This is a genomic window from Sinorhizobium garamanticum, from assembly GCF_029892065.1.
Taxonomy (GTDB): domain Bacteria; phylum Pseudomonadota; class Alphaproteobacteria; order Rhizobiales; family Rhizobiaceae; genus Sinorhizobium; species Sinorhizobium garamanticum.
The window spans coordinates 1,184,552-1,232,500 of sequence record NZ_CP120373.1 but is presented as its reverse complement, the minus strand read 5'-3'; the positions used below and the strand labels follow the sequence as shown (position 1 = coordinate 1,232,500).

Sequence of the window (47,949 nt, the reverse complement as noted above, 5' to 3'; positions counted from 1 at the left end):
GTCTGAACATGGGGAGACCACTCTCCAAGCCTAAGTACTCGTGCATGACCGATAGCGAACAAGTACCGTGAGGGAAAGGTGAAAAGCACCCCGACAAGGGGAGTGAAATAGAACCTGAAACCGGATGCCTACAAACAGTCGGAGCCCGCAAGGGTGACGGCGTACCTTTTGTATAATGGGTCAACGACTTAGTGTGACATGCAAGCTTAAGCCGATAGGTGAAGGCGCAGCGAAAGCGAGTCTGAATAGGGCGTTTAGTATGTCGCATTAGACCCGAAACCGAGTGATCTAGCCATGAGCAGGTTGAAGGTTGGGTAACACCAACTGGAGGACCGAACCCGCATCTGTTGCAATAGATTGGGATGACTTGTGGCTAGGGGTGAAAGGCCAATCAAACTCGGAAATAGCTGGTTCTCCGCGAAATCTATTTAGGTAGAGCGTCGACCGAATACCCCCGGGGGTAGAGCACTGGATGGGCTATGGGGACTCACCGTCTTACTGATCCTAACCAAACTCCGAATACCGGGGAGTACTAGTCGGCAGACACACGGCGGGTGCTAACGTCCGTCGTGAAAAGGGCAACAACCCTGACCTCCAGCTAAGGTCCCCAAGTCATGGCTAAGTGGGAAAGGATGTGAGGATCCCAAAACAACCAGGATGTTGGCTTAGAAGCAGCCATCATTTAAAGAAAGCGTAACAGCTCACTGGTCTAATTAAGGGTCTTTGCGCCGAAAATGTAACGGGGCTAAAGCCATGCACCGAAGCTGAGGATTTGATCGCAAGATCAAGTGGTAGCGGAGCGTTCCGTAAGCCTGTGAAGGGATACCCGTGAGGGGTCCTGGAGGTATCGGAAGTGCGAATGTTGACATGAGTAACGATAAAGAGGGTGAGAGACCCTCTCGCCGAAAGACCAAGGGTTCCTGCTTAAAGTTAATCTGAGCAGGGTTAGCCGGCCCCTAAGACGAGGCGGACACGCGTAGTCGATGGGAACCACGTTAATATTCGTGGGCCTGGTGGTAGTGACGGATCGCTTAACTTGTCTGGACTTATTGGATTGTCCAGGCTTGGACGCGGTCCCGGGAAATAGCTCCACCGTATAGACCGTACCCGAAACCGACACAGGTGGTCAGGTAGAGTATACCAAGGCGCTTGAGAGAACTATGTTGAAGGAACTCGGCAAATTGCACGCGTAACTTCGGAAGAAGCGTGACCCTTTTGTACGCAAGTATGATGGGGTGGCACAGACCAGGGGGTAGCGACTGTTTATCAAAAACACAGGGCTCTGCGAAGTCGCAAGACGACGTATAGGGTCTGACGCCTGCCCGGTGCTGGAAGGTTAAGAGGAGGGGTGCAAGCTCTGAATCGAAGCCCCAGTAAACGGCGGCCGTAACTATAACGGTCCTAAGGTAGCGAAATTCCTTGTCGGGTAAGTTCCGACCTGCACGAATGGCGTAACGACTTCCCCGCTGTCTCCAACATAGACTCAGTGAAATTGAATTCCCCGTGAAGATGCGGGGTTCCTGCGGTCAGACGGAAAGACCCCGTGCACCTTTACTATAGCTTTACACTGGCATTCGTGTCGGCATGTGTAGGATAGGTGGTAGGCTTTGAAGCGGGGACGCCAGTTCTCGTGGAGCCATCCTTGAAATACCACCCTTATCGTCATGGATGTCTAACCGCGGTCCGTCATCCGGATCCGGGACAGTGTATGGTGGGTAGTTTGACTGGGGCGGTCGCCTCCGAAAGAGTAACGGAGGCGCGCGATGGTGGGCTCAGAGCGGTCGGAAATCGCTCGTCGAGTGCAATGGCATAAGCCCGCCTGACTGCGAGACTGACAAGTCGAGCAGAGACGAAAGTCGGTCATAGTGATCCGGTGGTCCCGCGTGGAAGGGCCATCGCTCAACGGATAAAAGGTACGCCGGGGATAACAGGCTGATGACCCCCAAGAGTCCATATCGACGGGGTTGTTTGGCACCTCGATGTCGGCTCATCGCATCCTGGGGCTGGAGCAGGTCCCAAGGGTTTGGCTGTTCGCCAATTAAAGCGGTACGTGAGCTGGGTTCAGAACGTCGTGAGACAGTTCGGTCCCTATCTGCCGTGGGTGTAGGAATATTGACAGGATCTGTCCCTAGTACGAGAGGACCGGGATGGACATATCTCTGGTGGACCTGTTGTCCTGCCAAGGGCATAGCAGGGTAGCTATATATGGAAGGGATAACCGCTGAAGGCATCTAAGCGGGAAACCCACCTGAAAACGAGTATTCCCTTGAGAACCGTGGAAGACGACCACGTTGATAGGCCGGGTGTGGAAGTGCGGCAACGCATGAAGCTTACCGGTACTAATCGTTCGATCGGCTTGATCGTTCCCATTGCTCATGCTCATCATAGATGAGCATCGCAATTCTTTGTCCTCACGCGCGTAGCGCTGCGGACGGCGCGCCGGACGTCCGGCGGCTCGGCTCTGCCGGCTGCTGGAAATATCCGGATAAGACGCAAGACGTGTTCAAAGAAAAAGAGGCGAAAGCCTCACCAGCTTCTCGATTAAAGTTTGCCATGCCATGCATGTGAAACTTGCTCCAGGCCAACGGAGCCTCCTTGAGGAGGGTGCCGTATGGCCCGCGCGGCTGCCCTTCGAGCGACAAGCAAGAAGGATAAGCTTAGCCGCGCCAGCAAAGAGCAAGATTGAGCCTGCATCGCAAGGCTCAAGCTTGCGCTTTGCCGACCTGGTGGTTCTGGCGGGGTGGCTGCACCCGTTCCCATTCCGAACACGGCCGTGAAACGCCCCAGCGCCGATGGTACTTCGTCTTAAGACGCGGGAGAGTAGGTCGCTGCCAGGTCTGCAAATCGCAAGCAAAACATCTTCTCTCACAAAACGCGGCCCAAGCCGACACCAAAAGGGCCGCAACCAAGCGGCCCTTGTGCTTTGAACGGAAAAACCATAACGCGGGGTGGAGCAGCCCCCGCCGGACCGCAGGCGCAGCCGAGGACCGGCACAACAACAATCAACCGGGCCGCCACGCCCGGAAACAGGTAACGCGGGGTGGAGCAGCCCGGTAGCTCGTCAGGCTCATAACCTGAAGGCCGCAGGTTCAAATCCTGCCCCCGCAACCAAATCAAACCCCCGCTTCGCGCCCGCGACCGGGGGTTTTTGCCGTCCGGCACAAAACCCCGCGGATGGCGCCTCCCCAAGCGCTCCTCCGCACAGGCGTCGAGGCGCCCTTTCTGTGTCTGGTTGGTGTCCGGTTCGCCAGCCGCCAGCTTCTCCCCGACATCGTTCGCAGCCGCCACATGGAGCCACGGCTCCAGCACTCCAGCCGTGCGTTCCAGGCGGAGATTGGCGGTCGCTGCTTCGGTGATTCTCCGCTCATGGGTCGACTCCTCTCGCAACTTGCGGAAAAGCCCCGGACATAACAGGTGGCATCGTCCCCGCGACTTTTGCCGCGGACGGCATTGCGTCGGCTATTGACCGGCCCCGAAGCCGCTATCACTCATCGAACTGATTTCGACCGTCGCGGGACAGTTGGTTTTCAGAATTGCCGCTGAGGACTCTCCAAAATGGACGTTTTGTTTCGACCAGTGGCCGACCGGGGTCGCCGGCCTTGAGACGGTCCCTGAGTAAGGCAGCTAGATCTCTTTGCACCGCCGGGTCGGACAAGAAATAGCTATGCCCTGCGAAGCCTGCACTTCCTCTATATTCGATAAAGTCGGCGACACCCGATAACTGCGAATTCTTCCAAAGCGCGTTCGAACCCGCTTCCTTGGCGCTGATGCTGGCGCTGGTTAAACTCCCGAGGCGCACAACGCTTCCGAACAGCCCGCCTGAAAGGGCGAGCGCCTTGTCATTGGGTGATGAATAGACGGTCAAATGCAGCGGGCCTATGGGCGGTAAAGGGCCATAAGGGGCTGCTGTCGTTCCGTGTGGCGCATCGGGATCAGACACGAAGCCGAACAATTTTGCTGTGGCAACATCGAGATCGATGTCCGGAGCGAACAGCACCACATTATTGATTTTATACCGCTCGGTAGGGGACGACCGGGTGACGTATGCTTCCATTCCCAACTGCTGAAGGGCGGATAGCAGGACGTCTGCGCCGCGGCTGTGCGCGACGAGGTGGAGACGTTTGACGGCTACGGTCGCGGAAATGATACGAATCGCCTTCTTCACATCCGCTACTGCGAACTCACCAGACTCACGGTCGATATTGTACCCGTAGAAAGCGCCGCCCGATCCGCCCGCTGGCCAGGAAAGCGACACGCAAACAAACTCCTGAGTAAGGGTATCGCATATCTTGCCGGTGGCTTTGGCGGCGTCGTCGAAGCTATTGTTATAGCCATGAACAAAAATGACCAATTCCTTGCGTTTCGCCATCGCAAGCCGCCGGGCCACCTCCCCCTGCAACCCGGCGGCCGCCCGCATATGGGCATCGACTGTTGTCGGTACCCGACGGGGACCGTGAGGTGTGAGTTCGATTGGATATGGCGACTGCGGAAATTCTCCGAGTTTGGTCGTGTGTGAAACCTGTAGCGATGCGTCACGCTGTCCACCGGACCCACGGTGAAAGCGCGACCGCTCGCGCGCAAGCGTTACCGAACCGAAGCTCATTGAATGCCCCCTAAACGAGCTGTAGGAGAGCTCGCCACTCGTTGAGGCGGCAGGTGCCCGGTCGGTGACGTACAGTAGATCGAGAAGGTTTTTCTGTTTAACGTGAGTGGCAGAAGCCTCTTCACCAACCCGTAAATTTCTTACGGGGTATCCTATGGTTGAGCAGGCCGTAGCGGCGAGAATACACGGCAGCAAGAACAATAACGTCTTGAGGTCTCGTAATCTCAGATACGATAAATTATTTCTTGTCTGCATTGCATTGAGCTTATTACGCATTTAAGCGGGCAATTTCGCCGCAGTACGGTGTAAAACGTAATAGTAGTAAGGCTATAAAGAACCTATACGTTGGTTTAGCTTCGCAAACGACCTGGGTCGGGTCGCTCATGAGGCTCGTGAAGGCATGGGTGTTGAGACCTGCTGGTCGAAGGCCACACCGGCATGGCGCGAGGCGCCCCTCAGCGACCGGCTGAGCCAATGCGCCTTTTGGAGGCGGTTCTTCGGCGGGATCGGACGGCCTAAGCGGATGGGCCTTGTCTGTCGCGGTGCAGCCGAGCGAAAACCAACCATAGCGATCACCCCCTGTTGGCGCTGCGCTCAAGATCGAAGAACGTCGGCTCGAGCTGCAGTTTTGGACGTCGCGCCGCAACCCCTAACCGCTTGGGGCCGGCCAAAGCTCATTTGCCGCGCCCTCATCAACCGCGGGATCGGGGAATCGGGGCGCGCTCGAGAGGACGTGCCGCCCTTTCAGCAAGTCTTGCCAATGACTTGAGACGCGAAACCCAACCCGCGCCCTGGACAACCTATACTCGCGAATAGATCGGCTAATCCCGCAAGGTGATCGAAATTCGCGACGCCTCCAAATACTCTACTGCAGGTTCCACAAATCGTCGCCGATTTGAGGACAAAACACGCAGCAATTCAAAGTGCTACCGCGTCCTTGCGCGTCTCATAGGACGCGCGGCGCTGTAGGGAGAGGACTCGTGAGCGCGAATGGCCGTTGAACTTTGCGCATTCGAGAATGATCGTCTTTTGAAGCCTTCTCACGCAGGCTCGCTAAGGGGTGGCAATCAGGGTACCGTGATTTTGAGGATCGACGCTTTTCCGGACTCTGCGCGAGCTGAAGCGCGGTTTGACGCGCATGCGGCACGCCTGTGCGTGCGTGGCGAGATGGTGAGCTCGATCGCACCCGAGGTTCGCCAGCTGCTGTCCGCTGTTGTGATGGATACGGACACGAACTGCCCCCCGCGTGCGAGCGAGTTCGTTCATCCAACCAAGCCTGTCGCTCAATTGTTCGAATCACGGAGGCAGCTATCAACTATCCCGGATGATGGTCGAGGCGTAAATTTCAAGTTGCGCTGCATGCTGCCGGCAAACGAGGGCAGCGTATGACGATCATTCGCGTCGGTTGGAGTTCTAGATCGTGACAGAGCTGCCGACATATGTCGTTGAGACGCTTTGGGAAGATGAAGAATTTGTCCTGTCCCGGCGTGTATCGGACGACGAACACTTTTCGCTTTTGATGTGCACGCCCGTGTCGACGCAGCCGACGGTGGAGACCGTGGCGCGGCTCGATCACGCCTATGCGCTTCGGGACGATTTGGACTCCGCGTGGGCGGCGCGGCCCGTGGCGCTGGAACGCCGGCCTGGAAAGTCTGCACTCCTGATGGAGGACCCGGGTGGCGACGTCCTTGCGCGAATGGTCGGAAAGCCTTGGGATCTGACGCCGTTCCTGCACGTCGCGGCCGGACTGGCTGCCGCGCTCGGTCGTCTGCATAGCCGCGGGTTAATTCACAAGGACGTCAAGCCTTCAAACATCCTGGTCAATGTCGACAGCCGTGATGTGTGGCTGTCAGGCTTCGGCATTGCTTCTCGCGTGCCGCGTGAACGGCGGGCGCCCGAACCGCCAGAGATCATCGCGGGAACGCTCGCCTACATGGCGCCCGAGCAGACTGGTCGCATGAATCGATCCGTTGATGCACGCAGCGATCTCTACTCGCTCGGCGTCACGCTGTACGAGATGCTTACCGGGACGCTTCCATTCACGGCTTCGGATCCTATGGAATGGATCCATTGCCACATCGCTCGCCAGGCGATGCCACCCGACGAGCGAACGGATGGCATTCCGGCTCCGGTTGCTGCGATCGTGATGAAGCTCCTCGCCAAGACCGCCGAGGACCGTTACCAGACAGCCGCGGGCGTTGCCTACGATCTTGAACATTGCCTGAAGACATGGGAGGTGCACCAACGCATCGACCCGTTTGCGCTGGGTGCGCACGACATATCGGACCAGCTGCTGATCTCGGACAAGCTGTATGGACGAGAGGCCGAGATCGACGCTCTCGTCGCTGCATTCGATCGCGTCGTCAGCCAGGGCAGAACCGAACTCGTGCTGGTCTACGGCTATTCCGGTATCGGCAAGTCCTCGGTTGTCAATGAACTCCACAAAGTGCTGGTTCCACCACGCGGTCTCTTCGCGTCCGGCAAGTTCGATCAGTACAAGCGCGACATCCCATACGCGACCTTAGCGCAGGCGCTGCAAAGTCTCGTGCGTCAGTTGCTGAGCAAGAACGATGCGGAGCTTGCTCGCTGGCGCGCCGACTTACGCGAGGCGCTGGGGACGAACGGCTCGCTGATGGTCGACCTCATTCCGGAACTTTCTCTCATCGTCGGTGAACAGCCACCGGTTGCCGACCTGCCGCCGCCGGAAGCGCAAACACGATTCCTGCAAGTCTTCCGTCGATTTCTCGGCGTGTTTGCTCGGGCGGAGCATCCGCTCGCCTTGTTCATCGACGATCTGCAATGGCTGGATAGGGCGACGCTCGACTTGATCGAACATCTCAGCACCCATCCAGAGGTGCGCCACCTTCTGGTGGTCGGCGCATATAGGGATAACGAGATAGGTCCGACGCATGCGTTGTTACGGACACTTGGCGCGATCCGCAATGCCGACGGAAGGGTGCAGGAGATCGTGCTCGAGCCTCTCAAGCCCCGCGATGTGGGTCATCTCGTCGTCGACGCGCTCCACTGCGACCCGGTGATAGCGCAGCCGCTCGTGCATCTGGTGCACGAAAAGACCGGGGGGAACCCATTCTTCACGATCCAGTTCCTGATGGTTCTTGCCGAGGAGGCGCTGCTCGCATTCGACCATGGCGCAGGGGCTTGGACCTGGGACATGGCACGCATTCGGGCCAAGGGGTTCACCGAGAACGTGGTCGATTTCATGGCCACGAAGCTGAGCCGTCTGCCGGGCAAAACGCGGGACTTCTTGGGAAAACTCGCCTGCCTGGGAAATAGCGGACAGGCCACCGCATTGAGCATGGTTTTCGGGGTGTCTGAAGACGAGATACACGTGGCTCTCTGGGAGGTTGTGCGCGCGGGGCTCATCGCCCGTCAGGAGGGCGCCTATATTTTCCTTCATGACCGTGTTCACGAAGCGGCCTATGCCCTCATCTCTGAGGATGAACGGGCGGCAGTGCACCTGCAGATTGGCAGGACACTGGCCGCACGGACGACACCCGCCGAGATCGACACGAAGATCTTCGAGATCGTCAATCAACTCGATCGCGGCGCGGCCCTGATTCAATCGCATGAAGAGCGGGAGCGGGTTGCAGCTCTCAATCTGCGCGCCGGCAAGCGCGCGAGGACTTCAACGGCTTATGCATCGGCATTGACCTATTTCGCTGCTGGTCGTGCTTTGTTGGAAGACGACTGCTGGCAGAGGCAGTATCGCCTGGTGTTCGATCTGGAGCTTCACGTGGCCGAATGTGAATTCCTGACCGGCGAGCTCGCCTCCGCAGAGAAACGCCTCTCGGCCCTGGTGGGACGTGCGGCAACGGTGGTCGACAGAGCCGCTGTCACGCATTTGCGCCAGGCGCTTTACCTGACCCTTGACCGGCCTGATCGCGCCATCGACGTCGGCTTGGAATACCTCCGCAGTGTCGGTATCGACTGGTCGCAGCAACCGTCGGAAGACATCGTCCGTCAGGAACTCGAGCGCATGTGGCAGTTGCTCGACGGCCGCTCGATTGAACAGCTCATCGAGCTTCCGTTGATGAGCGATCCCGGTTGGCGCGCAACGATGGACGTTCTCTCGGGTTTGTTCGCGCCAACGCTGCTCACCAACAGCAACCTGTACGACCTCGTCGTCCTTCGTATGACGACGCTCAGCCTGGAGCATGGCAACTGTGATGCCTCGTGTTACGCCTACTCCCACATCAACCGGGTCTTGGGCTTTCGTTTCGGCGATTACCAGACGGCGTTTCGCTTCGGCCAGCTTGCCTGCGATCTCGTGCAGAGCCGCGGCTTGGATCTTTTCGAGGCGCGGGTCTATGCATCCTTTGGGGCCTTCGCTGTTCCCTGGATGAGAGACCTTTTCGCCAGTCGCACGCTGATAAAGCGCGGCTTCGACATGGCGAACGCCAGCGGCGATCTGACCTATGCGGTTTTTGGCTTCAAGAACCTGATCACGAATCTTGTGGTCTCGGGCGAACCTCTCGGCGACGTGGAACGCGAGGCCGAGGAGGGTCTCGCCTATGCTCAGAAGGCGCGCTTCGGTTTCGCTGTCGATTGGTTCACCTGCCAGCTCATGCTGGTCCGAGCTCTTCGCGGGCTCTCGCTGGACTTCAATTCTCCCGACAATGCGGGGTACGGTGACAACTCCTACGAGCGGCACATCAAAGAAGACCCGCCTCTGGCACTCTGCACCTGCACCTATTGGATTCACAAGTTGCAAGCGTGTGTGCTGGCGCAGGATTATTCAAGGGCCATCGAGGCCATAGAGAACGCCGCCCCCTTGCTTTGGGCGACGCGGTCATTCCTGGAAGCCGCGGATTATCATTTCTACGGCGCGCTGACACGGGCGGCTGCCTGCGACTCTGCGGGAAGTGGCGAACGGGCACAGCATTTTGACTTGCTCCTTAACCACCATACGCAACTCATGGTGTGGGCGGAGAATTGCCCAGTCAATTTTGCAAATCGCGCAGCGTTGGTCGGCGCCGAAATTGCACGGCTGGAAGGGCGCGATCTGGACGCGATGCGCCTGTACGAAGATGCTATTCGATCGGCGCGCGAACACAAGTTTCTACAGAACGAGGGCATAGCCCACGAACTCGCCGCGCGGTTTTACGCGGCACGCGACTTCGAGACGATCGCCAATACCTACCTGCGCAACGCGCGCTATTGCTACCTCCGTTGGGGTGCCGACGCCAAGGTACGCCAGCTCGATCAGCTCCATCCGCGTCTGCGCGGGGAGCCGGTGCGCCCGAGTGCCACATCGACGATCAACACGTCGGTAGAGCAGCTGGATCTCGCCACCGTTATCAAGGTCTCGCAAGCCGTGTGGGGCGAGACCGTCCTGGAGAAGTTGATCGACAAGCTTATGCGCACTTCGATTGAGCACGCGGGTGCCGAACGCGGTCTGTTGATTCTCCCACGCGGTGACGGGCTGCGCATTGCGGCAGAGGCCACCACCAGCGGCAACACTGTCATCGTTGGGACGCGCGAAGCGAGCGTGGCCGCGGCCGCTCTGCCGGAGTCGATCCTCCATTATGTCGTGCGCACCCGGCAGAGCGTGATTTTGGACGATGCCTCGGCCGAGAACCCGTTTTCGGCCGATGCGTACATCCTCCAGCATCACGCTCGTTCCGTTCTCTGCGTGCCGTTGATCAACCGGGCCAAGCTCGTCGGCGTGCTTTATCTTGAGAATAACCTGTTACCCGACGTCTTCACTCCAACCCGGATCGCCGTGCTGAAACTGGTAGCCTTGCAGGCAGCGATCTCACTCGAAAATGCCCGTCTTTACGGAGATCTCCAGGTACGGGAAGCGAAGATCCGGCGCCTGGTCGACGCCAACATCATGGGGGTCTGCATTTGGAACCTCGAGGGCGAAATTACCGAGGCCAATGAAGAATTTCTCCGCATGGTGGGCCACAGCCGTGAAGATCTTCTGTCGGGCCGTGTACGCTGGAGGGAGCTCACGCCGTTGGAGTGGCGCGATCGCAACGAACGAGCCGTGGCGGAGTTACGGGCGGTTGGCAAGTTCCAGCCGTTCGAGAAGGAATTTTTCCGGAAAGACGGCAGCCGCGTACCCGTGCTGATCGGCGGCGCGCTGTTTGATGAAGGCGGAAATGAGGGCGTTGCGTTCGTGCTCGACTTGACTGAGCGTAAGCTTGCCGAAAATGCACTGCGCGAGAGCCAGGAGAACTTGGCGCGTACAGAGCAATTCTCGCTGGTGATGGCGACTCATATAGATCTGGAGGGTCGCTGGCTCAAAGTGCCACCAACTCTGTGCAAGCTGTTGGGTTACACAGAAGAAGAACTGCTGGGACGCCGTTTTCACGAGTTCACCCACCCGGATGACGTGGAAGGAGAGTGGGGGCAATGCTCGCGGCTCGTTCGTGGCGAGTTCAAATCGTTTGATTTGGAGAAGCGCTACATACGAAAGGACGGCGCCATTGTATGGGTTTATCTGAATGCGTCGGTTGTATTGGACGCCAACGGCGCGCCCGTTCACTTTCGCACCTACATTAGGGACATCACTCAGCGTAAACAGCAGGAGCAAGCGTTGGGCCAGAGCGAGGAGCGTTACCGCACGCTCGCCGAGACCGCCACGGACGTCATACTGGCGATAGACCAGACGAGCAAAATTCTGTTCGTCAACGGCGCGGTGGAGAAGGCCTTTGGCTATACCCCAGCGGAAATAACCGGCCAGAAAATTACGGTGCTCATGCCTCAGCGTCTGCGGCACCGCCACGAAGAGGCCATCCGCCGTTACCTGGAATCCGGGGAAAAACGGATGTCGTGGAGTGCCGTGTCCTTGCCCGGGCTGCACAAGAACGGAAGAGAGATCGACCTGGACGTGTCGTTTGCCGAGGTGGGGACGGGAGATGAGCGGTTCTTCAGTGGAATCCTGCGCGACGTGACCGAGCGCAAGCGAACGGAAGAGGCGCTGCGCCAGACGCAGGCGGAACTGGCCCATGTTGCGCGCGTAGCAACCCTCGGAGAGATGAGCGCTTCGATTGCCCACGAAGTCAATCAGCCTCTTGCTGCCGTCGTCAACAGCGCCAGTGCGTGTTTGCATTGGCTCGATGCGCAGAAGCTGCCGGAAGCACGGCGGTCCGCCTCGCGGGCGATCGCGGAAGGCCGTCGCGCCAGCGAAATCATCTCCCGCATACGCGCGCTTGCTAATAAGGCGCCGCCGCAAAAGGACTGGCTCGACGTCAACGAGACGATAAACGAAGTCATTGCGCTGGCACGCGGCCAGATGCAGCAAAACGGTGTAGCGTTGGAGACTCAACTCTCGAGCGATGTGCCGATCATCCTGGCAGACCGCATCCAATTGCAGCAAGTGGTTCTGAACCTGATGATGAATGCCATCGAGGCCTTGAACAGCGTTGAAAAGAATGGGCGCGAGTTGCTGGTTCGCTCCGCCACGGACAAATCGGAGCACGTCGTGATCTCGGTCCAGGATTCGGGCCCGGGGTTTGATCCGAACCGCCTCGACCTCCTCTTCGATGCCTTCTATACGACCAAGCCGCAAGGATTGGGCATGGGGCTGGCGATTAGCCGATCTCTTATCGAGGCCCATGGCGGGCGCTTATGGGCGACGGCAAATGCGCCGCGGGGCGCCGTTTTTCAGTTCAAGTTGCCGGTTAATAGCGAGAAACTAGCCTGACGGACGATAGCGGCTTGAGCGGCGCTGCCGCTACAGCGTACTCGCTAACTGTCCTTCGACATGACACCGGACCGTCGGAACGGTCCGGTGATAACGCTGAGGAGCAGCCTGACATCAAGCCGATCGGGCGATGTTTCTGTCAAGCCAGCGCACATCCTGCTGCAATCGGGCATAGGACCGGGTCGGTATCATGCCGTGATGCGTGGCTGCGACTTTCGTTGCTTCGGCCCTGATGTTCCGTTCTTCGTGATGCAGCCTGTTGAAGGAGACGGAACTGAGCTTGCCTTCGGAGCGCTCCGACTCGATGCGCCGATCGACCGAGCGAAGTTCATGGAGGATATTGGCGAGCCGCGTCTCCCGCACGGATGCAGCGGGTATTGTCGTTTGGACGGCCGATGCCAGAGGAGTCATCGCCCCGTCATTGGGAAATACTCCCCGGTAATAGTCGCCGTTTTCGGGACCGCTTGAAGCTGCCGGGCCTTGGTGCTGTCCGGCCGCGAAAGCGTTACTAGCTGCCACGAGTGACAGGGCAAGGGCTGCGATTGCTGATGTCGTGATAAGTGAGCGCATTTTGCGTCTCCTTGATCATTGGAAGCTATGGGCTTCCACGAGGGGCCGTCTCACACTGTCGCGTCGCGATCACGTTGATCGCCGGCAGTATTCAGCCTCGAAAAGGTTATAAAATGGGTGAAAACTCAAGTCATGTTAACAATAGTTAAAGTTTATAGTCATTCTGCAGTCAAATTTTTGCCATATTCCACTTGCTGCAGCCGTCAATAAACAGTTGTTTCCGTCGCCCGTTTCATGAACATATTGTAATGTTTCGGCCGTCTCGCGGATGACCTTAGCTTCAGATCGCCTCTGCTCCGGCAATGAACTTCTGCAGCATGTCCTTGCAAGTTCCTCCTGCCTCCCAAGCCTTGCGCCCGCTTGAGTGATAAAGGGCATTGCCGAAGTAGTCGTCTACCGAGGTCGGACTCCATTCAGGAAGACCTCCACCGCGGAAGCGACCGCCTCCCGCGCCTCATCGTCCGACGGCGGCGGGCGGAGTGCAAGAATGACTTGAAGAAGGTTGTCGCGGATCATGCCGACAAAGTGCCCGGCCAGGCGCAGGCAATTATCAGCCTGAATCTCCCTTCGTTCCCTGGCGAGTTCAAGGACCTCAGCGAGACGAGACGTGGCCCGACCCGGCCCCTGTTCATAGAATGCCTTGACGAGATCAGGGAAACGGTTGGCCTCGGTGATGGCAATTCGGTAAATGCCGATCAGGGTGGGCGACATGTAAAGGCCCATGAGACGCTGGCCAAACGCTGTAAGCGTCTCCTCCAGATCGTGCCCTTCGATTTCCTCGATGACCAGGGTCGACAGCAGCTTGTCCGCGCTCTCGGCGACGATGGCGGAAAACAGGCCCTCCTTGTTGCCGAACTCATTGTAGATGTTGCGCTTCGATCCACCGGCCCGTTCGATGATCGCGTCGATGCTCGTCGCCGCGTAGCCCTGCTCGAAAAAGACCTCAGCCGCCGCTTGAAGAATGGCTTGCCGGCGAGTTTTCAACCGCCCTGATTTTGCTGCAACCACTGCTGTTAGCCCCCCCCTGATGATGCTTCTGTTGATTGGTAATTGGCATTACCGTTGATGTCAATGGCAAGAGTCGAGCGCGACGAAGCGCCTCCGCCGCCTGCACCGCCGCGCGTCTGCTAAGACGCGCAAGGGACGCTGCAGCACTTGGGCATGTTTATTCTTAAGTCGGATCATGATTCACTGCTTAATGCCGAGTATGTAGCCGGTGACCGCCAGCCAGCTCCGCTCCCCGAGCCCAGCGAGAGGAACCGTTGAGTGAGCGAAGCGACGCGCTTTTGCGCAGCCGGCTCAGTGATGTTGGAGTTACGCCGGTACTGTGGCCTGCAGTGGTCAGGCGCGGGTCAAGTCGATGCGGCAGATCGAGGTGTTCTCGACCGAGACGGAAGCAATGGGCTGCTCTAACAGGATCGCCAGTCTAAAACATGAGCCTTCGAAAAATCGCGAAGCCGTAAACATACATCGCGCCGAGGAGGATAAGGACACCAAGCGCAGGCACGCCCCGACTGACCGGTTTCAAGATGTGCCACAAGCGGGGAATGTAACGCCTTGGCTCTGGACGAAGGGGCTCATGTCGTTGTGGCGCTGAATGCGCGAGGCCTATCTCGCCCCCCTCGGCTACTGCCTTAGGCAAGGTCAAGAGAGGTCGTATCTCCTCGCAAGGGCACTGATTTGATCCAGGTCGGCTTCCATCAAAGCCCGATCGAATTGCCGGCGGGGCTTGTTCCTAAAGGGGACGAACGAAAGCGCGCTGCGCGCCGCTCCCAAGGCGAAAGCGTTTGTGGCGAGCATCGTTGCAGCGGCGGCTGCGGCAAGCGTCGTGGTGAGCATGATGTTGATCCCTTCCGTGACTGCATGCGTTATGGCCCGAGATAGCGCCCGATCCGTATCCCGATTGTTTTGGCAGGCTGTAAATTTGAAAGCCTGTGTAACCAAGCGACGGTTTGGACATAGTGAGATACAAAACGTTCTGAGGATGCCGATCTTTCGGCAGCGGCGGTCAGGGCGTTCCCGGCTTGCTGCGCCTGCCGCTCGATCTGGTGCCTCCTCGATGATGCTTGTCGCCTTCGCCGCGGCGATTGCGGTCGCCTGGCTGGAGGGTCGATATGCAATGTCTCGACCTTGATCTATCAGCGCAAGCAGGCCAGCTGTCCGAGGCTACCGGCCTCACATCGGGAGTGATCGACATCGGCTGCCGTTGTGCGCGGAAGACGAATGATCGCCTTCACGGCTCCAGTCCCGCCGATGTAATGCCCGTGGCCGTCATGGTCGGCGAGGCAGCAGTATCCCAATTTACGGTTGAAATCAGGGGCATCTCGGCTAAGCTATCTGCGGCACCGAGGCATTACACAGATCCGACTACTGCATGTTTCCTTAAATCGTAGCCGATTTAAGGATAAAAACATGCAGCAATTCAAAGTGCTACAGCGTCCTTTGTGCGTCTGATAAGACGCGCGGCGCTGTAGCGTCGGAGATGATGTATCCTGTCGACCAAGTGGGATGTGCGGTGCCCCGTTTCCTCATAGTGTTTATCTCTGTCCTCCTTGCGGTTCCGAGCCTCTCCAGCGCCGTTGCGCAGGAGTCTTCGCCCGCGCCGGCCGACAAGACGCCTCCAGCTAAACAGGTTTCGGAGATCAAGCTCGGTTATCTTCGCGCCTATGCACCGCAACTCGCGCTTTCGGTGCTGGACGTGCCGCCGCGCGACGAAGGTCTCGCGGGGGCGAAGGTCGCGATCGGCGACAACGACACGACCGGTACCTTCCTTGGACAGAAGTTTACCCTCGATGTGTCCGAGGTGAAGCCGGATGCAGATGTCTTGCCGGTCTTTACTGAGATGGTGTCGAGGGGCGTCCTCTACATCCTCGCCGATCTCTCCGCCACACAGCTGCTGTCGATTGCCGATCTCGCCCGTGACAAGGGCGCCCTAATCTTCAACGTTGGCGCCACTGACGATCGTCTGCGCGAGGAGGACTGCCGGGCGAACGTCTTCCACACCGCGCCGACGCGCACCATGCTCGCCGATGGTCTGGCGCAGTATCTGGTCTGGAAGCAGTGGCGACGATGGGTGCTGGTCTACGGCTCGCACGAGCCTGACAGGCTGTTCGCCGATGCGCTCCGCCGCGCCGCGCCGCGCTTTGGCGGCGAGATCGTCGCGGAAAAGGAGTTCACCGACACCGGCACGGCGCGGCGGACGGATACAGGAGTCGTTCAGATCCAACGGCAGATGCCGGTCTTCACTCAGGGGTTCCCCGATCACGATGTGCTGCTCGTGGCCGACGAAAGCGAGGTTTTCGGAACCTATGTGCCATTCCGGACCTGGATTCCGCGTCCGGTTGCCGGGACTGCCGGCCTCGTCCCTTCCGCCTGGCATCCGGCCAGCGAGCAATGGGGCGGCACGCAGATCCAGAACCGGTTTGCCAAGGCCAACGGCAGGCGGATGTTGTCGAAGGACATGGCCGCGTGGACGGCCGCGAGGATTATCGGCGAGGCTGCCACGCGCACGCAAAGTGCCGATCCTGAAAAGCTCGCGGCCTTCATTCGCGCCGACGATTTTTCGATCGCCGCCTTCAAAGGACAGAAGCTGACCTTTCGCAAATGGAACTGGCAGCTGCGCCAGCCGATCTTCCTCGGGGACGGCCGTTCCGTCGTCTCGACGTCACCGCAGGAGGGATTCCTGCATCAGGTCACCGAGCTCGACACGCTCGGGATCGATCAGCCCGAGACCCGGTGCGAGCTGAAATAGACTACAGCGCCGCGCCTCCAATCGGACGCGCAAAGGTCGCTGTACCACTTCGAATTGCTGCATGATTGTGTCCTTAAATCGATCCCGATTTAAGGAGTCATGCAGTAGACAGGGAGGAGCCAGATGCTGCGAAGACTCACCTTTCTTTCGGCCGGGCTTGCTTTGGCGGCAGGCGTGGCGTCGCCAGCGTCCGCCTACATGGTCTATGTCTCCAACGAGAAGGACAACACCGTAACCGTCGTCGACTCGACCACGATGGGGGTGGTCCGCACCGTCGATGTCGGCCAGCGGCCACGCGGCATCACGATTTCGCACGACGGCAAGTTCATCTATCTCTGCGCAAGCGACGACGACACGATCGAGATCATCGATACGGCCAGCTACGAGATCGTCGGGACGCTGCCGTCCGGACCGGACCCCGAACTGTTCGTCCTCTCTCCCGACGGCAAAACGCTCTACGTCGCCAATGAGGATGACAATCTGGTCACCGTCATCGACCTCGAGAGCAAGAGCGTGGTGACGGAGGTGCCGGTTGGCGTCGAACCCGAGGGAATGGGTATCAGCCCGGACGGGAAGGCGTTGGTCAACACCTCGGAAACGACCAACATGGCACATTTCATCGACACCGAGACCCACGAGATCACGCACAATGTCCTCGTCGATTCCCGGCCGCGCTTCGCCGAGTTTAAGCCTGACAATTCCGAGGTCTGGGTCAGCGCCGAAATCGGCGGTACCGTCTCCGTTATCGACAATGCAAGCCGTGAGGTGAAGCACAAGATCACCTTCGAGATTCCCGGCTTGCGCGCGGAAGCGATCCAGCCGGTCGGCGTGCGCATCACGGCCGACGGCAAGAAAGCCTATGTGGCGCTCGGCCCCGCCAATCGCGTTGCCGTGGTCAATGCGGAGACCTACGAGGTCGAAAAATACGTGCTCGTCGGGCAGCGGGTCTGGCAGCTCGCCTTCACGCCCGACCAGAAGACGATCATCAGCACCAACGGCGTTTCGAACGACATCACCTTCATCGACGTCGCTACCGATGAGGCCGTTCAATCGGTGACCGTCGGGGCACTGCCCTGGGGCGTGGTCGTCAGCCCGAACTGACGTGCCGGGCAAGCTTTCTGACAAAGGAGGAGGAAATGCAGAGGTATCGCATGTTCGCACTTGCCGCGTCTCTCGCGGTCGCCTTTTTGGTGACGCCCGCCGCCGCGCAGGAAGCGGACAACGACGATGATGACGCAGCAGCGCAACCGGCTTCGGCCACTGAGAAGGTGACGCGCGCCAGCAAGGATATCCCGGAACTGGTTCTCGGTTCGAGGGATGACCAGTTCACCGTCAACCAGAAGGATTTCAATCTGATCGCCGGCCAAGGGTACCGCTGGAAGATATCGGCTGCGGGCGGTCTAGAATACAAGTTCCACACCGATCTCTTCCGCAATGTGTGGATGAACCAGATTGTCATCAACGATCTCGAGGTGCACATGAACGGCGCCCCGGCCTGGCTTGAATACGATGCGGACGGCACCATCCAAGTCCAGTTCACGACCGTGCGTCCGGGTGTCTATACTTGGTCGGTGCCCGATCTTGCCGAGAAAGGTTTGCAAGGAACGATCACCATCAAATAGGCTGGGATTCGGACTAACTTTGCTGGTCACGGAGGAACACGGCACCATGCAGCATGTGAAGGCCAATGAGGGAGTGGGCTTGCCTGCCGCACTTGATGTGGCGGGAGTCAAACATTCCTACGGCCAGAAACAGGTTCTGTCCGACGTTTCCTTTTCCATCGCGCCGCAACGCTTCACCGTCTTGCTCGGCCTCAACGGCGCCGGCAAGACGACGCTGTTCTCCTTGATCACTCATCTCTACAACACCCGCCACGGCGCGATCCGTATCTTCGGCCACGACGTCGGTCGGGAACCCGGCGAGGCGCTGCGCCGGCTCGGCATCGTGTTTCAGGCGCGCACGCTCGATCTCGATCTGAGCGTCTACCAGAATCTCTCCTACCACGCGTCGCTGCACGGTATTGGGCGAGGGGAGGCACTGTCGCGTATCAAGTCGCTGCTTGCCCAGATCGACATGAGCGACCGGTTGTCTGACAAGGCGCGCAGCCTTTCGGGCGGGCAGATGCGTCGCATCGAGATTGTGCGGGCTCTGTTGCATCGTCCGCCGCTTCTCCTGCTCGACGAGGCGACCGTAGGGCTGGACGTCCAGTCGCGCGCCGAGATCCTCGCCACAATCCGTAAGCTAGTGGTTACCGATGGCATCAGCGTGTTCTGGGCGACCCACCTCATCGATGAGGTCGAGGAAAGCGATCACGTCATCATACTCCACAAGGGCCGAGTGCTGGCGGACGGCAGGGTAGACGATGTCGTCCGTTCCTCTGGCGCAAGCGGCATTCGAGAGGCCTTCGCGACGCTGACCGGGGTCGCTTCTGTTCCGGCCGGTGGAGAACGCCGATGACATTGCAATCTGCAACAGGACGTGTTCCCGCCATTGAACGTGGCTTCAGCGCCCGTCAATATCTCGTGTGCCTCAAAGGCATACTGGTCCGGGAAGGGCTCCGTTTTCTCAATCAGCGAGAACGCTTCATCTCGTCGCTGGTTCGTCCGCTCCTGTGGCTCTTCGTGTTTGCCGCCGGCTTCCGCCAGGTGCTTGGCGTCTCCATCATCCCGCCCTACAAGACCTACGTGCTGTACGAGGTCTATATCACGCCGGGCCTCTGCGGCATGATCCTGTTGTTCAGCGGCATGCAGTCGTCGCTCTCGATGGTCTACGACCGGGAGATGGGCAACATGCGGACCCTGCTGGTCAGCCCGTTTCCACGCTGGTTTCTGCTGGTGTCGAAGCTGCTCGCCGGCGTCACCGTATCGATCATGCAGGTTTATGCCTTTCTCGCCATCGCCTGGTTCTGGGGCGTCAAGCCGCCATGGACCGGCTACCTCATGGTCCTGCCGGCGCTCTTCCTGTCAGGGATGATGCTGTGCTCGCTCGGCATGCTTTTATCGTCGATGATCAAGCAACTGGAGAATTTCGCGGGGATCATGAACTTTGTGATCTTCCCGATGTATTTCGCCTCTCCTGCGCTCTATCCCCTGTGGCGCATTCAGGAATCGAGCCCGCTTCTCCACAAGATCTGCCTCGCAAACCCGTTCACTTACGCGGTCGAACTGATCCGCTTTGCCCTTTATGGTCAGGTCGACTGGGGATCGCTCATGCTCGTGGTCGCGTTCACCATCCTGTTTCTGGGCGGTGCGATCTTCGCCTATGACCCCTCGACCGGCTTGCTCGGCCGCAAGCAGGATACCGGAGGAAATGCCTGATGCGGCGGTCACTCCTGATGCGCATCATGCCCGCCGCGGCTGCCGCTGCGATCGCTGCATGGCCTGTCCTAGCCGCGCAGCGGGATGACCCGGACTGGCCGTGTATCCAGCGCAAGGTTCCGGAGCTTTCGCTCGGCCAGGTATGGACCGGTGCCGAACTGCCGCCGGCGGTCGCCGACTGGTCCAAAGATGCGGGGATTTCCGCGCTGGTGACGGAACTGGCGGCGCGCCGCGTGCCGCTTGCGGAGGCGCAGCAAAAGATCAAGAGCTACGCGGAAAACCTGCCGGTGGGCGAGAGAGAACGGCGCATGACCATGCTCGTGCAGGGGCTCTTCGATCATATGAATCGGGAGCGCTCGGACGTCATCTCAGGTATTGCACGCTACGCCCACAGGCAGAGGGACATGGCGACCATCCTGCGGCAGGAGGCCTCGGCCGTGGATGCCTTGCGGGCGAAACCCGATGCCGACCCGAACGAACTGACGGCGCGGAGCGATCGGCTCGTCTTTCAGACACGCATTTTTCAGGAGCGGGCGGAGTCACTAAGCTTTGTCTGCGAGGTGCCGACGCTGATCGAGCAACGCTTGTACGCCCTGGCCAAGGCGATTGCAGAAGCACTGAAAGACCAATGAGACCCCGAGGCTTCGCCGCTGCGGACGAATTGACGCTCGTTTATCGCACGCGTATCCTCCCCATAGGCTTTCCATCGGCACCTTGTGAAGGCCAGTCGTCTTGTCGGCATGCGAAGCATGCCAGCGTACCTCATTGCTGTGCGCGTTCGCGCAGGGAAAGGTGCTCCTTGAACCTCGTCGCTCTCGTCCTGACGGTCTGCATGTTGGCCAACCCGAACAGTTGCCGCACCGAGCACCTGTATTTCGAGACGCGCGGATCCCTTTTCCAATGCATGGCGTTGGCTCCGGCCGAGATCGCGAAGTGGTCCGAGAACCATCCGACGCTCAAGATCGTGCGATGGAAATGTTCGTTCCCTGACAAGGACGGGGAAACGTGACATTGCGTTGTTGGGAGGTGGCATCATGAAGATATCGCGGCGCGCGCTCTGCGCGGCGGCTTTGCTCACAGCTGCAAGTCCTCTGGGCTTCCATGCCTCGGCAGCCTCGTCCGCTCCGAAGATACGGGTTGGTGTCCTGAAGTTCGGCACGGTGAACTGGGAACTCGACACCATCAAGCATAACAGGTTCGACGCGGCTAACGGCATCGACGTGGAAGTCGTCTATTTCGCCGGCGAAGACGCCACCAACGTGGCCATGCTGGCGGGCGACCTCGACGTCATCGTTTCCGATTGGTTGTGGGTGTCGCGCCAGCGTTCTGAGGGCGAGGATCTCACGCTCGCGCCCTACTCGACTGCCGTTGGGGCCATCATGGTCAAGCAGGACGCGCCGATCCGTGCCATCCCCGACCTCGTGGGGAAGAAAATCGGCGTGACCGGCGGATCGCTCGACAAGAGCTGGCTTCTCATCCAGGGACTTGCGCGGCGTGACCACAAGATCGACTTGACCAGAGAGAGCGAGATTGTTTTCGGCGCCCCGCCCTTGCTCTCGGAAAAGGCTGTGTCAGGAGAGCTCGATGCGGTCTTGAACTTTTGGCATTTCTGCGCGCGGCTGGAGGCGAACGGCTTCCGCCGCCTGATCGGCGCCGACGATGCGGCGAGGGCGCTCGGGGCATCGGGGCCGGTCTCGGCCTTGGGATATGTATTCCACGACAAATGGGCGAACGAAAACCCGGATGTGGCGATGAGCTTTGTTAAGGCAAGCGCGCAGGCCAAGAAACTTCTGGCCGAGTCCGACGCCGAATGGCAGCGCCTAGCGCCCGTCGTGCGGGCCGAGGGCAGGGAACTCGAGGTGCTGCGCGATCGCTATCGCGAGGGCATTCCAAGGAGGCCCCTCGCCGAAGAGGAAAGCGATGCCGCCAAGCTCTACGAAGTCCTTGCGGAGCTGGGCGGCGAGAAGCTCGTCGGCGCGGCGCGACAGATGGCTCCCGGAACGTTCTGGGCTGCATTGAAGACATGACGGCAGGATTCGGATCGGAAAACGGCGCATCTGCAACCCGCACGCGCCGGGTCTCTCGCGGGATCGGCGCCGCGTTGCCTGCGGCGACGGCCCTGGCATCGCTCCTTGGATTATGCCTGCTCTGGAGCCTCGCGGCCGAGCTCTGGCCGAGCCGTGCGTTTCCGCCGCCGCTCGATGTCTGGCGGGTGCTTCTCAAGGAGGCGGCGAGCGGCGACCTTGGCTATCACCTTGTGATGACGCTTTGGCGGGTCGCAGCCGCTTACGTCGTCGCCATGGTCGTCGGGTCGGTCATCGGTGTCCTGCTCGGCACGCACAGGCGGGCGGATTCCTTCTTCAATCCGTGGCTTGTCCTCTTTCTCAACCTCCCGGCCCTTGTCGTCATCGTCCTCGCCTACATTTGGTTCGGCCTGACGGAGGCTGCCGCGATCGGCGCCGTCGCGATCAACAAGATACCCAATGTCGTCGTCACCATGCGCGAGGGTGCGCGCGCTCTCGATCCCCGGTTCGCGGAGATGGCCACGGTCTACCGGCTGGGGCCGCTCGACCGTGTCCGCCACGTCCTGATGCCGCAGTTGCAGCCCTATTTCGCCGCCGCCTCGCGCTCGGGCATTGCGTTGATCTGGAAGATCGTGCTCGTCGTCGAGCTGCTCGGCCGCTCCAGCGGCGTCGGCTTCCAGATCTATCTGTATTTTCAGATATTCGATGTTGCCGCCATCCTTGCCTATACGCTAGCTTTCGTGGCGATCATGCTGTTGATCGAACTCCTTCTGGTGCAGCCACTTGAACGACATGCAACCCGCTGGCGTCGCCGCCCCGCTTAAGGTCGACATCACCGAGAAGACGTTCCGATCGGCGGAGGGCGTTACGATTGCCGCATTGCGCGGACTTTCCTTCGAGGTGAGGCAGGGCGAGTTCGCCTGCCTGCTGGGGCCTTCGGGCTGCGGCAAGACCACGACCCTCAGAATCCTGCTGGGCCTCGATCGGCAATTTTCGGGCAGCTACCAGTTGCCCGAAGGCGGCTCCAACCGCGTTGCTGCGGTCTTCCAGGAACCGGTGCTTCTCCCCTGGCGGACCGTGGAGCAGAATGTCCGCCTTGCGCTGTCTCCGCATCTCAGAGACAAGGATCTCGACTGGCTGTTCGACATTCTGGGTCTCTCCCCAATGCGGTCACTCTATCCTTCGGAGCTGTCGCTGGGCCTCGCGCGCCGCGCCGCCCTGGCACGGGCCTTCGCCACCGAGCCCGCCATTCTTTTTCTGGACGAGCCGTTCACCTCGCTCGACGAACGCACCGCCGACAGATTGCGCCGTCTCCTGATGACGGTGTGGGCGGCGCGGCCCACCACCGCCCTGATGGTAACCCACAATCTGCGCGAGGCCCTCCTGCTTGCCGATCGCATCATCGTGCTCTCACCACGCCCGGCGCAGGTGCTAGGCATCTTCGACGTGGACCTCGCGCGCCATTTGCGCGGCACGCCGGCGCTCAACAATCTCGTCCTGGATTTTCACCAGAGGTTTCCGGACACGGTGTGATCGGTGCCGTAGACCTCAGAAGCAGCGGACCTCCGCTTCGGCCTGCGCGCGTCTTAATTCGGCGATGGCGGATTTCGCCGGCGCAGTCTGCCGGAACAGAGCTCCTCTCTCGCCTGTCTCAAATCCCAGGCTCCTGAACGTCGCGGCTGCCTCATAGCGTTCGTAGGGGAGGATCGAGGCTATGACGTCGATGGAGCAGGAACAGCTCTCGAGCGCGGCTCGCGTGTCGCCATTGGCTTTCATGCAGCCATACACATAGTCGACGATTGCAACGGTCGGATAGCTTCCTGCTGCCGACGCCGTCGCAGCGCACGTGAGCGCGGCGAGGAAAGCGATCACGTCCAAGTTACCAGTGCGCACTACGAACTCTCCAGGTATCGATGTGTAAATGGCACCAGGTTAGGCCGATGTAAGCAACGTATTATAATAGTAACTGTCTTAGCAAAACAAATCTAAACCCTCTGAATATTAGTAATATATGTGTTGCATAGCAGCATTTTTTTGTTGTTGCGCCACATGCACAGCGTATATTTAACCTTGCCTTAACCGGTCTAATCGCCTATTCTGCCAAGTGTTTCCGGCTTCAAGCATTGTCTCTTGGGAGCGTAAAAGTCGCGTCGGTCAAGAGGACGGGCAATAACGGTGCCCTCTGCCCATCCAACTGAACCGTGAAACGCTGAAGCAAGCAGATATCCCACGACAAGCACGACAGAGCTTGGGCTGGCCTTGTGGTCTCCCGAGGATTGTGATGACGCGCCTCGGGTCCACATCGACATCGGGAGGAAATCCGCATGCGCATACTCGGAAAACTATATCTGCCGATGACTGCCGCTGGACTTCTGACAGCGGCTCTTGCCGGAAATGCGTTCGCCAATGACGAACTGATGAAACTGGCGGCCGACGCGAAGAACTGGGCGATGCCCACGGGCGATTATGCAAACACCCGCTATTCGAAACTGAACCAGATCAACAAAGACAACGTCAAGAACCTGCAGGTCAAGTGGACCTTCTCGACCGGTGTGCTGCGTGGCCATGAGGGCGGACCGCTGGTCATCGGCGACGTCATGTACGTCCATACGCCGTTTCCCAACAACGTCTATGCCCTCGATCTCAACAACGACGGCAAGATCCTCTGGAAATACGAGCCAAAGCAGAATGAGAACGTCATCGGCATCATGTGCTGTGACACGGTCAATCGTGGCGTCGCCTATGGCGATGGCAAGATCATCCTGAACCAGAACGACACGACAGTCGTTGCCCTCGACGCCAAGACCGGCAAAGTCGTCTGGTCCGTGAAGAATGGAGAACAGACCGACGGCAGCAAGGCCGAATCCAGCACGGGTGCGCCAATGGTCGTCAAGGACAAGGTGCTGATCGGTATATCTGGTGCGGAATATGGCGTCCGCGGCTGGATGGCGGCGTACAATCTGAAGGACGGGTCGCTTGCGTGGAAGGCCTATTCGACGGGGCCTGACTCCGAAATGCTCGTCGACCCCGAAAAGACCACCCACCTCGGAAAGCCCATCGGACCTGACTCCGGTATAAAGACCTGGGAAGGCGAGGAGTGGAAGACCGGCGGCGGCACGACATGGGGGTGGTACTCCTATGATCCGAAGCTCAACCTGATCTATTATGGCACGGCCAACCCGGGGGCTTGGAACCCGGTGCAGCGCCCGGGCGACAATCGCTGGTCGATGACCCTGATGGCGCGTGACGTGGATACCGGTATGGCCAAGTGGCTATATCAGATGACCCCGCACGACGAGTGGGACTATGACGGCGTCAACGAGAACATTCTCGTCGACGGAATGCAGATCAATGGTCAGCCGCGCGACGTGCTCGTGCATTTCGACCGCAACGGCTTTGCCTATACCCTCGATAGGGCGACGGGAGAGCTTCTGGTTGCCAAGAAATACGATCCGACGGTCAACTGGGCGACGGAAGTCGTCATGGATCCGAAGAGCGAGCAGTATGGCCGGCCGCAGGTCGTGGCGAAATACTCCACCGAACAGAACGGCGAGGACGTGAATACGACGGGGATCTGCCCCGCGGCCCTCGGCACGAAGGATCAGCAGCCGGCCGCCTATTCACCGAAGACCGGCTTGTTCTACGTGCCGACAAACCACGTCTGCATGGATTATGAGCCGTACAAGGTCAGCTACACGGCCGGTCAAGCTTATGTCGGTGCGACCGTTTCGATGTATCCGACCCCGGGCAGCCATGGCGGCATGGGCAACTTCATTGCCTGGGATGCTGCCAAAGGCGAGATCGTCTGGTCGAAGCCTGAGCGGTTCTCGGTCTGGTCCGGTGTCCTCGCGACCGAAGGCGACGTTGTCTTCTACGGAACCCTGGAAGGTTACATCGTCGCCGTCGATACGGCGGGCAATGAACTCTACCGGTTCAAGACGCCATCTGGCATCATCGGCAACGTCAACACGTTCGAACATGGCGGCAAGCAGTATATCGCCGTCTTGTCGGGCGTTGGTGGCTGGGCAGGCATCGGACTCGCCGGTGGCCTTCTGGGAGCGGAGGGCGCAGCGGCGTGGCAGCAGGCCGTGGCCGGTGAGAATGCTCCGACCGCAGAAGAAGAAAAAATCGCCACAGCAGGTTTGGGTGCGGTAGGCGGTTATGCCGGACTGGCAGAGTACACGACGCTTGGCGGGCAACTGACCGTCTTCGGTCTTCCGGACTGATGACCACCTGTTCGAGAGTGATGGGGCTGCGTCTCCGGCGCGGCCCCATCAGACATCGACGCATATATCGACGGCCCGAAGCAATGACTGCCGGGCAGTTCGCATCTCCATTCGTGCAAACCCCGATAGGCCCTGCTGGAGCGTCGCGTTCCGGTTTTCCAAAGCGTGGAGTTGTTGATGGCTTTTCGTAATGTAGTTTTGGCGCTTGGCGCCATGTTCCCGCTCTTGATCCCCGGAAATATTACAGCGGCAGACGACAAGCAAAAAGCCGCAGCAGTCAAAGACGAAGACGGCAAATATTTCGATTCGGAGGGCAACCCGACGTTCAAGTTTCAGAACGATGGCACGGTCGACTGGTACACCTTCAGCGGCTACCGGCGCTATCATTCGGACTGTCATGTCTGCCACGGCCCTGATGGGGTCGGCTCGAGTTATGCACCCGCTCTGGCTACGACCATGAAGAACATGGATTACCCGACTTTCCTCTCGATCGTTGCGGAGGGGCGCAAGAACGTCGGCGGCGGCAAGGAAAACGTCATGCCGGCGTTCGGCGACAACAAGAACGTCTATTGCTACCTCGACGACATCTACGTCTACCTGCGCGCCCGAGCCGTCGGCGCAGCCCCTCGAGGTCGTCCGCCCAAGAAGGCCGACAAGCCCGAAGCGGCGAAGGCCTACGAGACGTCCTGCATGGGTGAGTGACATGGCACACGGTGTCTACTGGACCTTTAGGGCAGCCCTCATCGCCACAGTGATGGCCGCACTGATGCCGTTGCAAGCGCAATCCCAGAGCGCCGGGCTCGGGGCTGCCGGCGAACTGGTCGATCCGGATACGCTGCGGGTCTGCGCCGACCCGTCTAACATGCCCTTCTCCGACCAGAGCGGCGAGGGCTTCGAAGACAAGCTCGCCAAGATGGTCGCAGCCAAGACAGGACGAAGTTCCGTCGCCTACATGTGGTATCCCTCGATCACTGGTTTTGTGCGCAATACGCTCGGCGCCAACCGTTGCGATATCATCATGGGCTACGCGCAGGGAGACGAACTCGTCCAGAATACCAACGCTTATTATCGCTCCTCCTATGTGCTGCTGTACAAGAAGGATGGCGATCTTGCCGGCGTCGAAACGCTGACCGACCCGAAACTTGCCGACAAGCGGATCGGCGTGGTCCAGGGAACGCCACCCTCCGCGAATATGGCAATCGCAAAGCTGATGCGCAAAGCCAAGGTCTATCCGCTCAGGGTCGACACGCGGATAATGCCGTCGGTGGCCGAGCTCATGATCCAGGACATGCTGGCAGGCGTGATTGACGCTGCCGCGGTCTGGGGGCCGATGGCGGGCTATTACGCCCGCAAGTCCGGGGCCGATCTGGCGATGGTGCCCTTGACCAGGGAGAAGGGCGGCGAGCGCATGATCTTTCGGATCACGATGGGTGTGCGGCCGTCTGACCAGCAATGGAAACGCACGCTCAATTCCTTCATCAGGGACAACCAGGAGGAAATCAACAAGCTCTTGCTTTCATATGACGTCCCGCTGCTCGATGAACGCGACGAGAGGATCACGCAGTGATGTCCGATTACCTCGCGACGCCGGAGACGTGGGACGCCGGGTCATCCGCATCCGGTGACTGCCGATGGTTGGAGGGGCTGCGTCTTTTCCGGCTTATCCTGGCGAACCGGTCCGTGGCGGAGGTGAGAATCAAGGGAGGATAACGATATGGACGTACGCGCCGCCGTCGCCACTGAGGCCGGCAAACCCCTGGAAATCATGACGGTTCAGCTCGAAGGACCGAAGGCCGGCGAGGTGCTGGTCGAGGTCAAGGCGACCGGCATCTGCCACACCGACGATTTCACCCTGTCCGGCGCCGACCCGGAAGGGCTGTTCCCGGCGATCCTCGGCCACGAGGGGGCCGGCATCGTCATCGACGTCGGCCCCGGCGTCACCTCGGTGAAGAAGGGCGACCACGTCATCCCGCTCTATACCCCGGAATGCCGATCCTGCCCCTCGTGTCTCAGCCGCAAGACCAATCTCTGCACCGCCATCCGCGCCACGCAGGGCCAGGGCGTGATGCCGGACGGCACCTCGCGCTTCTCGGTCAACGGCGGCAAGCTGCACCATTACATGGGCTGTTCGACCTTTGCGAACTTCACCGTGCTGCCGGAGATTGCCGTGGCCAAGGTCAACCCGGACGCGCCGTTCGACAAGATCTGCTACATCGGCTGCGGGGTGACCACCGGCATCGGTGCGGTGATCAACACCGCCAAGGTGGAGATGGGGTCGACGGCGATCGTCTTCGGCCTCGGCGGCATCGGCCTCAACGTCATTCAAGGCCTGAGACTCGCCGGTGCCGACACGATCATCGGCGTCGATTTGAACAACGACAAGAGGCCCTGGGGCGAGAAGTTCGGCATGACCCACTTCGTCAATCCGAAGGAGGTCGGCGACGACATCGTGCCCTATCTCGTCAACCTGACCAAGCGCGGTGCCGACCAGATCGGCGGCGCCGACTATACCTTCGACTGCACCGGCAATGTGAAAGTGATGCGCCAGGCGCTCGAAGCCTCGCACCGCGGCTGGGGCAAGTCGGTGATCATCGGGGTCGCCGGCGCCGGCCAGGAGATCGCGACGAGGCCGTTCCAGCTGGTCACCGGCCGCACCTGGATGGGCACCGCCTTTGGCGGCGCGCGCGGGCGCACCGACGTGCCGAAGATCGTCGACTGGTACATGGAGGGCAAGATCGAGATCGACCCGATGATCACCCACACGTTGCCGCTCGACGACATCAACAAGGGCTTCGAGCTGATGCATTCCGGTGAGAGCATCAGGAGCGTCGTGATATACTGAGCGTGTCCGCCGGGCGCTTGAGCCAAATCGAACGCTATCCGAGGCGGCGGGCTTCGGCACATCAGGGAGGACATGCAATGAATAGTTCAATCAGCATTCATCCGGCAGTGGATGGCGGCATCCAACCCGCCAGCCCGGATTTTGCCGGAGGTACGCTTGTTTGTGCCTGCACGGACAGGCCGGTCAAGGTCAGGATCGAGGGGCAGATCGCCCACAACCACGCTTGCGGCTGCACCAAATGCTGGAAGCCAAGCGGCGCCAATTTCTCCATTGTCGCCGTTGTTCCACATGACAAGTTGACGGTGCTCGAGAACGGCGACAAGCTGCAAGTGGTCGATCCGACCGCGCTGATCCAGCGCCACGCCTGCAGGGAGTGCGGCGTTCATATGTATGGGCCGGTGGAGCGGGAACACGCCTTCCAGGGGCTGGATTTCATTCACCCCGAGCGCCTCCAGGAGTCGGGCTGGGCTCCCCCCGGCTTCGCAGCCTTCGTCTCCTCCATCATCGAATCGGGAGTCGACCCCAGCCGCATGGACGGCATCCGCGCGCGCCTGAGGGAGCTCGGGCTGGAGCCCTATGACTGCCTGTCGCCAGCCCTGATGGATTTTATTGCCACCTGGGTCGCGAAGAAGTCGGGCGCTCTTCCGAGCTGATCGCGCAGCAGCCGTGTCAGCGTGTTGGTTAGGGCCGCTGACACGGCGCCTGTGTCACATACTCTGCCGTTGGGAGCATTAGCAGCCGCACATCCGCGCGACTGTCGGGAACAATTTTTGCTCGGCTGCGGCCGTGCTTCTGAGGGCTCCCGTCGCACAACCGTCGCAACACGAAGTAGGTCGATCGCAGGGCGCATCATCCGGCGCGCCGAAAACGGGTTGAAGTCAGAGACGGAACGCACGATTCTTATACCATCAGAAACGTGGAGGCCCACGTGATGGGACGGATAGTGCACCATTACCTCATCTTCGAAACCGTCAGTGGTTTCTGCGGCATCGCCTGGAACGACAACGGAATAACGCGCTTCCAGCTGCCAACAAAAGATGCCGCCGCGACGGAGCGAATGCTGTTGCGGCGCCTTCCGGATGCCGAACCCGGTACGCCGACGCCGGACGTGCTCGAAGCAGTCGCGGCCGCGAAGCGCTATTTCGAGGGCCAAGAAATCGATTTCTCCGGCTTCAGGCTTGATCTCGCCGGACAGGAAGAGTTCTTCAAGCTAGTTTATGCCGCTGCGCGGCGAGTCCGGTGGGGGCGGACGACCACCTATGGCGCGTTAGCGAAGGAACTCGGTGCCGGACCAGAAGCGGCGCGGGACGTCGGCCAAGCCATGGCGAAGAATCCGATCCCGCTGATTATTCCCTGCCACCGCGTCCTGGCCGCGGGCGGCAAGATCGGCGGTTTCTCGGCGCCGGGCGGTGCATCGGCAAAGACGCGCATGCTCGAACTGGAGGGCGTTCGTCTCGGCGCGCCACAGCCCGCGCAGCAATCCTTTGGCTTCTGAAGTGCGCCGCAATCAAACGGATTTATGGATGCGCTACCGGCATGATTCCTTAAAATCATGCTTCTGTGATTCCGCTTGAAGCCGGTGCATCCTGGCTTGCCCCAATGAGGTCCATCCGCCCGCGCCGCAACGTGAACGCCGTCCAGAGGTCTCCCGTCGATCGTGGCGTGGATATCACGCGGATCCAGCGGCGCAGCAGCGTTAACCACAAATCCATGTAATCCGGCCGCTGACCTCGGCGCGTCTGTTAAAGAATAATTAACGCCACTATAAGTTCAAAATAAATAGAGACGAGATCACGTGGGATCCGGAAATCCAGGTCTTTTGACGATTTACATGACAATTCGTGATCGAGGAATTGTGTAGAATTTTAACAATGGAGTATCGAACCACAATTCTAATCTCTCTAACATTTTGTGCTTGTCCTGATTAATTTACCATCTCAATGAAAACGCTCGGCGGTTAACGCTTGCTGTCGATATCCCGTCTATATTCTCCGCGTTGTCAGCGGGCGTCAGAGTATCTCGTCATGTGCGGTTTTGGTGGCTATTTCGGTTCTGTCCCGGATGGAAAGGCTCTTCTTGAGAAGATGACGGCCGCGATTGCCCATCGCGGGCCGGATGAGCAAGGCGTGTTTACCGCTCCGCAGGCCGGTCTTGGCCATGTCAGGCTATCGATCGTCGGGCTGGGGGACGGCCAGCAGCCGATGTCCGATGTTACCGGCGAGCTGACGATCGCCTTCAACGGCGAGATCTTCAATTATGTCGAACTGCGCGACGAACTTCGCGCCAAGGGTCGTCGCTTCCGCACATCCAGCGACACGGAGGTCATCCTCCATCTTTACGATGAAATGGGCGAGGATTGCGTATCCCGCCTCAACGGTGACTTCGCCTTTGCGCTATGGGACAACCGCCGCCGGCGGATGCTGCTGGCGCGCGATCGCATGGGTGTCCGGCCTCTGTTTTATGCAATGCGCGCCGGAACGCTCTATTTCGCCTCCGAGGTCAAGGCGCTCCTTCAGGTTCCCGGTCTCTCCGCGGAGATCGACCCGATCGCGCTCGATCAGATTTTCACGCTCTGGGCGCCGATCGCGCCGCGCACGCCGTTCAAGGACACCTTCGAACTCGAACCGGCAAGCCTGATGATTGCCGACGAGCGGTGTGTGGTCACCCGGACCTATTGGAACCTCGAGTTTCCGGAGAGGGATGCGCCGTCCCGGCATGTCGATGAAGGCCAGGCTGCCGAGGAGTTGCGCGCGCTTCTGACCGACGCGACGCGCATCCGCATGCGGGCCGACGTGCCGGTCGGCGCCTACCTGTCGGGCGGCCTCGATTCGTCCATCGTCTCGGCGCTCGCCGCCAGCATGGCGCCGCAGGGCCTTCGAACCTTTTCCGTGACCTTCGACAGCGCCGAACATGACGAGAGCGCCTTCCAGCACGAAATGGCCGCCGCTCTCGGCACTGATCACAGGGCCGTCGCCTGCCGCGCCGGCGATATCGCCAAGGTTTTCCCGGATGTGGTCCGTTATGCCGAGAGGCCGGTGCTTCGAACTGCGCCGGCCCCCTTGTACCAACTCTCCGGCCTGGTGCGCGATTCCGGCCTGAAGGTGGTGCTCACAGGGGAGGGGGCGGACGAAGTCTTCGCGGGCTACGACATCTTCAAGGAAGCGCGCGTGCGCCGTTTCTGCGGCAGGCAACCCGGCTCGCGCATGAGACCGCACCTGTTCCGCAAGCTCTACCCCTATCTGCCAGGCCTCAAGCAGCAGTCGTCCGAATATCTCGCGGCATTTTTCGGCGCCGGGAACGACCCGCTTGAGGACCCGCTCTTTTCGCATCGCCCGCGGCTCAAGGGAACGGCGGCGACGAAGATGTTCTTCTCCGGCGATTTGCGCGCCAGGCTGGCGGGTTATGACGCGGCCGATGAGCTCATCAGCCGCTTGCCTGAAGCCTTCGGGCGCTGGCATCCGCTGCATCAGGCGCAATATCTCGAAAGCCGTTTCCTTCTGCCGGGCTACATCCTTTCGAGCCAGGGCGACCGTATGGCGATGGCCCATGGGGTCGAAGGCCGCTTTCCCTTCCTCGATCACCGTCTCGTCGAATTCGCCGCGGGACTGCCGCCGGAAATGAAGCTCAAGGGTCTGGTGGAAAAGCACATTCTGCGTGAGGCCACAAAGGATCTTCTGCCGCCGTCGATCGGCAAGCGGACCAAGCAGCCCTATCGCGCGCCGGACAGCCTTTCCTTTAGCGGCCGGGGCGAGCTCGACTATGTGCGCACGGCCATGGGCGAAGAGGCGATCGCCGCCGGCGGCCTTTTCAACGCGAAGGCGGTGACGAAACTTTACGAGAAGTGCCGGGCGCGCCCCGCCTCCGGCTTTCGCGACAACGCGGCCTTCGTCGGCATCCTGTCGACGCAACTGTGGCTGCAGACATTCACCGGCACGAGCATCCGCGCGGCGGAGGCTGCCTGAAACCAGACAGGGAAGGGATGAGACATGACAGAAACGATCAAGGACAGCGTCAAGGCGTTCATCATCGAGAATTTTCTTTTCGGTGACACGTTCTATGAACTCGCCGACACGGCATCGCTGATCGAAAACGACATCATCGATTCGACCGGGGTGCTGGAGCTCGTCGCTTTCATCGAGGACCGCTTCGGCATCGCTATGGCCGACGCCGATATCGTCCCGGCAAATCTCGACTCGCTTGCGCGCATTTCCGCATTCATCGCGGCAAAGTCCGCCGTGCCAATCTCGGCATAGACGGCGATAGGGTTGGGGGGACGTCGGGTACATGCGGTTCGAGCAATTTCTCATCAGGAACGCCGGAGCGAACGGCGACAAGACGGCACTCGTCACCGAGCGCAAGCGGCTCAGCTATGAGGAGCTCGATGATCTCTCGAACCGCCTCGCCACCGCCCTCGCCGCAAACGGCGTGAAGCGGAACGACCGGGTTCTGGTCTTCATGGACAATTGCTGGGAGGCGGCGGTTTCGATCTTCGCGATCCTCAAGGCCGGTGCGACCTTCAGCCCGATCAATGCGTCGACCAAGGCCGACAAGCTTGCCTATATCATCGGCGATTGCGACGCGGCGGCAATCCTCACCCAGGCCAAGCTGATACCGATCGTCGCGGACGCGCGCGACCTTCTGCCCGGTGCGCCACCCTTCGTTGCATCGACCGCGGCGCCGGGAGGCCGGACGCCGGAGGGAGCCGCGTCGTTCGAGGATTGCCTGGCGGCAGAACCCATGCCTGTTCCTCACGGCGGCATCGATGTCGATCTCGCCATGCTGATCTACACCTCCGGGTCGACCGGCCGGCCCAAGGGGGTGATGATGACGCATCGAAACGTCGATGCCGCTTCGGAATCGATCACCACCTATCTTCGCAACACGCCCGACGACATCATCCTCAACGTCCTGCCGCTTGCCTTCGACTATGGCCTATATCAGCTCCTGATGGCTGTCCGGCTCGGGGCGACGCTGGTACTCGAAAAGTCCTTTGCCTTCCCGCAGGCGATCTTCGAGCGCATTCGCGCCGAAGGCGTGACGGGCTTTCCGCTGGTGCCGACGATGGCCGCGATGATCCTGCAGATGCGCGATCTCGAGCCCGGCTTCCTGCCGAGCCTTCGCTATATTTCCAACACCGCCGCGGCGTTGCCGCCGGCCCATATCGCGCGTTTGAGAGAACTCTTCCCCTCGGCTCGGCTCTATTCCATGTACGGCCTGACGGAATGCAAGCGCTGCACCTATCTGCCGCCTGAAGAGTTGGATGGCCGACCCGGCTCGGTCGGCATCGCCATTCCCAACACCGAAGCCTTTGTCGTCGACGATGAGGGAAACCGGGTGCCGCCGGGCGTTCCGGGCGAACTGGTGATCCGCGGTCCGCATGTGATGCAGGGATACTGGCGCAACGACGCGGCGACCGAGCGCATGCTGCGGCCCGGCCCGAACCCGTGGGAAAAGGTGCTTTACACAGGAGATCTCTTCCGCACCGACGGGGAGGGCTTCCTCTATTTCGTCGGGCGCAAGGACGACATCATCAAGACGCGCGGCGAGAAGGTGGCGCCGAAGGAAGTCGAGACCGTGCTGCATGCCCATCCGGGAATTGCGGAAGCGGTCGTGATCGGTGTTCCTGATCCGGTGCTTGGCGCTGCGATCGGCGCGCTTGTCGTTCTTTCGGATCCGGCACTGAGCGAGAAGGACATCATTCGTCATTGCGCCCGCCATCTCGAGGATTTCATGGTGCCAAAAATCATCGAATTCCGCACCGAACTCCCGAAGACAGATACAGGCAAGGTCAGCCGCAGGCTGGCGGTGGAAACATTGGAGCTTGCAGAATGAATATCCGTCCGGACCAGGATAAATTTGTCTTCTCGGCCGATAGCCTGAAGGTGGACGCGGCCGCGGAGACGGATCGCATCGTGGACGGGCTGCGCGCGCAGCTGCGCGGCATGCGCAAACGCGGCCTCGTGCTCGGCCTTTCCGGCGGCATCGATTCGAGTGTCTCGGTCGCGCTCGCCGTGCGCGCCGTCGGCGCGAAGAACGTCTTCTGTCTGTTCATGCCGGAAAACGACTCCGATCCGGAGAGCCTTCGCCTCGGCCGGCTGGTGGCGGAAACCTTCGGCGTCGAGGCGGTCGTCGAGGACATCGGACCAACACTCGCGGCGATGGGCTGCTACGAGCGACGCGACGCGTTCATCCGAGAGCTTGTTCCTGACTATGGGCCGGGTTGGGCATCGAAGATCGTCATCGCCAATGCGCTCGAAGGCGATGGCTACAACATCTCCTCGCTGGTCGTGCAGGATCCGGCCGGAAAACAGAAAAAAGTGCGTATGCCGCCCTCGGTCTATCTCGGCATCGTTGCCGCGACGAACATGAAGCAGCGCACGCGCAAGCAGATCGAATATTACCACGCCGACCGTTTGAACTTCGCCGTTCTCGGCACTCCGAACCGGCTCGAATACGACCAGGGCTTCTTCGTCAAGAACGGCGACGGCGCGGCCGACGTCAAGCCGATCGCGCATCTCTACAAATCGCAGGTCTATGCGCTCGCCGCGCATCTTGACGTCCCCGAGGAAATCCGGCGCAGGCCGCCGACGACGGACACCTATTCGCTCGCGCAGACGCAGGAGGAGTTCTATTTCTCGCTGCCCTACGACCGCATGGACCTATGCCTCTATGGTCTCAACAACGGCATAAGCGCCGAGGAGGTCGCCCGCGCGGCGCAACTGACGGCGATCCAGGTGGAGCGCGTCTGGGCGGATATTGCTGCCAAGCGCAAGGCGACACGCTACCTGCACCTGGGACCGCAGCTCGTCCAGCCGGTAGAGGAAATCGGTCACTGACCGGGGCAGCGGGCGGCGCGTGTTAGTCGAAGCGGCCGCCGAACACGCGGTTCCAGTGTTCGCCTGCGAGCCCGTTCACGAAGCCTTGCGCATTGCGGAAGGCGTCGACGAGCTCTGCGTCGCGCGAGTGGACGACGGTCGAGGCTGCATGAACGAAGGCAATCCGCCGGCCGAGCATCGCGTCCACCAGGGCCGGCTGTGTCCGCCCCCGCAGGCCCGCAACACCGCGCGCGGCCGCGTGGTCGATGAGGCAGTCGATGACGGGACCGGCCTGCCCCGGCGCGGCAAGAACCTGGAGCACCCGGGCGATGCCGCCGACGCGCGCATGGTAGAAGAATGCGCCCACAGGCGTGCCACCGCGCGCGGTGACGGCGGCGAAGACCGGCTTGCCAAATTCCGGCTTCTCGACTGCATCCGCCAGCACGTGGTCGAGTTGTCCCGGCGCCCAGTCGGGGCGCAAGGCAAACTGCGCCGTCAACCGTTCGAAGAGAGCGGCAAAGGCGTGCCGGTCGATGTCTGAGACCTGCAAAGCTCCGCGGGCGGGCGGGCTTTCGGCCAGACCCGACCACTGCAATCTTCCGCTGTTCATGCTGCTGCGATAAAGGCGATCGATCGAGCGCGCGAGCGGGCGCAGCAGACGGGCCGGACGGATGCGGCTTGCAACGAGATCGAGCACAAAGGTCGAGGGCCGGACGACCCGTATCCATTCGAGACTGTATTGCGGGAGCGCGATGCCGCGCAGCTTCGTCCACATTTGCGTGGAAACGTCGCTCGCGGTCTCGCTGAAGGAAAGATCCTGCGGGCCGGCGAGAAAAGCCTTGAGGAGTCTCGCGCCGGCGAGCGGGTCGCTCTCGTGCCCTTCGACCATCAGCGATCCGCAGATCGCCGCACGCAATCGTCTGCCATTGAAGGTCATCGGCAGGGTATTCACCCCGACGAAGCCGGAAATGCGCCCCCCGCCGTTGACGTAGACGAGCGGCGAGATCTCCGGGTCGCATCCGGGCGATTCCAGATAGAGCTGGCGAAGATAGTCGATGAAGCTCTGCGGCGTGGTTTGCCGGTTGCGGAATACCCGCTGGAACAGCCCGGCAACGGCCGGAATGTCCGCCGCCTCCAAAGGACGGACATCGCTCATTTGCCACGTCCCTCGAATGCGTCGACCGGGCTCTCACCGGCGAGCTTCTGCACCAGTGCCACGCGTGGCTTGCCCGTCGCATCGGTGGCAAATGTCGCGGCGCCATAGGCCTTGGTCCGCGCGAGAAGCGCGGCCGCCTGCCGTTCCTGCCCCTCTCCGAACTCGAACAGCAGCCAGCCGCCCGGCTTCAGAAAGACAATGGCGTCGCGCACCAAGCGTTGATGGATCGAAATGCCATAAGGGCCGCCGTCGAAGGCTTCGCGCGGCTCGGTTGCCAGAAGGTGGGCGCTGTCGCTTTCGAGACGCGACGTCGAGATGTAAGGCGGATTGCAGACGATCAAGTCGACCGCGCGTTCCAGGCCCTCACCCTCGAGCGCCGCGAAAAGATCGCCCTGCCGGATGGTCACACGCTCCTGAAGGGCGAGACGCTCGACGTTGCGGCGCGCCAGCGCCACCGTGCTGTCCGTCAGATCCGCACCCCAGACACGCGCGGAAGGAATGTCGGCCGCTATCCCCAGCGCAAGGTTGCCCGAGCCGCAGCACATGTCGATCACCGTCGCCTGCCCGGCATGATCGCGAAGGATGGCGGCGGCGCGGCGCCCGAGCAGCTCGGTTTCCTCTCTTGGCACCAGGACGTCCGGCGCCAGCTCGAGCTCGACTTCCATGAACCGAGCGAGCCGAACCGAGGGGTCGCCTGCTCGACTGCCGTGCAAATGATCGTGGCTCTGCTGCACGAACGCTCCTTCGATTGCTGGATGGATATCAGGTCGTCGCGGACCCTATCCCATCCAAGTAAACGGAAGCTGAAATGTAAACGGAAGCTGAAATGCAATTGATGCGAGTACGTTAACCGCGCAATCATTTCTGCGTGGTAGTGTCCGCGGATGCCGGTGACCGTGCGGACCACGCGTTCGCCCGAGTGCCGCGCACAATGTCAGGCACGCGTCAAAGGCAGATCGCAATGGCTTCGGAATGCGCAACGGAACCGGGCAGGTACAGGCCATTTCTGCCGATGCTCCTGTCCTATATTGCCTCCGGCGGGAGTCTCGTCATCGGGTCCGCGGCGCAGCTTCTGACCTTCGCCATTCTGGCCCGCTGGCTCGGCGTCCAAGAATTCAGCGTATTCGTTGCCGTTACCGCCGTCGCCAATATTGCCGTTCACCTGTGCGGGCTCGGCGCGATGGAATGTCTCGTGCGCCGGGTCGCGCGCGACCGTGCCATCTATCCGCAGATGCTTGGTCACAACATCATTCTGACGGCGGCAAGCGGCGTGGCGCTGGTCCTGATCGGGTCCGCCGTCCTGCCATTCTTTCTCACGCTTTCCGCCGATCCGCTGACGAACTTCGCGGTGATCACGCTGATGCTCGTGACCAATGTCGTGCTGGTTCGCATCATCGTGCTGGTGGAGCAGATCTTTCTCGCCCATTCCGACTTCGCTTCGGCGAACGTCGTCGTGGTCGCTTTCGCGGTCGCACGGACAGCCGCGGCGGCGCTCGCCTGTATTGCCTTCGGCGTTGCCACAGTCGCGTCCTGGGCCGTCTGGCAGTTCGTATGCCACGTCCTCGTGGCTTTGGCCTGCATATGGGCCATCAGAGGGCTGGGTAGGCCACGCTATACCATCGTGCGTGACGAAGTGCCGCAAGGCCTCTATTTCAGCATTCCGTTCATCCTGCGCGCAGTGCGCCAGAACGCCGACCTGCTGGTCCTCAGTCTCGTCGCGACGGCCGAGATCGTTTCGAGCTACAGCGTTGCACGCCGGATGTTGGAGAGCAGCTATCTGTCCGTCGAGGCGCTGCATCGCCTTATCTACCCAGGTTCGGCAAGAATTTCCGCGGCTGGGCTGCATCACGCGCTGGAACTGGTGCGAAAGGTGCTGATCGCCGCCACCGCCATCAGCGTCGCGGCGGCCATAGTGGTTTTCGTGTTGGCGCCGATCCTGCCCTATCTGTTCGGCAAGGATTACATTTCTCTCGTCGCATTTGTCAGGAATCTTTGCTGGGTCATCGTACCGCTCGCCATCTGGTCGGTGGCGGTGGAAGCACTCGGCGCCTCGGGTTACCACGCTGCCCGCGCAACGGTGATGGGGCTTGGCAGTGTGGCGGGGGCGGCGCTCGCCGCGTGGGCGAGCTGGTATGCCCCGCCTGCCGGCACATTCGTTTCGTTCTATGTGATCGAGATTGCGATGGTTGTCGCCGCATGGAGCGTGTTCCTCCATTTCGTTCGGCGCGACAGGGAGCACGCCGGTCTGCCGGAAGTTTCGGCAAGGATGGTGCATGAAGGCTGACTTGCGGGGTGCTCAATCGGCACCGGCCGGCGAAGCCGACCCGCGCCGACCGGCCGGCATAAGGGCAATGGAGCGCGCCGACGTCCCCACCATCGGCAAGCTGTTCAACAAGATTTTCCGCAAGACCGACTGTCAGGCCGGAGAAGATCTCAGGCGGTATCTGGAGACCGTGTTCTTCGGCAGTCCCCTTTACACTCGGGAGTGCGGGAGCGTTGTCCACGAGAATGGCGGGGGTGACATCGATAGCGCGATCCTTGCAGTTCCCATCGAGTTTCTCGTTCACGGCCGCCCGACCGTCGCCCGGCTTCTCTGCGCCTTCATGGCGGACGGCAAGGCCGGAGCGGCGGGTGCCGCGCGTCTTGCCCGCATGATGCGCGCTGAGCGCCAGGAGATGTGTTTTTCGGACAGTTCGTCTCCGGTGAGCGCCGATCACTGGGTTGCCGCCGGTGGCGCCGTTCTGCCTATCCAGAGTCTCGAATGGCGACGCGCGTTTCGGCCATTCGTCGCGGGCGCCTTCCTTGCGAGCCGGCGAGTTCCTCTGCTCAGGTCGCGTGCCGTCATCGGCGCGCTTGCTTTGGCGGATCACGCGCTGCGTTGGCGAGCGCCGTCGACGAAGCCCAGTTCGGTGCTGGGATTCGAGACGAGGCCGGCAAGCCTTGAGGAGTTCCGCCAGTGCGCGGGACCGATGCTCAAGCGCTTTTCGGTTCGTCCCACCTGGTCAAGGCCCGAATTCGATTGGCTCGCAGCCGTCGCCTCCTTGAACCGAAGCCTCGGGGCGTTGCAATGCCGGAAGGTGATTTGTGAACGCGGCCGGACGGTCGGTACATTCCTCTTCTTCGGCAAGGAGAACGGGATCGCCAACGTACTCAACGTGCTTTGCGAGGAGGGACGCGAATTCGACGTCACTGCCGAAATGTTCGCCTCACTCGATCGCGAAGGTTACGCCGCCGCCGTCGGCATGGCACAGCCCTTTCTGATGAATGCCATATCGCGCCGGCGATGGCTGTCCTTTCGTCATAGGGGGTATTTCTGCATGGTCACGCGTCACGCCGACCTCATGGAGGCGGCATTGCGCAACGACATCTATATCGGCGGCCTCGCCTCGGAGAGCTGGAGCAGGCTGCTTACGGATTTCTAGAAGCAGCTCTGACTCTTTGGAGCCGATCGCGACGGGCGGCGGAAGGTTACCGACTGCAAGCTGTACTTAACGGAATATTCACCCTGCCAGCGTAATTCTTAACAATCGATGCGGGGTACGCAGGACGCTCTTTGCTGGCTTCAAGGGCATGCGTGGGGAAAAGACGGATGTATCGGCAGAGCGAGCCCGAGGAACAAGGATTAGGCCTGCAGACACGCTATCGGCGGCTTCGCTCCGGCGAAGGCTCGCTGCTCGACCTCGTGCCCACTCCCGAGGAGGAAGAGGCGATCGTTCCTGAAGACCGCAGGACTTCGTTCCGGGCGGTGAATTTTCCGGCGCCTCCGGCGGAGCGCCAACCGGTGCAGCCGACCGTTGGCGAATGGCTCCCCCGTCTTCAGCTTATCGGCGAGATCGGCATCGATGACGTGATCCTGTGGCTGCGTGACGGGATGCGCTGGATCGCGATAGCCGTGATCCTTTGCATTGCCGCTGCCCTTGCCTATGCCCTGATGGCGTCGCCGCGATATACCGTCTATACCGACATCGTCGTCGATCCGTCCAATCTCAACGTCGTCAGCGATGACGTCTTCACCAGCAACCCGCAGCGCGACGCGCAACTGCTGGAGGTCGAAAGCAAGCTCAGGATTCTCACGTCGCGCAACGTTTTGGCGCGCGTCATCGACAAACTGCAGCTGACGAATGATGTTGAGTTCGTCAAACCGTCCCCGCTCGATTTTCTGAAGAACCTCCTACTGTCGGATCAGGAGGAGGCCGCCGACAAGCACCTGGCGGCGCTGCGCGCTTTGACGGAGCGGGTCGAGGCGCGGCGGGAGGAGCGTTCCTTCGTCGTCGTCATGAAGGTCTGGAGCGAAGAACCGGAGAAGGCCGTCGTCCTGTCGGATGCGATTGTCGATGCCTTTGAAACGGAGCTTTTTCAGTCGGCTGCGGAAAGCGCCGGCCGTGTCGCCCAGAACCTGAACGCCCGTTTGGACGAACTGCGCCGCAACGTGACCGAGGCCGAGAAGAAGGTCGAGGATTTCCGCCGAGCGAATGGATTGCAGTCGACCAACGGCGAGCTCGTCAGCAACCAGCTTTCCGGCGAGCTTAATACTCAGGTCCTGGCTGCGCAGCAGGGCTTCATCCAGGCTGAGACGCGTTACAAGCAGATGAGCGCAGCGATCGCCAAGAAGCAGACGGCGAGCGCTTCGGTTTTCGAATCCGCCAACATGACAAGCCTGCGGCAGCAGTATAATGCGCTCCAGCAGCAGATCGGTTCGATGCAGCTGATCTACGGCGAAAGGCACCCGCGCCTCGTCTCCGCGCGCTCCGAACGGACGACGCTGGAAGCCGCCATGCACGAGGAGGCCCGGCGCATCCTGGAGCGCGCGAAGGCCGATTTCGACAGGGAGCAATCCGCCCTCGATGCGCTGCGCGACAAGGCACGCGCCGAGAAATCGAATGTCTTCACCGACAACGAGGCCCAGGTCCAACTGCGCGACCTGGAACGCGACGCACGGGCAAAGGCGGCGATCTATGAAACGCACCTCACTCGCGCCCAACAGATCACCGAGCGCCAGCAGATCGACGCGACCAATGTCCGCGTCATCTCGCGCGCGATGCCCCCAAACTCCCGAACCTGGCCGCCCCGGACGTTCATCCTGTTGATTGCCGGCGGCGTAGCGGGGCTCTTCATCGGTGTGGCAGCCGCCCTGACCCTTGGCCTGTGGAAGTATGTTCGCGGCCCGCGGCCGACGGCCGGATAAGGGAGCCGCAGGCATGAGCAGTGCCACCTACAGCGAGGACCGGTCCACGGCGACCCTTGTGGCGCCCGCCGGAACCTTTCTGTTCATGGCGATGTTCCTGTTCCTGTGGATCTCCATCGACCCCTTTGTCGACCTGACGGGTGAGGCGATCCTCGACCCCTCGGCCGGCAATTCCAGTCGGCTGAATCAGATCATATCCCTGGCTCTCTTCGCCGGCACGCTTGGCTTTGGCGTGCTTCATCCGATGCGCAATACGATCTTGCAGCCGCGCCTCCTGTTGGCCGTCCTGTTCACCTGGTTTCTTCTCGTCTCGGTCATTTCCGCGCATCCGATCCTCGGCATCAAGGGCGTCGTTCTCAGCGTGATGATGGCGGTAAATGCCAGCATCTACCTGTTGATGCCGGCTTCGGAACGGCATTTCGCCAAGATGCTCGGGATAGGCACCCTCATCATGCTGGCGGTTGCCTATTACGGCATTTTTTTCAAGCCGTCCCTTGCCATCCACCAGGCTGAGGAACTGCGTGAACCGATGAATGCCGGCTTGTGGCGGGGCCATTTTCCGCACAAGAACAGCGCCGCCGCGGCGATGGTGATTGGCGCCTTCTTTGGTTTCTTCGTAATGAATACCTGGTCGCGCCTCGCCGGTATCGCGATCATTGCGCTGTGCTGCGTCTTTCTCGTCCACACCGGTGGAAAGACCTCGACGGCGATGCTTCCCGGGATATTGATCCTCGCGTGGCTTTTCGAGCATGCGCGTTTCCTGCGCATTCCGATCGCCGTCGGCGGGGTCGGGCTCTTCAATCTCTTCGCCGTGGGCTCGGCCGTCTTCATTCCGCTTGGCGAGTTCATTAGCCGGCTTGGCATCGACGCGACTTTCACGAACCGGGCCGACATCTGGCGTTTCGCCTTCTCGGCGCTGGCGGAGCACCCGTTGCTTGGCTATGGCTTCAGGGCGTTCTGGCAGACGGAAGAACTGGTCTACAGCGGAGGGTCGGTGGAAACGTGGGCCGTTGCGGCAGCCAACGGGCACAATTCCTACCTGGACGTCGCGTTGATGACCGGATTTCCCGGACTGGTCCTGACCTTGATCTGGGTCATTCTGTTGCCGCTTCGCGACATTTCGCGGATCGCTCGGGATCGCGAGCACTCACATCTCACGCGGCTGTTCATTCGCATCTGGCTTTACACAATCTTCCATGCCGGCCTCGAGACGCTGTTCTTCGAAGGCGGAAACCTCATCTGGTTCACGTTCATGTTCGCGCTCTATGGTTTGCATCTCCAGTCCTCGGCGGTGTTGACGGTCGATCGGCAACCGGTGAAAAGGAGCACGGTGGCGCATGCCTGAGATCGCACGGAAGATCGATGGGCTGGTCGATCGCTTGGCAAACCGGCTGATCTGGCGTTTTGCCCGGCAACGGCGCAGGCTGGAAACGGATGCGCCGCTCGTCTCCTTCACCTTCGACGATGTTCCCGACAGTGCGCTCGACCACGGGGCAACCATTCTGGAGCGACACGGCGCGCGTGGCACATTCTACATTGCCGGCGGGCTTGCCGGGCAGGTGGAACCAGACCGAACGCTGATCTCGCCGGCCGGCTGTGGTGAGCTGCTCGCCCGAGGGCACGAAATCGGCTGTCACACCTTCTCGCATCGCAGGATGCGTGACATGTCCGCCCTTGGCCGGGACCTCGACCGCAATGCGGCCTATCTCGAAGGCGTCGGCGTTGCGACCGCCCCGGCAAATTTCGCCTTTCCGTACAATGCAGCCTGGCCTCCGGCGCGTCCGGAGCTTCGCAAGCGCTATCGCACCTGCCGGGCGGCCGGCGAGGCCATCAATCGCGGACTGGTGGATCCACTGATGCTCAAGGCCGTCGAGATCCGCCAGCCGGAGCAGCATGCACGCGCGCTGACGCGCTGGATAGACGACGTCGTCGAGCGCCCGGGCTGGCTCGTCTTCTTCACGCATGACATTGCACCGTCGCCGACGCCCTATGGCTGCACGCCGGAAACCTTCGATCATCTGGTCCGCCATGCGGTCGGCAAGGGATGCCAGGTGCTTCCGGTCGATCAAGCACTCGGCCGGCTCAACTGGTGAGATGCACAGATGGCGAGCTTCGGGAATGCCGGGAAAAAGTTGCTGGCGATCAACAATTACTTCTATCGCCGCGGTGGTGCGGAGACGGTCTTTTTCGACCACATGAGCATGTTCGGTGAGATCGGCTGGGATGTCGTGCCGTTCGCCATGCAGCACGATCGCAACGAAGTTTCGCCGTGGTCGGACTATTTCGTATCGGAAATCGAGTACGGCCGGCAGGCGGGCCTGTTGCGAAAAGTCTCTCAAGCTGCAAGCGTCATTTATTCCCTCGAGGCACAACGCAACATCAGCCGGCTCATCGAGCGGGTGCGGCCGTCGGTCGCCCACGCCCATAATGTCTACCACCATCTCTCGCCGGCAATCTTCTCGACGCTCAAATCCGCCGGCATTCCGGTGGTGATGACCGTTCACGATCTCAAGCTCGCCTGTCCGTCCTACAAGATGCTCCGCGACGGAAGAGTCTGCGAGGATTGCAGCGGCGGGCGAATCTACAACGTCCTGCGCCATCGTTGCGTCAAAGACTCCGTGTCGCTCAGCGCCGTCGTCCTGGCCGAGACCATGCTGCATCGCCTGCTCGGGCTCTACCGCAAAAAGGTGGACCGGCTCGTGGTGCCGAGCCGGTTCTACTTGGAAAAGCTGGCTGAATGGAACTGGCCGCGCGAGAAGATGGTCCACATTCCGAACTTCGTCGATGTCGAGGAATATCGCGACGATTGGCAGGAGGGGGACTATTTCGTCTTTGCCGGCCGGCTTGCTCCGGAAAAGGGGCTTGCGACGCTGATCCGAGCCGTCGCCCTTTCGAAACAGCGGCTGATCATCGCCGGTACCGGACCGGAGGAGGCAGCGCTTCGAAAACTCGCGGCCGAGCTCGGCGCGGATGTAAGTTTCGCCGGCTATCTTTCAGGCCAGGATCTGCATCGCCTGATCGGCGAGTCCCTGGCCCTCGTACTTCCCTCCGAATGGTACGAGAACGCACCTGTCAGCATTCTCGAGACTTATGCTCTCGGACGCCCGGTTATCGGTGCGGCGATTGGCGGCATTCCGGAAATGGTGAAGGAAGGCGAGACCGGTCTGCTGGCGGCGTCCGGCGATGTCGAAGATCTCGCCCGCGCCTTGAACGCCATGGCCGCTCTCGCACCTGCCGTTCGCCTGCAAATGGGCGCTACGGGCCGCCACTGGGTCGCCAGCGAGTTCTCCGCGGCGGCCTATCGCGTCAGGACGCTCGAGCTCTACGCGTCGCTTGGGGTCGCCTAAGAAGCTGGACGCTGCAACAGCGTCCGCCCATGCGCAAGCGTTTGATTTTCGCGCATTTCCTTCGAAGTTTAAGGAATTTCTTACGGAGACAGTAGGTGCCTGGGGTGCATAAGCCGCCAAGGGAAATCCCTGGGGCTGACAACCATGAGCAGAACGTCCGAAGTCTCGAGAAATCGGATGGCGCAGTCGAGCGCCATGCCGCATGCGCACAGCATGGCCGCCGGTCAATTTCCGTCGAGCCTGGTGGATGAATTTGGGGCGGCCGGTGGTGGCCGCAGCGCCGGTCTTCCGGAAGAGCTCGCAAGCATTCCTCGGCCAGCGGCGGGTCGGCGCGGGCGGCGTCGCGTCGTGATGCTTGGTTTGCGCGGCATCCCGAACGTCCAGGGCGGCGTCGAAAAGCATGTCGAGATGCTCGCGGGCAAGCTTGTGGAGCACGGCTGGGAGGCGGACGTCATCGGACGGCGTCACTATCTTCAGAAGCCATCGTCGTTTTCCTGGAACGGAATTCGTATCTTTCCGCTCTGGGCGCCGCGGCTAATGGCGTTGGAAGCCTTCGTGCACACGTTCGTGGGTGTCTGTTTTGCGGCTTTGCGCCGACCCGATATCCTGCATATTCATGCAGTTGGACCGGCGCTCCTTGTGCCGCTGGCAAGGCTTCTCGGCATGAAAGTGGTCGTCACCCATCACGGCTACGACTACGACCGGCAGAAATGGGGTACCTTCGCCAAGCGCATGCTGCGTCTCGGCGAGTTCGTGGGCATGCGCCTTTCTCACGGCCGCATCGCGATTTCGAAGGAAATCGTTCACGCCATGGGCGAGCGGCATGGGACAGCCGTAACCTTTGTCCCGAACGGCGTCGCCGTTTCGCCCTCCCGCGACGATACCGGCATCCTCAACGATTTCGGACTGGAGCCGCGCCGATATATTCTGCTCGCCGCCCGGATCGTCCCGGAAAAACGCCAGACGGACCTGATCCAGGCTTTCGCAAGGCTAGGCACCGCCGAGTTCAAGCTTGTGCTCGCCGGTGACGGGGAATTCGAGACGCCTTACGTTCAGCAGGTGAGGGCGATGGCCGCCAATGTCACGGGCGTTGTTCTGGCAGGCTTTCAGACCGGCGACCGGCTGGCGGAACTCTTCGCCAACGCGGCCCTCTTCGTGCTGCCTTCCAGCCATGAGGGCATGCCGATTGCGCTGCTGGAGGCGATGGCCCATGGCCTGCCGGTACTGGCGAGCGACATCGTTGCCAACCGCGAGTTGGACCTGCCTGGCGACGACTATTTTCCGCTGGGCGATATCGACGCGCTTGCGACCGCGATCAGCAGCAAGATTGCCAACCCGCCGAGCGAGGAGCAGGTCCTGTCGAAGATCAGGCACGCCGAGCTGACCTACAGTTGGACGGGGGTCGCCGCAAAGACGCTTGCGGTGTACGGGTCACTGTTGTCGAAATAAGCCGGGTCTTACGCGGCGTCGCCATCCGCTTTGCACGATGCACGTTTGTCCTCGGGCCGGTGCCGATCTGAGGAAGACAGGTCACGACGATTTGGATTGAAGCATGACTCTCAGACGCATCGCATCACTGCTCGCATGGCTGCTGTTCGGCGTGATCGCCTACTCGACGCTGTCCCCGATCGGCATGCGCCCCCATATCGGCACATGGGTGCATGTCGAAAGGTTCGGCGCTTTCGGGCTCCTCGGCCTCCTGTTCATGATCGGCTATCCGAGACGTCTGCCGTTCGTCATTGCAATCGTGCTTGGAACGGCGGTCGGATTCGAATTGCTGCAAATGCTGTCCATGGACCGTCACGCGCGCTGGGGAGATCTTGCGGTCAAGCTCGCCGGCGGCAGTTGCGGCATTGCGGCGGGGTGCTTGCTGGCGCGAATAAACCAAAACGCAAACTATCCCGGTTAGAAACCGCTGCGGGAACGCGGTTGGCGCCCGCGACACGCTGCCGATATCTGGGGGCTCTTTTGACTGTATCCGTCATCGTCAAGACCTTGAATGAAGAGAAGCGGATTGCCGCGACGATCGAAAGCGTCGTTGCGGCGCTGGCGGGCAAGGAGAGCGAGATCATCATTGCCGACAGCGGATCGTCCGATCGAACCGTGGAGATCGCGTCGCAATATCCGGTCACCATCGCGCAGATCGTCCCGCCGGCGCTTCCGAGCTGTGGTATCGGGCCGCAACTCGGTTTCCAATATTCCCGATACGCCTTCGTCTGTCTGATGGACGGCGACATGCTGCTGGATGCGGAATTTCTCGACGCGGCGATCGCCTTTCTCGCGGAAAATCCCACGGTTGGCGGTGTCACGGGCCATGTGGAGGAGAAGCTCGTTTCCAATCTGGAATTCGCCCGGCGTGTCAACCGCAACGCGCCGGAGAACCGCATCGGCCCGATCGACCGCATGAATGGGGGTGGGCTCTATCGACGCGCCGCGATTGA

At 60.7% G+C, this 47,949-nt stretch carries 36 protein-coding genes, 1 tRNA gene and 2 rRNA genes (2 of these 39 only partly in view); 33 read left to right on the top strand and 6 right to left on the bottom strand.

The annotated features are described in order from the left end of the window. From PZN02_RS05860 to PZN02_RS05850, 3 genes are all read left to right on the top strand, one after another. Positions 1-2,364, top strand: a 23S ribosomal RNA gene (locus PZN02_RS05860) (it extends 435 nt beyond the left edge of the window). A gap of 358 nt (positions 2,365-2,722) precedes the next feature. Further along, positions 2,723-2,837, top strand: a 5S ribosomal RNA gene (gene rrf / locus PZN02_RS05855). Between the two features lie 197 nt (positions 2,838-3,034). Then, a tRNA-Met gene (locus PZN02_RS05850) sits at positions 3,035-3,111 on the top strand. A gap of 373 nt (positions 3,112-3,484) precedes the next feature. Here the strand turns inward: PZN02_RS05850 and PZN02_RS05845 are convergent. Continuing rightward, positions 3,485-4,603, bottom strand: coding sequence for an alpha/beta hydrolase (locus PZN02_RS05845; RefSeq protein ID WP_280660657.1), 1,119 nt, complete (start codon positions 4,601-4,603; stop codon positions 3,485-3,487). Between the two features lie 1,420 nt (positions 4,604-6,023). On the opposite strand from PZN02_RS05845, the gene PZN02_RS05840 reads away from it, so the two are divergent. After that, positions 6,024-12,275 carry a PAS domain S-box protein gene (locus tag PZN02_RS05840; RefSeq protein ID WP_280660656.1) on the top strand — a complete coding sequence of 2,084 codons (6,252 nt, stop codon included), beginning with the start codon at positions 6,024-6,026 and terminating at the stop codon, positions 12,273-12,275. A 114-nt stretch (positions 12,276-12,389) separates the two neighbouring features. Here PZN02_RS05840 and PZN02_RS05835 read toward each other — a convergent pair whose 3' ends face one another. Continuing rightward, positions 12,390-12,845, bottom strand: coding sequence for a hypothetical protein (locus PZN02_RS05835; protein WP_280660655.1), 456 nt, complete (start codon positions 12,843-12,845; stop codon positions 12,390-12,392). Positions 12,846-13,238: 393 nt separating this feature from the next. Beyond that, entirely contained in the window at positions 13,239-13,853 is a 615-nt protein-coding gene (locus PZN02_RS05830; RefSeq protein ID WP_280660654.1) for a TetR/AcrR family transcriptional regulator, read from the bottom strand. Positions 13,854-15,360: 1,507 nt separating this feature from the next. Here PZN02_RS05830 and PZN02_RS05825 point away from each other — a divergent pair. The 10 genes from PZN02_RS05825 (at position 15,361) to PZN02_RS05780 (ending at position 23,470) form a co-directional block, all read left to right on the top strand. Beyond that, on the top strand, positions 15,361-16,596 hold the full coding sequence (locus tag PZN02_RS05825) for an ABC transporter substrate-binding protein (protein ID WP_280660653.1): 1,236 nt from the start codon (positions 15,361-15,363) through the stop codon (positions 16,594-16,596). Between the two features lie 123 nt (positions 16,597-16,719). After that, entirely contained in the window at positions 16,720-17,697 is a 978-nt protein-coding gene (locus PZN02_RS05820; protein ID WP_280660651.1) for a YVTN family beta-propeller repeat protein, read from the top strand. 35 nt (positions 17,698-17,732) lie between these two features. Then, positions 17,733-18,218 carry a cupredoxin domain-containing protein gene (locus PZN02_RS05815; RefSeq protein ID WP_280660650.1) on the top strand — a complete coding sequence of 162 codons (486 nt, stop codon included), beginning with the start codon at positions 17,733-17,735 and terminating at the stop codon, positions 18,216-18,218. 46 nt (positions 18,219-18,264) lie between these two features. After that, positions 18,265-19,053: an ABC transporter ATP-binding protein gene (locus PZN02_RS05810; protein ID WP_280660649.1), complete on the top strand. Its 789-nt coding sequence runs from the start codon at positions 18,265-18,267 to the stop codon at positions 19,051-19,053. Then, on the top strand, positions 19,050-19,913 hold the full coding sequence (locus PZN02_RS05805) for an ABC transporter permease (protein ID WP_280660648.1): 864 nt from the start codon (positions 19,050-19,052) through the stop codon (positions 19,911-19,913). The genes PZN02_RS05810 and PZN02_RS05805 overlap by 4 nt, the downstream gene beginning before the upstream one ends. Continuing rightward, complete coding sequence (locus PZN02_RS05800; protein ID WP_280660647.1) at positions 19,913-20,545, top strand: hypothetical protein; 633 nt, start codon at positions 19,913-19,915, stop codon at positions 20,543-20,545. Before PZN02_RS05805 ends, PZN02_RS05800 begins: the two co-directional genes overlap by 1 nt. 167 nt (positions 20,546-20,712) lie before the next feature. Next, positions 20,713-20,922, top strand: a complete 210-nt coding sequence (locus PZN02_RS05795; RefSeq protein ID WP_280660646.1) for a hypothetical protein — start codon at positions 20,713-20,715, stop codon at positions 20,920-20,922. A 25-nt stretch (positions 20,923-20,947) separates the two neighbouring features. Next, the gene (locus tag PZN02_RS05790; protein ID WP_280660645.1) at positions 20,948-21,940 is read left to right on the top strand and encodes an ABC transporter substrate-binding protein; all 993 of its coding nucleotides are present in this window, start codon (positions 20,948-20,950) and stop codon (positions 21,938-21,940) included. Beyond that, on the top strand, positions 21,937-22,761 hold the full coding sequence (locus PZN02_RS05785) for an ABC transporter permease (RefSeq protein ID WP_280660644.1): 825 nt from the start codon (positions 21,937-21,939) through the stop codon (positions 22,759-22,761). The genes PZN02_RS05790 and PZN02_RS05785 overlap by 4 nt, the downstream gene beginning before the upstream one ends. After that, the gene (locus PZN02_RS05780; RefSeq protein WP_280661402.1) at positions 22,730-23,470 is read left to right on the top strand and encodes an ABC transporter ATP-binding protein; all 741 of its coding nucleotides are present in this window, start codon (positions 22,730-22,732) and stop codon (positions 23,468-23,470) included. Before PZN02_RS05785 ends, PZN02_RS05780 begins: the two co-directional genes overlap by 32 nt. A gap of 15 nt (positions 23,471-23,485) precedes the next feature. Here PZN02_RS05780 and PZN02_RS05775 read toward each other — a convergent pair whose 3' ends face one another. Further along, positions 23,486-23,830, bottom strand: coding sequence for a hypothetical protein (locus PZN02_RS05775; RefSeq protein ID WP_425336272.1), 345 nt, complete (start codon positions 23,828-23,830; stop codon positions 23,486-23,488). Positions 23,831-24,291: 461 nt separating this feature from the next. On the opposite strand from PZN02_RS05775, the gene PZN02_RS05770 reads away from it, so the two are divergent. The 10 genes from PZN02_RS05770 (at position 24,292) to nadE (ending at position 35,841) form a co-directional block, all read left to right on the top strand. Next, positions 24,292-26,163, top strand: coding sequence for a methanol/ethanol family PQQ-dependent dehydrogenase (locus PZN02_RS05770; RefSeq protein ID WP_280661400.1), 1,872 nt, complete (start codon positions 24,292-24,294; stop codon positions 26,161-26,163). Positions 26,164-26,376: 213 nt separating this feature from the next. Then, positions 26,377-26,865, top strand: coding sequence for a c-type cytochrome, methanol metabolism-related (locus tag PZN02_RS05765; protein ID WP_280661399.1), 489 nt, complete (start codon positions 26,377-26,379; stop codon positions 26,863-26,865). 1 nt (position 26,866) lies between these two features. Further along, positions 26,867-27,730 carry a quinoprotein dehydrogenase-associated putative ABC transporter substrate-binding protein gene (locus PZN02_RS05760; protein WP_280660643.1) on the top strand — a complete coding sequence of 288 codons (864 nt, stop codon included), beginning with the start codon at positions 26,867-26,869 and terminating at the stop codon, positions 27,728-27,730. Positions 27,731-27,877: 147 nt separating this feature from the next. Continuing rightward, complete coding sequence (locus PZN02_RS05755) at positions 27,878-29,005, top strand: S-(hydroxymethyl)glutathione dehydrogenase/class III alcohol dehydrogenase (protein WP_280660642.1); 1,128 nt, start codon at positions 27,878-27,880, stop codon at positions 29,003-29,005. 77 nt (positions 29,006-29,082) lie between these two features. Then, positions 29,083-29,658, top strand: coding sequence for an S-(hydroxymethyl)glutathione synthase (gene gfa, locus PZN02_RS05750; RefSeq protein ID WP_280660641.1), 576 nt, complete (start codon positions 29,083-29,085; stop codon positions 29,656-29,658). A gap of 278 nt (positions 29,659-29,936) precedes the next feature. Next, a complete protein-coding gene (locus PZN02_RS05745) occupies positions 29,937-30,500 on the top strand; it encodes a methylated-DNA--[protein]-cysteine S-methyltransferase (protein WP_280660640.1) in 564 nt (187 codons plus the stop codon). A 529-nt stretch (positions 30,501-31,029) separates the two neighbouring features. Then, entirely contained in the window at positions 31,030-32,967 is a 1,938-nt protein-coding gene (gene asnB / locus PZN02_RS05740) for an asparagine synthase (glutamine-hydrolyzing) (RefSeq protein WP_280660639.1), read from the top strand. A gap of 24 nt (positions 32,968-32,991) precedes the next feature. Further along, a complete protein-coding gene (locus PZN02_RS05735) occupies positions 32,992-33,258 on the top strand; it encodes an acyl carrier protein (protein ID WP_280660638.1) in 267 nt (88 codons plus the stop codon). 31 nt (positions 33,259-33,289) lie between these two features. After that, on the top strand, positions 33,290-34,837 hold the full coding sequence (locus PZN02_RS05730; RefSeq protein ID WP_280660637.1) for a class I adenylate-forming enzyme family protein: 1,548 nt from the start codon (positions 33,290-33,292) through the stop codon (positions 34,835-34,837). After that, positions 34,834-35,841 (top strand): NAD(+) synthase, encoded by a 1,008-nt coding sequence (nadE, locus tag PZN02_RS05725; RefSeq protein ID WP_280660636.1) that lies wholly within the window; start codon positions 34,834-34,836, stop codon positions 35,839-35,841. Before PZN02_RS05730 ends, nadE begins: the two co-directional genes overlap by 4 nt. Positions 35,842-35,863: 22 nt before the next feature. On the opposite strand, the gene PZN02_RS05720 is transcribed toward nadE, so the two are convergent. Together PZN02_RS05720 and PZN02_RS05715 are read right to left on the bottom strand one after the other, a co-directional pair. Then, entirely contained in the window at positions 35,864-36,976 is a 1,113-nt protein-coding gene (locus PZN02_RS05720; RefSeq protein ID WP_280660635.1) for a GNAT family protein, read from the bottom strand. Beyond that, positions 36,973-37,641: a N5-glutamine methyltransferase family protein gene (locus PZN02_RS05715; RefSeq protein WP_280661398.1), complete on the bottom strand. Its 669-nt coding sequence runs from the start codon at positions 37,639-37,641 to the stop codon at positions 36,973-36,975. Before PZN02_RS05715 ends, PZN02_RS05720 begins: the two co-directional genes overlap by 4 nt. Positions 37,642-37,937: 296 nt before the next feature. Here PZN02_RS05715 and PZN02_RS05710 point away from each other — a divergent pair, with 296 nt between their 5' ends. From PZN02_RS05710 to PZN02_RS05670, 9 genes are all read left to right on the top strand, one after another. After that, positions 37,938-39,260, top strand: a complete 1,323-nt coding sequence (locus PZN02_RS05710) for a lipopolysaccharide biosynthesis protein (RefSeq protein WP_280660634.1) — start codon at positions 37,938-37,940, stop codon at positions 39,258-39,260. Then, the gene (locus tag PZN02_RS05705; protein ID WP_280660633.1) at positions 39,250-40,398 is read left to right on the top strand and encodes a GNAT family N-acetyltransferase; all 1,149 of its coding nucleotides are present in this window, start codon (positions 39,250-39,252) and stop codon (positions 40,396-40,398) included. Before PZN02_RS05710 ends, PZN02_RS05705 begins: the two co-directional genes overlap by 11 nt. A gap of 167 nt (positions 40,399-40,565) precedes the next feature. Continuing rightward, positions 40,566-42,161, top strand: a complete 1,596-nt coding sequence (locus PZN02_RS05700; protein WP_280660632.1) for a GumC family protein — start codon at positions 40,566-40,568, stop codon at positions 42,159-42,161. A gap of 13 nt (positions 42,162-42,174) precedes the next feature. Continuing rightward, the gene (locus PZN02_RS05695; protein ID WP_280660631.1) at positions 42,175-43,506 is read left to right on the top strand and encodes an O-antigen ligase family protein; all 1,332 of its coding nucleotides are present in this window, start codon (positions 42,175-42,177) and stop codon (positions 43,504-43,506) included. Further along, positions 43,499-44,254 carry a polysaccharide deacetylase family protein gene (locus tag PZN02_RS05690; RefSeq protein ID WP_280660630.1) on the top strand — a complete coding sequence of 252 codons (756 nt, stop codon included), beginning with the start codon at positions 43,499-43,501 and terminating at the stop codon, positions 44,252-44,254. Before PZN02_RS05695 ends, PZN02_RS05690 begins: the two co-directional genes overlap by 8 nt. 9 nt (positions 44,255-44,263) lie before the next feature. Continuing rightward, positions 44,264-45,508, top strand: coding sequence for a glycosyltransferase family 4 protein (locus PZN02_RS05685; RefSeq protein WP_280660629.1), 1,245 nt, complete (start codon positions 44,264-44,266; stop codon positions 45,506-45,508). A 213-nt stretch (positions 45,509-45,721) separates the two neighbouring features. Continuing rightward, on the top strand, positions 45,722-46,957 hold the full coding sequence (locus PZN02_RS05680; RefSeq protein ID WP_280661397.1) for a glycosyltransferase family 4 protein: 1,236 nt from the start codon (positions 45,722-45,724) through the stop codon (positions 46,955-46,957). Positions 46,958-47,060: 103 nt separating this feature from the next. Further along, on the top strand, positions 47,061-47,417 hold the full coding sequence (locus tag PZN02_RS05675; RefSeq protein ID WP_280660628.1) for a VanZ family protein: 357 nt from the start codon (positions 47,061-47,063) through the stop codon (positions 47,415-47,417). Positions 47,418-47,476: 59 nt separating this feature from the next. Beyond that, positions 47,477-47,949, top strand: the 5' portion of a protein-coding gene (locus PZN02_RS05670; RefSeq protein WP_280660627.1) for a glycosyltransferase family 2 protein. 526 nt of this gene lie beyond the right edge of the window; 473 of the gene's 999 nt are visible here — the first part of the coding sequence; it begins with the start codon at positions 47,477-47,479; its stop codon lies beyond the right edge, outside the window.

Excerpts from the sequence above, each read along its gene's own strand:
- PZN02_RS05790 (WP_280660645.1), top strand. The coding sequence starts at position 20,948 with ATGAAGATATCGCGGCGCGCGCTCTGCGCGGCGGCTTTGCTCACAGCT.
- PZN02_RS05820 (WP_280660651.1), top strand. The coding sequence starts at position 16,720 with ATGCTGCGAAGACTCACCTTTCTTTCGGCCGGGCTTGCTTTGGCGGCA.
- PZN02_RS05700 (WP_280660632.1), top strand. The coding sequence starts at position 40,566 with ATGTATCGGCAGAGCGAGCCCGAGGAACAAGGATTAGGCCTGCAGACA.
- PZN02_RS05685 (WP_280660629.1), top strand. The coding sequence starts at position 44,264 with ATGGCGAGCTTCGGGAATGCCGGGAAAAAGTTGCTGGCGATCAACAAT.
- asnB (WP_280660639.1), top strand. The coding sequence starts at position 31,030 with ATGTGCGGTTTTGGTGGCTATTTCGGTTCTGTCCCGGATGGAAAGGCT.
- PZN02_RS05710 (WP_280660634.1), top strand. The coding sequence starts at position 37,938 with ATGGCTTCGGAATGCGCAACGGAACCGGGCAGGTACAGGCCATTTCTG.
- PZN02_RS05760 (WP_280660643.1), top strand. The coding sequence starts at position 26,867 with ATGGCACACGGTGTCTACTGGACCTTTAGGGCAGCCCTCATCGCCACA.
- PZN02_RS05805 (WP_280660648.1), top strand. The coding sequence starts at position 19,050 with ATGACATTGCAATCTGCAACAGGACGTGTTCCCGCCATTGAACGTGGC.
- PZN02_RS05720 (WP_280660635.1), bottom strand. The coding sequence starts at position 36,976 with ATGAGCGATGTCCGTCCTTTGGAGGCGGCGGACATTCCGGCCGTTGCC.
- PZN02_RS05800 (WP_280660647.1), top strand. The coding sequence starts at position 19,913 with ATGCGGCGGTCACTCCTGATGCGCATCATGCCCGCCGCGGCTGCCGCT.
- PZN02_RS05765 (WP_280661399.1), top strand. The coding sequence starts at position 26,377 with ATGTTCCCGCTCTTGATCCCCGGAAATATTACAGCGGCAGACGACAAG.
- PZN02_RS05680 (WP_280661397.1), top strand. The coding sequence starts at position 45,722 with ATGGCCGCCGGTCAATTTCCGTCGAGCCTGGTGGATGAATTTGGGGCG.
- PZN02_RS05705 (WP_280660633.1), top strand. The coding sequence starts at position 39,250 with ATGAAGGCTGACTTGCGGGGTGCTCAATCGGCACCGGCCGGCGAAGCC.
- PZN02_RS05695 (WP_280660631.1), top strand. The coding sequence starts at position 42,175 with ATGAGCAGTGCCACCTACAGCGAGGACCGGTCCACGGCGACCCTTGTG.
- PZN02_RS05745 (WP_280660640.1), top strand. The coding sequence starts at position 29,937 with ATGGGACGGATAGTGCACCATTACCTCATCTTCGAAACCGTCAGTGGT.
- gfa (WP_280660641.1), top strand. The coding sequence starts at position 29,083 with ATGAATAGTTCAATCAGCATTCATCCGGCAGTGGATGGCGGCATCCAA.
- PZN02_RS05755 (WP_280660642.1), top strand. The coding sequence starts at position 27,878 with ATGGACGTACGCGCCGCCGTCGCCACTGAGGCCGGCAAACCCCTGGAA.
- PZN02_RS05835 (WP_280660655.1), bottom strand. The coding sequence starts at position 12,845 with ATGCGCTCACTTATCACGACATCAGCAATCGCAGCCCTTGCCCTGTCA.
- PZN02_RS05715 (WP_280661398.1), bottom strand. The coding sequence starts at position 37,641 with ATGGAAGTCGAGCTCGAGCTGGCGCCGGACGTCCTGGTGCCAAGAGAG.
- PZN02_RS05730 (WP_280660637.1), top strand. The coding sequence starts at position 33,290 with ATGCGGTTCGAGCAATTTCTCATCAGGAACGCCGGAGCGAACGGCGAC.
- PZN02_RS05675 (WP_280660628.1), top strand. The coding sequence starts at position 47,061 with ATGACTCTCAGACGCATCGCATCACTGCTCGCATGGCTGCTGTTCGGC.
- PZN02_RS05690 (WP_280660630.1), top strand. The coding sequence starts at position 43,499 with ATGCCTGAGATCGCACGGAAGATCGATGGGCTGGTCGATCGCTTGGCA.
- PZN02_RS05735 (WP_280660638.1), top strand. The coding sequence starts at position 32,992 with ATGACAGAAACGATCAAGGACAGCGTCAAGGCGTTCATCATCGAGAAT.
- PZN02_RS05785 (WP_280660644.1), top strand. The coding sequence starts at position 21,937 with ATGACGGCAGGATTCGGATCGGAAAACGGCGCATCTGCAACCCGCACG.
- nadE (WP_280660636.1), top strand. The coding sequence starts at position 34,834 with ATGAATATCCGTCCGGACCAGGATAAATTTGTCTTCTCGGCCGATAGC.
- PZN02_RS05815 (WP_280660650.1), top strand. The coding sequence starts at position 17,733 with ATGCAGAGGTATCGCATGTTCGCACTTGCCGCGTCTCTCGCGGTCGCC.
- PZN02_RS05780 (WP_280661402.1), top strand. The coding sequence starts at position 22,730 with ATGCAACCCGCTGGCGTCGCCGCCCCGCTTAAGGTCGACATCACCGAG.
- PZN02_RS05845 (WP_280660657.1), bottom strand. The coding sequence starts at position 4,603 with ATGAGCTTCGGTTCGGTAACGCTTGCGCGCGAGCGGTCGCGCTTTCAC.
- PZN02_RS05810 (WP_280660649.1), top strand. The coding sequence starts at position 18,265 with ATGCAGCATGTGAAGGCCAATGAGGGAGTGGGCTTGCCTGCCGCACTT.
- PZN02_RS05770 (WP_280661400.1), top strand. The coding sequence starts at position 24,292 with ATGACTGCCGCTGGACTTCTGACAGCGGCTCTTGCCGGAAATGCGTTC.